49 protein-coding genes (1 of these 49 only partly in view) are annotated in these 57671 nt (G+C 59.8%); 23 read left to right on the top strand and 26 right to left on the bottom strand.

The features are described from left to right. A protein-coding gene (locus LAB08_RS12600; protein WP_096511896.1) for a class I adenylate-forming enzyme family protein crosses the window boundary here: on the top strand, window positions 1–1114 show its 3' portion. Its footprint begins 422 nt before the window's first position; the window shows 1114 of its 1536 coding nt (coding positions 423–1536); its start codon lies beyond the left edge, outside the window; its stop codon occupies window positions 1112–1114. On the opposite strand, the gene LAB08_RS12605 is transcribed toward LAB08_RS12600, so the two are convergent. Then, a complete protein-coding gene (locus tag LAB08_RS12605; protein WP_096511895.1) occupies window positions 1080–1718 on the bottom strand; it encodes a cysteine hydrolase family protein in 639 nt (212 codons plus the stop codon). The two genes, LAB08_RS12600 and LAB08_RS12605, sit on opposite strands and share 35 nt — an antisense overlap. A 121-nt stretch (window positions 1719–1839) precedes the next feature. Here LAB08_RS12605 and LAB08_RS30615 point away from each other — a divergent pair, with 121 nt between their 5' ends. The 3 genes from LAB08_RS30615 (at window position 1840) to LAB08_RS12620 (ending at window position 5967) form a co-directional block, all read left to right on the top strand. Then, window positions 1840–4167, top strand: coding sequence for an acyl-CoA dehydrogenase family protein (locus LAB08_RS30615; RefSeq protein WP_096511894.1), 2328 nt, complete (start codon window positions 1840–1842; stop codon window positions 4165–4167). 33 nt (window positions 4168–4200) lie between these two features. Continuing rightward, window positions 4201–5388 (top strand): acetyl-CoA C-acyltransferase, encoded by a 1188-nt coding sequence (locus LAB08_RS12615; protein WP_096511893.1) that lies wholly within the window; start codon window positions 4201–4203, stop codon window positions 5386–5388. A gap of 123 nt (window positions 5389–5511) precedes the next feature. Beyond that, window positions 5512–5967 (top strand): hypothetical protein, encoded by a 456-nt coding sequence (locus tag LAB08_RS12620; protein WP_096511892.1) that lies wholly within the window; start codon window positions 5512–5514, stop codon window positions 5965–5967. A gap of 35 nt (window positions 5968–6002) precedes the next feature. Here the strand turns inward: LAB08_RS12620 and LAB08_RS12625 are convergent, their stop codons facing one another. The 6 genes from LAB08_RS12625 to LAB08_RS12650 form a co-directional block, all read right to left on the bottom strand. Continuing rightward, window positions 6003–7037 carry a Rieske 2Fe-2S domain-containing protein gene (locus LAB08_RS12625; protein WP_096511891.1) on the bottom strand — a complete coding sequence of 345 codons (1035 nt, stop codon included), beginning with the start codon at window positions 7035–7037 and terminating at the stop codon, window positions 6003–6005. A 140-nt stretch (window positions 7038–7177) separates the two neighbouring features. After that, on the bottom strand, window positions 7178–8314 hold the full coding sequence (locus LAB08_RS12630; protein ID WP_096511890.1) for an acyl-CoA dehydrogenase family protein: 1137 nt from the start codon (window positions 8312–8314) through the stop codon (window positions 7178–7180). Window positions 8315–8316: 2 nt separating this feature from the next. After that, on the bottom strand, window positions 8317–9516 hold the full coding sequence (locus LAB08_RS12635) for an acyl-CoA dehydrogenase family protein (protein ID WP_096511889.1): 1200 nt from the start codon (window positions 9514–9516) through the stop codon (window positions 8317–8319). A 45-nt stretch (window positions 9517–9561) separates the two neighbouring features. Continuing rightward, window positions 9562–10761: an acyl-CoA dehydrogenase family protein gene (locus tag LAB08_RS12640; RefSeq protein ID WP_254007528.1), complete on the bottom strand. Its 1200-nt coding sequence runs from the start codon at window positions 10759–10761 to the stop codon at window positions 9562–9564. A gap of 13 nt (window positions 10762–10774) precedes the next feature. Beyond that, window positions 10775–11872, bottom strand: coding sequence for an acyl-CoA dehydrogenase family protein (locus LAB08_RS12645; RefSeq protein WP_172901608.1), 1098 nt, complete (start codon window positions 11870–11872; stop codon window positions 10775–10777). Window positions 11873–11882: 10 nt separating this feature from the next. Beyond that, window positions 11883–12290 carry a Zn-ribbon domain-containing OB-fold protein gene (locus LAB08_RS12650; RefSeq protein ID WP_096511886.1) on the bottom strand — a complete coding sequence of 136 codons (408 nt, stop codon included), beginning with the start codon at window positions 12288–12290 and terminating at the stop codon, window positions 11883–11885. Window positions 12291–12542: 252 nt separating this feature from the next. Between LAB08_RS12650 and LAB08_RS12655 the strand changes: the two genes are divergently transcribed. The 3 genes from LAB08_RS12655 to LAB08_RS12665 all read left to right on the top strand — a co-directional run bounded on the left by LAB08_RS12655 (window position 12543) and on the right by LAB08_RS12665 (window position 15221). Next, complete coding sequence (locus LAB08_RS12655) at window positions 12543–13241, top strand: SDR family oxidoreductase (protein ID WP_096511885.1); 699 nt, start codon at window positions 12543–12545, stop codon at window positions 13239–13241. A 96-nt stretch (window positions 13242–13337) separates the two neighbouring features. After that, window positions 13338–13949, top strand: coding sequence for a TetR/AcrR family transcriptional regulator (locus LAB08_RS12660; RefSeq protein WP_096511884.1), 612 nt, complete (start codon window positions 13338–13340; stop codon window positions 13947–13949). 72 nt (window positions 13950–14021) lie between these two features. Next, window positions 14022–15221 (top strand): CaiB/BaiF CoA transferase family protein, encoded by a 1200-nt coding sequence (locus LAB08_RS12665; protein ID WP_096511883.1) that lies wholly within the window; start codon window positions 14022–14024, stop codon window positions 15219–15221. 66 nt (window positions 15222–15287) lie between these two features. Here the strand turns inward: LAB08_RS12665 and LAB08_RS12670 are convergent, their stop codons facing one another. Genes LAB08_RS12670 through LAB08_RS12685 form a run of 4 tightly spaced genes read right to left on the bottom strand, consistent with a single transcriptional unit; the run spans window position 15288 to window position 19028 of the window. Next, window positions 15288–16778, bottom strand: a complete 1491-nt coding sequence (locus LAB08_RS12670; RefSeq protein WP_096511882.1) for an aldehyde dehydrogenase family protein — start codon at window positions 16776–16778, stop codon at window positions 15288–15290. A 44-nt stretch (window positions 16779–16822) separates the two neighbouring features. Further along, entirely contained in the window at window positions 16823–18472 is a 1650-nt protein-coding gene (locus LAB08_RS12675; protein WP_096511881.1) for a GMC family oxidoreductase, read from the bottom strand. A gap of 58 nt (window positions 18473–18530) precedes the next feature. After that, entirely contained in the window at window positions 18531–18851 is a 321-nt protein-coding gene (locus LAB08_RS12680) for a 2Fe-2S iron-sulfur cluster-binding protein (RefSeq protein WP_096511880.1), read from the bottom strand. 9 nt (window positions 18852–18860) lie between these two features. After that, on the bottom strand, window positions 18861–19028 hold the full coding sequence (locus tag LAB08_RS12685; protein WP_096511879.1) for a rubredoxin: 168 nt from the start codon (window positions 19026–19028) through the stop codon (window positions 18861–18863). Between the two features lie 286 nt (window positions 19029–19314). Between LAB08_RS12685 and LAB08_RS12690 the strand changes: the two genes are divergently transcribed. From LAB08_RS12690 to LAB08_RS12705, 4 genes are read left to right on the top strand one after another with little or no spacing between them, the layout of a single operon-like run. After that, on the top strand, window positions 19315–20532 hold the full coding sequence (locus LAB08_RS12690) for a cytochrome P450 (RefSeq protein WP_096511878.1): 1218 nt from the start codon (window positions 19315–19317) through the stop codon (window positions 20530–20532). A gap of 47 nt (window positions 20533–20579) precedes the next feature. Further along, entirely contained in the window at window positions 20580–21335 is a 756-nt protein-coding gene (locus LAB08_RS12695) for an SDR family oxidoreductase (RefSeq protein ID WP_096511877.1), read from the top strand. A gap of 40 nt (window positions 21336–21375) precedes the next feature. Further along, complete coding sequence (locus tag LAB08_RS12700; protein WP_172901607.1) at window positions 21376–22221, top strand: SDR family oxidoreductase; 846 nt, start codon at window positions 21376–21378, stop codon at window positions 22219–22221. Between the two features lie 24 nt (window positions 22222–22245). Next, the gene (locus LAB08_RS12705) at window positions 22246–23091 is read left to right on the top strand and encodes a tyrosine-protein phosphatase (protein WP_096511875.1); all 846 of its coding nucleotides are present in this window, start codon (window positions 22246–22248) and stop codon (window positions 23089–23091) included. Between the two features lie 21 nt (window positions 23092–23112). Here the strand turns inward: LAB08_RS12705 and LAB08_RS12710 are convergent, their stop codons facing one another. Further along, the gene (locus LAB08_RS12710; RefSeq protein ID WP_096511874.1) at window positions 23113–23889 is read right to left on the bottom strand and encodes an enoyl-CoA hydratase-related protein; all 777 of its coding nucleotides are present in this window, start codon (window positions 23887–23889) and stop codon (window positions 23113–23115) included. A gap of 85 nt (window positions 23890–23974) precedes the next feature. Between LAB08_RS12710 and LAB08_RS12715 the strand changes: the two genes are divergently transcribed. Both LAB08_RS12715 and panC read left to right on the top strand, forming a co-directional pair. After that, on the top strand, window positions 23975–24964 hold the full coding sequence (locus LAB08_RS12715; RefSeq protein ID WP_096511873.1) for an NADPH:quinone oxidoreductase family protein: 990 nt from the start codon (window positions 23975–23977) through the stop codon (window positions 24962–24964). Continuing rightward, window positions 24964–25821, top strand: coding sequence for a pantoate--beta-alanine ligase (gene panC, locus LAB08_RS12720; protein WP_096511872.1), 858 nt, complete (start codon window positions 24964–24966; stop codon window positions 25819–25821). Before LAB08_RS12715 ends, panC begins: the two co-directional genes overlap by 1 nt. Window positions 25822–26033: 212 nt before the next feature. On the opposite strand, the gene LAB08_RS12725 is transcribed toward panC, so the two are convergent. Both LAB08_RS12725 and LAB08_RS12730 read right to left on the bottom strand, forming a co-directional pair. Further along, the gene (locus tag LAB08_RS12725) at window positions 26034–27284 is read right to left on the bottom strand and encodes an NADH:flavin oxidoreductase/NADH oxidase family protein (RefSeq protein ID WP_096511871.1); all 1251 of its coding nucleotides are present in this window, start codon (window positions 27282–27284) and stop codon (window positions 26034–26036) included. A gap of 101 nt (window positions 27285–27385) precedes the next feature. Beyond that, the gene (locus tag LAB08_RS12730; protein WP_096511870.1) at window positions 27386–28930 is read right to left on the bottom strand and encodes an MFS transporter; all 1545 of its coding nucleotides are present in this window, start codon (window positions 28928–28930) and stop codon (window positions 27386–27388) included. Window positions 28931–29033: 103 nt separating this feature from the next. Here LAB08_RS12730 and LAB08_RS12735 point away from each other — a divergent pair, with 103 nt between their 5' ends. Next, the gene (locus tag LAB08_RS12735; RefSeq protein ID WP_096511869.1) at window positions 29034–29900 is read left to right on the top strand and encodes a LysR family transcriptional regulator; all 867 of its coding nucleotides are present in this window, start codon (window positions 29034–29036) and stop codon (window positions 29898–29900) included. 93 nt (window positions 29901–29993) lie between these two features. Here the strand turns inward: LAB08_RS12735 and LAB08_RS12740 are convergent, their stop codons facing one another. The 5 genes from LAB08_RS12740 to wecB are packed head-to-tail and all read right to left on the bottom strand — an operon-like array spanning window position 29994 to window position 38415. Beyond that, entirely contained in the window at window positions 29994–31076 is a 1083-nt protein-coding gene (locus LAB08_RS12740) for a GGDEF domain-containing protein (RefSeq protein WP_096511868.1), read from the bottom strand. After that, window positions 31060–31938 carry a DUF4434 family protein gene (locus LAB08_RS12745; RefSeq protein ID WP_096511867.1) on the bottom strand — a complete coding sequence of 293 codons (879 nt, stop codon included), beginning with the start codon at window positions 31936–31938 and terminating at the stop codon, window positions 31060–31062. Before LAB08_RS12745 ends, LAB08_RS12740 begins: the two co-directional genes overlap by 17 nt. Then, window positions 31938–35093, bottom strand: coding sequence for an NfrA family protein (locus LAB08_RS12750; protein ID WP_096511866.1), 3156 nt, complete (start codon window positions 35091–35093; stop codon window positions 31938–31940). The genes LAB08_RS12745 and LAB08_RS12750 overlap by 1 nt, the downstream gene beginning before the upstream one ends. Further along, a complete protein-coding gene (nfrB, locus tag LAB08_RS12755) occupies window positions 35090–37264 on the bottom strand; it encodes a cyclic di-3',5'-guanylate-activated glycosyltransferase NfrB (protein WP_096511865.1) in 2175 nt (724 codons plus the stop codon). The genes LAB08_RS12750 and nfrB overlap by 4 nt, the downstream gene beginning before the upstream one ends. Beyond that, on the bottom strand, window positions 37261–38415 hold the full coding sequence (gene wecB, locus LAB08_RS12760; protein ID WP_096511864.1) for a non-hydrolyzing UDP-N-acetylglucosamine 2-epimerase: 1155 nt from the start codon (window positions 38413–38415) through the stop codon (window positions 37261–37263). The genes nfrB and wecB overlap by 4 nt, the downstream gene beginning before the upstream one ends. 464 nt (window positions 38416–38879) lie before the next feature. Here wecB and LAB08_RS12765 point away from each other — a divergent pair, with 464 nt between their 5' ends. From LAB08_RS12765 to LAB08_RS12800, 8 genes are all read left to right on the top strand, one after another. Further along, on the top strand, window positions 38880–39728 hold the full coding sequence (locus LAB08_RS12765; RefSeq protein ID WP_096511863.1) for a transporter substrate-binding protein: 849 nt from the start codon (window positions 38880–38882) through the stop codon (window positions 39726–39728). Between the two features lie 51 nt (window positions 39729–39779). Next, the gene (locus tag LAB08_RS12770) at window positions 39780–40442 is read left to right on the top strand and encodes an amino acid ABC transporter permease (RefSeq protein WP_096515420.1); all 663 of its coding nucleotides are present in this window, start codon (window positions 39780–39782) and stop codon (window positions 40440–40442) included. Between the two features lie 8 nt (window positions 40443–40450). After that, complete coding sequence (locus tag LAB08_RS12775) at window positions 40451–41113, top strand: amino acid ABC transporter permease (protein WP_096511862.1); 663 nt, start codon at window positions 40451–40453, stop codon at window positions 41111–41113. Next, window positions 41110–41904, top strand: coding sequence for an amino acid ABC transporter ATP-binding protein (locus LAB08_RS12780; RefSeq protein ID WP_096511861.1), 795 nt, complete (start codon window positions 41110–41112; stop codon window positions 41902–41904). The genes LAB08_RS12775 and LAB08_RS12780 overlap by 4 nt, the downstream gene beginning before the upstream one ends. A 30-nt stretch (window positions 41905–41934) precedes the next feature. Beyond that, window positions 41935–42324, top strand: a complete 390-nt coding sequence (locus LAB08_RS12785; protein ID WP_096511860.1) for a RidA family protein — start codon at window positions 41935–41937, stop codon at window positions 42322–42324. A 143-nt stretch (window positions 42325–42467) separates the two neighbouring features. Next, window positions 42468–43232 carry an IclR family transcriptional regulator gene (locus LAB08_RS12790; protein ID WP_096511859.1) on the top strand — a complete coding sequence of 255 codons (765 nt, stop codon included), beginning with the start codon at window positions 42468–42470 and terminating at the stop codon, window positions 43230–43232. A gap of 39 nt (window positions 43233–43271) precedes the next feature. Continuing rightward, complete coding sequence (locus tag LAB08_RS12795; protein ID WP_096511858.1) at window positions 43272–44489, top strand: amino acid deaminase; 1218 nt, start codon at window positions 43272–43274, stop codon at window positions 44487–44489. A 131-nt stretch (window positions 44490–44620) separates the two neighbouring features. Further along, window positions 44621–45553 (top strand): sugar kinase, encoded by a 933-nt coding sequence (locus LAB08_RS12800; protein WP_096511857.1) that lies wholly within the window; start codon window positions 44621–44623, stop codon window positions 45551–45553. Between the two features lie 204 nt (window positions 45554–45757). Here the strand turns inward: LAB08_RS12800 and LAB08_RS12805 are convergent, their stop codons facing one another. After that, a complete protein-coding gene (locus tag LAB08_RS12805; protein WP_007898282.1) occupies window positions 45758–46033 on the bottom strand; it encodes a peptidylprolyl isomerase in 276 nt (91 codons plus the stop codon). Window positions 46034–46097: 64 nt separating this feature from the next. Next, a complete protein-coding gene (locus LAB08_RS12810) occupies window positions 46098–48635 on the bottom strand; it encodes a PAS domain-containing hybrid sensor histidine kinase/response regulator (RefSeq protein WP_096511856.1) in 2538 nt (845 codons plus the stop codon). Between the two features lie 118 nt (window positions 48636–48753). Here LAB08_RS12810 and LAB08_RS12815 point away from each other — a divergent pair, with 118 nt between their 5' ends. Continuing rightward, on the top strand, window positions 48754–49845 hold the full coding sequence (locus LAB08_RS12815; RefSeq protein WP_096511855.1) for a PilT/PilU family type 4a pilus ATPase: 1092 nt from the start codon (window positions 48754–48756) through the stop codon (window positions 49843–49845). Between the two features lie 114 nt (window positions 49846–49959). On the opposite strand, the gene LAB08_RS12820 is transcribed toward LAB08_RS12815, so the two are convergent. From LAB08_RS12820 to LAB08_RS12840, 5 genes are all read right to left on the bottom strand, one after another. After that, window positions 49960–51915, bottom strand: a complete 1956-nt coding sequence (locus LAB08_RS12820; RefSeq protein WP_096511854.1) for an acetoacetate--CoA ligase — start codon at window positions 51913–51915, stop codon at window positions 49960–49962. A 118-nt stretch (window positions 51916–52033) separates the two neighbouring features. Beyond that, complete coding sequence (gene hbdH / locus LAB08_RS12825) at window positions 52034–52807, bottom strand: 3-hydroxybutyrate dehydrogenase (protein WP_096511853.1); 774 nt, start codon at window positions 52805–52807, stop codon at window positions 52034–52036. Between the two features lie 7 nt (window positions 52808–52814). Further along, window positions 52815–54206, bottom strand: coding sequence for a GntP family permease (locus tag LAB08_RS12830; RefSeq protein WP_096511852.1), 1392 nt, complete (start codon window positions 54204–54206; stop codon window positions 52815–52817). Between the two features lie 291 nt (window positions 54207–54497). Beyond that, entirely contained in the window at window positions 54498–55913 is a 1416-nt protein-coding gene (locus LAB08_RS12835; RefSeq protein ID WP_096511851.1) for a sigma-54 interaction domain-containing protein, read from the bottom strand. Window positions 55914–56073: 160 nt separating this feature from the next. After that, the gene (locus tag LAB08_RS12840) at window positions 56074–57651 is read right to left on the bottom strand and encodes an ABC transporter ATP-binding protein (protein ID WP_096511850.1); all 1578 of its coding nucleotides are present in this window, start codon (window positions 57649–57651) and stop codon (window positions 56074–56076) included. Window positions 57652–57671: the final 20 nt, after the last annotated feature.

Genomic DNA, 57671 nt, shown 5'->3' on the forward strand with positions numbered 1-57671 from the left:
CAATCACCTGCCACGTGGGCGGGCGTCAAGTCTGCCGCCACCCCCCAGCGACGGTCAGGCCGTGCGTTGGGTCTATTACACCTCTGGCACTACCTCACAACCCAAGGGCGCTTGTCACACGGACGAAAGCTTGATGATCGGTGGCCGGAACCTGGCCCGCTCAATGAGCGTCAGTGCCGCCGATGTCGGCAGCGTCGCTTTTCCGTACGCCCACATTGGCGGAGCGATGTACACCACCATGCTACTGGCCTCGGGCATGAGCGCTGTGTTGCTCGACCGCTTCCAGGCCGAGGAAGCTGCTGAAATCTATCGCCGCTATGCCGTGACACTCGCGGGCGGCAGCACAGCCCATTACCAGCTATTGCTTGCTGAACAAAGGCGCAATGCTCAAACGCCTTTATTGCCCGGGATGCGCGTGCTCTGCGGTGGGGGCGCTCCCAAACCGCCGGAACTCTATTACCAGGTCCGCAATGAGATAGGGTGCGGTCTGATACATAACTACGGTATGACCGAAGTCCCGTTGATTTGCGCAGGCTTTGAGACCGATACGGACGAGCAGTTGGCCAATGCCGACGGCATACCCATGCAGGACATCGAATTACGGATTATCCGCTCTGACGGCAGCCTGGCAGGGGAGGGTGAATCGGGCGAAGTCCGGGTGCGCGGTAAGGCGGTGTTCAAAGGCTATACCGACCCTGCATTGAACGTGGTGTCATTCGATGACGACGGTTTTTTTCGCACCGGCGACCTGGGCATGCGTCGGGCCGACGGTCGTATCGTTCTGACCGGCCGGCTCAAGGATGTGATTATCCGCAAGGGTGAGAACATTTCGGCCAAGGAAATCGAAGACCTCCTGTTCACTCACCCCAAAGTAGCAGCGGTAGCGGTCATCGGCCTGCCGGATGAACTGCGGGGCGAGCGGGTCTGCGCCGTCGTCGAACTGAAGTCGGGTGTTGCGACATTGCAGTTCCAGGAGATGGTCGATTTCTTCATGCAGGCCCAGGTGATGCGGCAGAAGATTCCCGAGCAACTGGAAATCGTCGAGCAACTGCCGCGCAATCAAACCTTGAACAAAATTCTCAAGCACGTGCTGCGTGAGCAATACGCTCACTGAGCGCCGCAATGACCGACTCGCTGTCGCTCAACGTGCTGTAGAGCGGCAGCAGGTTGCTGACGATAAAGTCGTGGCTTTGCGGTGTGGCACCGGCGATGCAGTCCTCGGGTACCACGACCTGATAACCCAGGTCTGATCCGCACAATGACAGGCCCGAAATAGCCACGTTGGTCGAAACACCGACCGGCACGATGGTCGTCACCCCCATGTTACGCAGGATCGAATCCAGGTCGGTGCCGTGAAAACCCACCAGGCTGAAGCTGCGTGCATGCACGATGTCCGTGTCGTGAGGTGCCACTTCCGGAACTGACTTCACATCCTCCGAACCAACAATCATTCGGTTTTGCTTGGTCGAGCGGGCAATGATCACGCTGGTGCGTGGCAGGTCGATATAACCCGGACGATGCGCTACATGAAGGTGCAATACCGGCAGTCCGGCGGCCCTGAACGCCTCCGCCAGGCGAGCGATGCGCGGTAGCACGCCGCGTTGCTGTACCTGCTCTGCAAGCCCTGGAAAGTCAGACAGTTCCGGGTCGACGACACCTCGTTGGCATTCGCTGATGAGCAGCGCAGGGCGTTTTCCAGCTTCAAATCCTCTAGGCATGAATTCCTCTCTGACAGATTGGCCACGACGGGCAGGTTGAAATAGTGGTTGACACCGGCTGAGTATAGAATGAAAACTGACATAACGTTAGTTAATTGATTTAAACGTTCAGGAGTCTCTGATGGGAGTAATTGCGGATCAATCGCTGTCAGCCATGCTGCGCCAATCGGCCGATGACTTTTTGACAGGATCGCACAGCCCATCGCGCTTGCGGGGCTGGATAGGCCGGGCGCGACCGGTGGAATCATCGCTATGGCACGACATCGCAGCGTTAGGCTGGACCGGTTTGCTGCTTCCGGAGGCACTGGGTGGCAGTGGCCTGGGCTTGCGTGAGGCGACAGTCCTGTGCGAGGTGATGGGGGAGCGCTTGTTCGCCGAGCCCTTTGTGGGATGTTGCGTAATGCCGTCACTGTTGCTCACGCAGGCTGAAAATGGCCCCGCCACCGAGCAATTGGCCGCCTGGCAGGTCAGTGGCGAACGCCTGCTGGCCCTGGCCTGGCAAGAACAGGCCGGGCAGATGGATCCGGACCTGATCGAGTGCCGGGTCGATCAAGGCCGGCTCAGCGGGCGCAAGGTCTTTGTGCTGGGGGCTGAACAGCAGTCAGTCTTGCTGGTGTCTGCCCTCGAACACGGCCAACCGGTGATCGTCGCCGTTGCTGCGAATGCCCCAGGCGTTCGTGTTGAAGCCTTCGCGGCAGGCATCGGGGCTCAGTACCATGTCGACTTCGATCAGGCGCCTGTGCTCTTTGAACAGGCACTGCTCAGGGGCCAGCCGGCGCTCAATGCCCTGCAACTCAGCCTGGCAGGTGGGCGTATTGCCTTGTCGGCGGAATTGGCGGGGCAGGCGGCGGGTTGCCTGCAACAGACGCTGGATTTCGTCAGCCAACGGGTGCAGTTCGAACGCCCGCTGGGCACCTTCCAGAGCATTCAACATCGCTGCGTTGACCTGAGCATCGAACAGACGCTGGCGAAGGCCAGTTTGCAGCATGCGCTGACCTGCCATGAGCAGGCACCTCTGACGCAGGCCAGTCAGGCCGCTATCAGTGCCGCCAAGGCGCGATGTGCTCAAGCCGCCATCCTGACCGGCAAGCAAGCTGTGCAACTGCATGGCGCAATGGGCTTTGCCGAGGAAGTGGACATCGGTCTGTACTTGCGGGCAGCGATGTTCGGATCGGCCTGGTTAGGGGCGGTCTGGGATCACCGCCGTCAATTTGCGAAGCTCACTGACGAAAACCCGATTGAAGCGACGCTGGCGCCCTTCGAAGCGTCGAGCTCCAGTGATCCTCGGGAGTGGAGCGACGAGGAGTTTCGGGCGCGCCTGCGGGTCTGGCTGACGGAGTTTTACCCCGAACATTTGCGGCAGAACGATCGCCGGCCATTCCTGCGCCTGCGCGGCGACGACCTGACCGGCTGGCTGCGCTTGCTCAACGATCACGGCTGGCGTGCGCCTGCCTGGCCTCGTGAATACGGTGGCATGGGCATTTCCTTTCGTAAGCAGCTGATTTACCAGCAGGAGATGGAACGCGCGGGTGTCGGGCGGATTATCGACAACGGTGAAACCCAACTCGGTCCGACCATCATCAAAGGTGGCACCGAGGAGCAACGTGCACGCATCCTGCCAAGGATCCTGGCCTGCGACGATATGTGGTGCCAGGGCTACTCCGAGCCAGGCGCCGGTTCCGACCTGGCCAGCCTGCGTACCCGCGCAGATCTCGACGGCGATGAGTTCGTCGTCAATGGACAGAAAATCTGGACCACTCACGCCGCTGAATGCAGCCATATCTATGCGTTGGTGCGCACTGGCAAGTTTGAGAAGAAACAGCAGGGCATCAGTTTTCTGTTGATCGACCTGAGTGCTCCGGGCGTCAGCGTCCGGCCGATCGCCAACATTGCAGGCGAAGACGAGTTCTGCGAAGTGTTCTTCGACAACGTTCGCGTTCCGGCCAGCAACCTGCTGGGTGAACTGCATCAGGGCTGGAGCCTGGCCAAAGCGTTGTTGGGCCATGAACGGATCTGGTTGGGCAGCGCGGCAATGGCTGGGAGTGCGCTGGAACTGGCTGGGCGGCTTGTGACGGAACTGGGCCTGGCCAATGACCGTGGCGTGCTCGATCGACTGGCTTGTTTGCAAGCAGACCTGCATGACTACCGACTGTTTTATGCGCAAATCTGCGATCGCATCGCCGAAGCCGATGAACAACCGGGGCCGGAGGTTTCGATGCTCAAGGTTTACATCTCGGAGCTGTTGCAACGCATCACTGAATTTTGCGCGGAAATCGCCGGTGATTTTGGCGGCATCGTTGGCGACGTACAGATCGGCTCGCTGCTCACCGATTTGCACTGGCCGTTGATGATGGCGCGACCCGTATCGATCTATGCCGGCGCCAATGAGGTCCAGCGCGACATTCTGGCCAAGGCTGTCCTGAAACTGCCCAGTGCCCCTCGCACCTGAGGCCCGAGCCACCGTGAACAACCGGATTACATCATGAGAGAAGCGGTCATTGTTTCCACTGCACGCACACCGATCGGCAAGGCCCATCGAGGTGCTCTGAACGACATCAAGTCGCCGAGCCTGACAGCGCATGCCTTGTTGCATAGCACCTTGCGTGCAGCGGTTGATCCCACTGAGGTCGAGGATGTGATCATTGGCGCAGCCATGGGGGCCGGGACCGCAGGGCGCAACCTGGCTCGCGCAGCGGCGTTGCGGGCCGGCTTTGGCGTCGGTGTCGCCGGCGCTACCGTCGATCGGCAGTGTGCCTCGGGATTGATGGCTATCGGCATGGCCGCCAAGCAGATCCTGGTCGATGGCATGGACATCGTCATTGGCGGCGGCTCAGAAAATGTCAGCGCATTGACGCCCAGCTACCTTGAGTGGGCGATACGCGACAAGGATCTGGATCTGGTGGAGCGGGTACCCTCTGCCTACATGCCGATGATCGAGACCGCCGAATATGTCGCTCGGCAGTACGGTATTTCCCGTCAGGCCCAAGATGAATTTTCCCTGCAGGCCATGCAGCGCGCCGTCGCGGCCCAGGCCAGGGGCGTCTTTGCCGAAGAAATCGCACCCATACAGGTCTCGCAAAAGCTGGTCGACAAACAGAGCGGGGAGATCAGTTACAAGCGTTTCCTGTTCAGCGAAGACGAGTGCCTGCGTGCGAGCACGACCGCCGAAGGTCTGGCGGCGCTCAAGCCAGTCATGGAGGGTGGCAGTATTACCGCTGGCAACGCCAGTCAGCTGTCCGACGGTGCCTCGGCCTGCTTGCTGATGGAAGCGCGTGTTGCTGAACAACGCGGGTTGAATCCGCTGGGTGCCTATCGCGGATTGATCGTCACTGGCTGTGCACCGGAAGAAATGGGTATTGGCCCGGTAACAGCCATTCCGAAGCTGCTGGGTAAACATGGTTTGACCATCGGCGATGTCGGCCTCTGGGAGTTGAATGAGGCATTTGCCTGCCAGGCCTTGTATTGCCGCGACCACTTGGGCATCGATCCGGAAATATTCAACGTCAATGGTGGTGGCATCGGCCTGGGTCATCCATTCGGCATGACCGGTTCGCGCCTGGTGGGCAGTGCCTTGCTGGAAGGGCGTCGACGCGGCGTACGCTTCGTCGTGGTGAGTATGTGCGTGGGGGGCGGTATGGGCGCGGCAGGGCTGTTTGAAGTCTACCCTTGACCTCTGACGCGACTTGAAAGGAAAGCCTGGAATCCGTGCTGGATTCCAGGCTTTTGCGTCCTGCCCAGGCTCAAAGGCGACCATTGGCCAGCGGCACCATTGATAGGGTCGACGGAGTGAATGATGAACGTCACAAACCCATTGGCAGTCTTCATGATCGCTGCCTCCCTCTGTGCTTGCACCACGTCAACCGAGCAAGTGATGACCGTTCCTTTGCTCGCCACTCAACGCAACGCCGGTCAGATTGCCAACGTGACACTGGCAAGCCGGGGCACACAAACGGGATTGAGCTTTATCATCAGTGGCATTCCAGGTGGCGTTTCTCTGCCCTTGCGTCTCTACACCTTCATCTATAAAGGCAGCTGCCAGCAGCCGGGGCCAATCGCATTCTCGGTGAATGATCAGGTCAATACCGAGCGTGCCGCAGTACGCGGCTGGACCTACTCAAGAAGCGTGCCTGTCGCCCTGTCAGAACTACTGTCAGGCGAATACTCGATCGTCGTGAGAACCGCGCCGTCCGATGGCAACGTCGATATTTTCTGCGGGGAAGTCCCGCAAGGAACCCGGCGAAACAACTGATTTCGCCAGGACTCAGAGCAACGCCTTGCGCGATGTCACAGCAGACTGCAGTTGACCGGTTCGCCAGTGTCTTCCAGGACTTTCAGCGGTCCCTGGTTACTGCCTGTCGCCTCATAGAACTGCTCGCACCAGGTCCGCAGCGCGGTATAACCCGCGACGTCCTGTCTGGCATAGATCGGCCTTTGCACAAACTTCTGGTGTCTCCAGATCACCGCGTCCTCTTCGAAAAGAACGCGGGTATGCCGTGCCATTTGTCGAACGGATTCAGGCATGTGCTCAGGAGACTTTGGATCGCGCCGGAAGTAGTAGCTCACGCGCAGGTCTGATTTTTCATCGTCGACGGGCGTGCATGACAGCACCAGGCGGCGCGCCAGTACCGGATGATCGAATATCGAGAAGTTCAGACCGACCCCGGCATTGCGCGCATGCAACAGCATCGCGACTTCCTTGGTGACTTTTGAGCGAAAGCCCATGGTCGACTTCCAGATCGCCGTGCTGGTATCGAAGGCCAGCAGGACCGGGTCTTCGGGGGCATTGTGGGCAAAGCGGAAGTGCATGGTATCGGCAGCGTTTTCGGTAATCAGTTGCGGATGGATGGGCTCTTCAGGCGCGAAGACCACGGCATGGGGATAGCACGGGTAATAATCGGCGGGATCTGCCGGGTGTTCGGGGTGATCGAATACGTCGGGCAACCAGCCGTCGCGGGGTGGACCACCGGCCGGATCGTGCCACAGGAACATGATGCCGTGCTGTTCGACCACGTCCCACTTGCGCAGCTTTTTGCGAATGGGATGGTCCTGATAGGGAATCAAGGCGTTCTCACCTTTGGTGTTCCACTGCCAGCCATGGTAAGGGCAGGCGATGCAGTCGCCTTTGACTTTGCCGCCATAACCCAAATGCGCACCCATGTGGTGGCAGTGGGCATCGAGTACGGCAAGCTCGCCTGCTTCGCTACGGAATGCCACCAGGTCATGCCCAAGGTATTTCATCGGCTTGACTGAGCCTGGAGCCAGTTCATCGCTCCAGCCGATCTGGAACCAACCGGTCGGGTTCATGGATAGGTTCAACATCACACGGTCCTCTTGGTTTTTGTTATAGCGGTGTGTTTGTTGTCATGGGTGCCCCTTGGGGCGTATGAAGCAGCGTTGAAAAATCCGGAGCCTTATGCAGAGTCCGGATTTTTATGGCGAACAGGGCAGGGCGAAACCCCTCAGGCCGCGCGCTCTGCTTCTGCCAGCAACTCGTAGTGATGCATGCTGGTGCCGAGCGCTGCGTTGATCAGTGTCATGCGTTTGAAGTAGTGACCGATGACGTACTCCTCGGTCACCCCAATGCCGCCATGCAACTGAATGGCCTGGCCGCAAACGAATTGACCGCTTTTACCGATGTGCGCCTTGACTGCCGACAGTGCCCGGTCGCGCTGTGCTGCATCGAGATCGAGGCTGGCCAATGCCAGGTGCAGCATGCTGCGCGAGAGTTCCAGTTCGATGAGCATTTCGCTCATGCGGTGCTGCAGACTCTGGAAGTTCGAGAGCGTCTGGCCGAACTGTTTGCGAATTTTCAGATAGTCACGGGTGATCCACAGCGACTGTTCCATCACACCCACCGCTTCGGCGAACAGCCCTACCATGGCGTGCGCGTTGGCGTGGCTCAACGCTGCGTAGCCGTCGCCGACCTTGCCCAGAACCTGGGCCTGGGTGACCTCAACGTTAGTGAGCACCAGGTGGCTGGCCCAACGGTTATCGATCAGGCGAACATTATGTTTGGCGATGCCAGGCGTATTTGCGTCGAGCAAAAACAGTGTGATGCCGTCGCGATCCCCTGCCGCACCAGAGGTACGTACCGAAACGATGAACAGCTCGGCGATATTGCCACCGATCACCGCTATTTTTTCCCCGTTCAACCGCCAGCGACCTTGCCCGGTCTCGAAGGCGCGGGTCTTGACATAGGCTAACTCTCCGCGTGCCGGTGCTTCTTCGTGGGCCAGCACAGGCAGTGCCATACCTTCACCCATGGCCTGCAGTACCGCGCGAGCTTTTGTGTCATTGCTGGCCAGTAGGGTTTGCGCCGCGTGGATGGCCACTGCCCAGTAGGGTTCCACGCACAGCACGCGGCCGAACTCCTCCATCACCAAGGCACTTTCGATTGCCGTACAGTTCATTCCACCCAGATCTTCCGGTAGGCCCAGGGCCAGGAGCCCGAGTTCGGCCATCTGAAGCCAATGACCGCCATCGAAGGCGCCATTATCGACGGTTGCACCGCGCTGTTCGAAGGAGCAATTGTCCTCCATGAACCGGCGAACGCTGTCTTTGAGCATGTTTTGCTCTTCATTCAGTTGAAAATCCATGCTCAGAGCTCCAGGAACGAACGGGCGATAATCGTGCGTTGAACTTCATTTGCCCCACCGTAAATAGTGGTGGCGCGACGGTAGAAATAATCCGCCATGATGCCGGGCGCCGTGTTTGGGCCCGGTGGCCAGGTTCGCTGGCGCTGGCCGTCGCCCAATGGATCGGGATAGACATAGCAGGCGTGGCTGCCTAGGGCTTCGACTTGCAGCTCGCCGATTTTTTGCAGGAGTTCCGAACCGCGGATTTTCAGCAGCGAGCCCACCGGCAAACGGACATGGCCACCTGCTTTTTCGTGCAGGGCGCGCAGGCTCAACCAGCGCAATGCCAGCAAGTCAGTATTGAGTTGTGCAAGGCGACTGGCAAAGCCAGGCCGGTCGATCAATCGCCGACCATCGATTTGTGGTGCGTTCAGCAAAGTCCGTAGACGGGCCAGATGGGCATTATTGCGTGGCCATTCGGCGCTGAACGCGCGTTCGTTCTCCAGCAGGAACTTGGCGTAGGTCCAACCCATGCCTTCCTCACCGACCAGATTGCTGACCGGTACCCGCACGTCATCGAAGAAGACTTCATTGAGGCTGTGACTTTCACCAATGTCATAAATCGGGCGAATGGTCACGCCCGGTGCCTGGCGGTCGACAAGAATCATCGAGATACCACGCTGACGTGCCTGTGGGTCGGTCTTGGCGAGGATGAAAATCATGTCCGCGGTTTCAACGAACGAGGTCCAGATTTTCTGCCCGTTGATGACATATTCATCGCCGTCGCGTTCGGCACGCGTCATCAAAGAGCCCAAGTCCGATCCAGCATTGGGTTCAGAAAATCCCTGGCCCCAAAAGACATCCCCGCTGAGGATGCGTGGGCCGTACTGTGCCTTCATGGTCTCGTTGGCGAAGGTCATGATCACCGGGCCGATCATCTTGAATCCAGCGGTATCGACCGCCGGCGCACCGGCCAGGATACTTTCCTCTTCGAAAATGAACTGACGCACGGGCGACCAACCGGTACCGCCCCAGGATGTCGGCCAATTGGCGCCGGCATAGCCATGGGCGTGAAGGATCTTGGTCCACTGGCGGGTGTCTTCACGCAAGGGGTGATAACCCCGGCGGTTGCGTTCAGCCATATCCTGGGGCAGCTTGGCCTTGAGGAAGGCACGGACTTCCTGACGGAAGCGCTCGTCTTCCTGATCGAGGGTGAAATGCATGAGCGAGATCCTTCGGTGGCGGGCGGCCAGGGCCGTCCGGGGCGTTTATTTGTTGGCGTTAAAAGGCTGGCCCTTGTCTGGCCGTGAATCCTGCGGCAGGCCAAGCACACGCTCGGCCAAGGTGTTGAGCAGTAACTCGTCGGTACCGCCGGCAATACGCAAACTGGGGTCGAGCCAAGCGCTGGTGAAGTCGGTCTTCGCCTGAGAATCCTCGTTCAGGATCAGGCTGTTCGGGCCCTGGATGTTCATCGCCATCCGACTCAAAGACTGGCGGGTGCGCCCCAATAACAATTTGCGCATGGCGCCTTCAGGGCCTGGAGCCTGGCCTTTGGCAAATGCCTCCAAGGCTTGGCGATGGATGGCGCGCAGGCCTTGGCGCTGGACGAATACATCGGCGATGCTGGCGCGGATTTCAGCGTCATCAAGCGCACGCTTGCCATTGATTTTCGACTGCTCGGCCAATGCGATGAATTTCTCCAGGCTGGGGGCGTAGCCTGATTCATCGGTGACCGAGTAGCGTTCGATCATCAGCGTTTCGACGGCGACCTTGAAACCACCGTTTATCTCGCCAAGGCGCTGGTCATCGGGGACGAAAACATCATCGAAGAACACTTCGTTGAGGTCGCTTTCCTCGCCCAGACGGCGGATCGGCACAACACTCACACCCGGGGATTTCATATCGACAAAGAAGTACGTCAGCCCGGCGTGCTTGGGCAGGCTCGGATCGGTACGGGCGACGATCACACCCCAATCGGCGATTTGTGCCCAGCTGGTCCAGACTTTTTGCCCGCTCAGGCGCCAGCCGCCGTCCACTGCAACAGCCTTCAAACGCAGTGACGCCAGGTCGGAGCCAGCCGAAGGCTCTGAAAACAGCTGGCACCAGATCAACTCGCCACGGACAGTGGGCCTGGCCAAACGCTCGGTCCAATAGGACGGGGCGTAGCGCAAGAAAATCGGCAGGGGGTTGTTCAGGCTGATGCTGAAGTAGACCAGTGGCAGGTCATAACGCATCTCTTCTTCACTGAAGACGACTTTTTCCAGCTCGCTGCCACCGGCACCACCAACCTCCGTTGGCAGGGTGATGCAGGCATAGCCGTGCTCGGCCTTGAGGGCTTGCCAGGCGCGGGCCAGGTCCAAGTCCTCTTTGAAGCTCAGCCCTCGACGTGCTTGTCCAGCGTAAAGAGGGGCGTGCTCTGCCAGCCAGGATCTGGCGCGTTCGCGATAGCGTTCGAGTGTATTGCTCATGATGGGTCCGCCGTTATCCATGATTCGCCGTTTCCAGCCCGATTTCGTTCAGCAGACATTCACGCCAGTAGTGGATGCTGCCCAGTTCCAGGGCGAGCGTGCGTGAGCGACGGTAGTGGTGATGAGGCATGGCTTCCCATGTCATACCCATGCCGCCGTGGGTATGCAGTCCTTCCTGAGCGATGTAGTCGTAGGCTTTGGTTGCTGCGATACGCGCTGCTGCGCTCAATTGACGACTCTCTACCAGGCTGTTTTCCCAGGCATTGAGTGCGTCATTGGTGCAACCCTTGGCGATTTCCAGCAAGCAGTAAGCTTCGGCGAGCTTGTGCTTGATCCCCTGGAAGCTACCGATCTGTTGACCAAAGGCACGACGCTCGCGGGCATAATCACAGGCCAGATCCAGGCTCGCCTGGGCGCCGCCGATCTGCTCGCTGGCGCAGGCGAGGGCCGCCAGGCTGGCGATATCCAGAATCAAGTCGACACCGCCCAGTCGTGTGGCCGGGACTTGCTTGAACTGCAGGACTGCCGCGGCACGGGCGTTGTCGATGGTATTGAATGTACGGCGGGTGACACCAGGGTGTGCAAGATCGACCAGATAGAGCCCGCTGCCCTGTTCGCCTTGCGCCTGCACCAGTGCAATGTCGGCAACGCTGGCAAAGGCAGCCAAGGCCTTTTCACCCTGCAATACGCCGTTGTTTGCCAACAGTGAAGGGCTTGTCGCCAAGCCGCTGTCTTCCGGGTCGGCCAAGGCCAGGCAGGCGATCTTGCCACCGTTGGCCAGTGCTTCGATCAAGCTGCTCCAGCTGCCTTTGGCACATTGCAGGGCATGGGCGGCCACGGCGTTGCCAATCAGCGGCAATGACGCGCTCAGGCGCCCGGTTTCTTCGCAAAGCACGCCAAGGCCGCTCCAGCCCAGTCCCAAACCACCCGATTGCTCGGACACCGCGACACTCGGCCAACCCTGGTCGACGGCATGGCCCCACAAGTGTCGATCGAAACTGGCGGGTGTATCCAGGAGCGACTTCAAGTGTTCCGGGGTGGCTTGATCCTTTAGCAGGCGCCTGGCCTGTTCGCGGATCGAAGCGAGACTTTCGGCGTGTTCTTCTTGCATGCGGGCTCTCTCAGACAGGCGTGAACAGAGGTAAGTGAACATCCTCGATCGCTTCGAAGACCACACGTACCCGCTGACCGATGAAGGCCGACTCGGGCGCACAACCGACGATGTTGGTGGTCAGTTGCAGGCTTTTGTGGTCGTCGAGTGAAACGATGGCGACGGCATAAGGCACAGGCTGGTCAGGCGACCACGGCTGATGATTGATCGTCAGTGCCTCGATAGTGCCCAGACCCGAAACCGCCTGCGGCTCGAGGTTTCGGCTCAGGCACTGCGGGCAGATGATTCCCGGTGGGTGCAACCAGTGATCGCAATCGTTGCAGCGCAGAAAGCGCAATCGGCCGTCGGCACCACTGGTCCAGAAAAACCGGTTGAGATCATCCAGCTGTGGCAAGACGCGTTTGTAGGCAGTGCTCATAAGAATCTCCAGCGTTGACGGGGGGAAGTGAACATCATGCTTGAGCTCGCACAGTGCTACCACCGCTAGTCATTCATCGCTTAAAACTAACATGTTGTTATTTTTAGAGCATCTCAAACAAAGATGCAATAGGCCGCCTACAAGATGTTTGTTCGTCGTCGATCTGTGGCCTAAGGATGTTGCCGAACACGCTTTTTCTATTGTATAAGCTGATACATGGTCAGTTATTAACAAGAAAAGAGGAGAGTCTAAATGTCGGACGCATTAGTAGTGGTCACCGGGGCTGCGGGTGCACTGGGCCGTGTTGTCGCGCAAACCTTTCTGGCGCAGGGCCGCCCGGTTGTGTTGGTCGATTGCAGTGAGCAAGCGCTGCAATCGGTTTATGAGGGTGTCTCTGGCGACAAGCATTTTGTGGTCGTGGACCTGACCGACACCGCAGCGACTCAGACCGCCCTGGGCAAGGTATTCCAGGCGAAAGGGCCGGCGGGCGTGCTGTGCAACATTGCCGGTGGCTTTGCCATGGGGAGCGACGTGCATGATGCTGACGGCACTGTCTGGCAGCAAATGATGGACCTGAACGTCGCGACCGTGCTCAACACCTGTCGCGCTAGCGTGCCGGGGATGCTGGCAGCCGGCACAGGCAAAATCATCAACGTATCGGCCGCTTCCGCCATCACGGGCAAGGGTTCGATGGGCGCCTATTGCGCCGCCAAGAGCAGCGTGGCGCGGATCACCGAATCCATGGCCCAGGAGCTGCGTGGCCATGGCATTAACGTCAACGCCGTCGCCCCGAGCATCATCGACAGCGCTGCGAACCGTGCCGCGATGCCAGATGTAGATCCGAGCCTTTGGGTCTCGCCGCAGCAGTTGGCAGCAGTTTTCCATTTCCTGGCCAGTGATGCTGCCAGTGCGCTCAATGGCGCCGTTATTCCAGTGGTAGGCCTGTCCTGATACAGACGACTGATATGTTAAGTTTCCTTGCGCCGCACAACGACCTGCCCGGTACTGATCGGGTGAGGTGAACAGCAAAATGGTGGAAGGACTTTCATGTCAGTAAAACCCAAGGGGCGGCCTCGTCGTGAATTGGACGAGGCGCTGCTCCAGGCAGCCGCCAACGAGTTTCTGGAGTTCGGCTACACCGATGCCAATCTCGGCCGCATCGCTGAGGCCGGGCAGACAACAAAGCCGGCACTGTATAGGCGTTTCCCCAGCAAGGAATTGTTGTTTGAGGCTGTGCTCGAGCACATCTCCAGGGATTTCGAACTCGATTTAAGTTTTTTGCGGGTTGATCGACCAGTCGCACAATTGCTCTACGAGTTGGCCCAGCTGTTCTACGACAAACTCGGTACCCCGCGTGTCATGGCCATGTCTCGGTTAGGTGCGCATGAGAGCGTCAGATTTCCTCAGCTGATCATCCATTTTCGTGAAGAAGTGATGAACGGTTTCATGGCGCAGCTGACAGGCTGGCTCGACCAACTCAACGCGAAAGGTGTGGTGCAAATACCGAACACACTCGACGCCGCGATTATCTTTTTGACCCTTGCGGGCCGCACCCATGAACGACTAATGGGCGTGCAGCTTGCGCAGGAACAGGTGGAACCTCACTTGAGAGAAATCGTGCGTTTTTTTCTTGCGGGCTACGCACCGCGTCCGCAGTAAGCAGCCACCGCGTCTTCGCACTGCGCGGGGGGCATACGTGATCATGAGTGCCAGTGACCAACGGGAGAGGCTATGTACGATGTCATGAACGGTGTACGTGTAATCGAAGTTGCGGAACACACCTATGTGCCAGCCGCAGCGATGGTGCTGGCGGATTGGGGCGCGGATGTCATCAAGGTTGAGCGCGCGCAAGGTGGAGACGCTTCGCGGCATATGCGCCTGCCGGGCGCGGACGGGCGGGTCAATCCATTCTTTGAAACGGGCAACCGCGGTAAACGCGGCATCGCCCTGGACCTGACCCAGGAGGCGGGTCGAGAGCAGTTGTACCGATTGATCGAGGGTGCCGACGTGTTCCTCACTAACTTGCGTGCCGATGCGCGGGCAAAGCTGGGTATCGAGCCGCAGGACTTGCTCAAGCGCAATCCGCGTTTGATCTACGCACGCGGTACTGGCTACGGTTTGCACGGTGCCATGGCCAACGATGGCGGGTTCGACTACCCCACGGCTTGGTGCCGGGCCGGTGCGGCGTTCAATCAGACACTACCGGATGAACCTCCACCCAAACAACCCGGTTCCATCGGCGACCTGACCGGGGGCGTCACCCTGGCGGGGGCCATTGCCGCAGCCTTGTTTCGCCGCGAGCGCACCGGCAAGGGCGCAGTGGTCGACAACGCGCTGTACATGGTTGGTACGTATTTGATGTCACAGTCGCTGCTGGCCACCAGCATTGGCGTACCGACGATACCGATCGAAAGACAGGAGGACAGTTCATTCGCCTTGGCCAACAACTACCGCACTCGCGATGGCCGCTGGTTGACTATCTGCCTGTTGATGGAGAAGTGGTGGCCTGATTTTGTCGCTCATATCGAACGGCCGGCGCTGCTCAGCGACCCGCGTTTCAAGGATGCGGCTTCACGGCATGCCAACTCTCGCGCACTTGTGAGCGAACTCAACGAAGTATTTGCCACCCGTAATTATGCCGACTGGTGCGAACGCTTCAAATCGCTGGAAGGTGTCTGGGCCCCGATCCAAAATCCCGTTGAAGTACTGGCCGATCCCCAAGCCTTGGAAAATGGTTTCATTAGTGCGGTGGACATTGATGCACAAAGCCAGTACCTGGTAGGGGTATCGCCGGCGCAATTCGATGAGCAACCGATCGGAAGGCTCATGGCTGGCCCTGGTTTTGGCGAGCATACCGACGAAGTTCTGCGCGAAATTGGTTTGACCGAAGCTCAATTGAGCGCTTTGCGCGATGCAGGCGCCATTCGCTAACGAACTAAGTGAATGCCCCGCATCGACGCCTTAAGCGTGGTGCGGGGAGCATGCGAGCTCAGGCAACTATCCGATCGGATAGGTAATAGCTTTTTCCAGCAGGTATTCCTTGAGCCAGTGTGGGCCGAACTCCCGTCCAATCCCCGAAGATTTGTAACCTCCGAATGGTGCCTTGACGTAGAGGTCTCCTGTACCACCGTTGATGGCAACGCCACCTGTTCTTAGTTTTTGCGCAATGCGAAACGCAGCAGAGCGATCAGCTGACATCACGGCACCACTGAGACCAAATTTGGAGTCGTTAGCTATGTGTATCGCTTGTTCATCAGTGTCGAAACCGATGATCACGCCGATTGGCCCGAAGACTTCCTCTTGCGCCAGTCGAGATGTGCTGTCCACGTTATCGAAAACGGTCGGCTCATAGAAATAGCCTTTTTCGAGATGTGCTGGGCGCTTGCCGCCGGCGATTAGGTTTGCGCCGCTGTCTATGCCCAGTTGTACATAGTATTCAGTCTTGGCGCGGGCACTTTCCCGGATCAGCGGGCCGACGATCACGCTGGGGTCCTGTGGGTCGCCGATCTTCAACTGGTCGAGAATTGCTTTTACGGTTTCGGCGAATGCGGGTCGAATGGAGTTGTGTACTAGAAAGCGGGTGAGCAGGGCGCAACCCTGGCCGGCGTGTAGCGAAATACTGAAGGCCGCCAGACTCGCGGCTTTGACCACATCGGCGTCATGTCTGACGATCATTGCCGATTTACCGCCCAGTTCGAGGTGGACCTTCTTCAGGGTGCTGGCCGACTGACGCAAAATGGCCGAGCCGACGGCATCGGAACCGGTGAAGCTGATCAGATCGACCCGCGGATCCTCGGTAAGCATCGCCCCGACTTCCGGGCCACCAGTAACAACACTCAACACACCATTGGGCAGTTGCGCTTCGATGATGATTTCAGCCAGCAGCAAGCCGGAGAAAGGTGTGAATTGCGAGGGTTTGATCACTACCGTATTGCCTGTCAGCAGCGCCGGCACGGCTTTGACGATGTTGAGCAAAAATGGGTAGTTGTACGGCGTAATACCGACCACCACACCGTAGGGCTCGAACAGGGTGACGCCGGCCCCCAGCAGGTCGGGTGCCGAAGGGTCGAAGGGATTGGGTTTCGACTCTATCGCTATTGGTTCCGGCTCGATCTTTAGCGCTAGCGCGATCGCATAATCGATGGCTTCGATAGCGCCGTTGAACTGTGCACTGTTCATCAGCATGTGCACGGCACCGACTTCTTCGATCAGTAGCTGCTTGATCAGGTCCTGACGGCTGATAATCGATGCTCGAAAACGCTTGATGACTTCGATGCGCTCGGCCATCTGCATGATTGGCCAGGGTCCGTTATCGAAAGCGTTGCGGGCAGCAGCAATGGCAAGATCGACTTCCGGCTTGCCACCCAGCGGGGCCTGGCCAATGATTTCTTCGGTCGCTGGATTGCAAATGGTTTCGTAGCCCTCGGAGGGGGAAACCCATTGGCCGTCGATGTAAAAGTTTTTAATGTCGGTGTAGGGCGTCGGCATTGCGGTCATCCTTTTTATTTTTTTGCAATGGAAGGCAGCTGTATTCAACTAGCGACCCCGGTATGGAGCGCCGATGTTGTGGTGTGCGGATTGGCCAGCTCCGCGGTGATGATTTCCGCGGCGCGCAAAGCAATAGCCATGGCAGGGGCGTTGGTATTGCCTGAGATCAATGCGGGCATGATCGATGTGTCCACCACCCTGAGCCCAGATACCCCGCGAACCCTCAGGCTTGGGTCCAAGACCGATTCGGCATCGCTGCCCATGCGGCAGGTGCCAGACACGTGATAGGCGGTGCCTCCCCACTGTTTGAATGCCTCAAGGATTTCTTCATCGCTTTGGGCGTCCATGCTTGGTGTCGTGGCGCCGACAATGAAGGGTGCCAAAGCCGGTTGCGAGGCAAGCTTCCGGATCCAGCGGTACATGGAAATGGCGGCCGTTCGATCCGTTACCGCAGATAGGTAATTAGCGCATATGTAGGGCGGGGCATCGGGATCAGCAGAGCGGATCGACACTTCGCCCTGACTTTGCGGGCGCATGAAGTACCCACCCAAGGTCAGGCCTGGTTGCTTTTCGGGTACAACCTCAGCTTCTCCGTAAGTGAGGGAGTACAGGCTGATACCGATTTGTGCATCGGGACGGTCGAGTTCGGGTCGAGTTTTGACGAAGCCTCCGATTTCATGCGCACTATGGGTCAGCGGTCCTTTCTTACCGGTGTAGTACTGCCACAATGAGCGCAGTAGGCCCAGTCCGAAGAAGCGATTATTCAGGCTGTGGCTTTTTACGCGGTACTGCATGGCCAGGAAGAAGTGCTCACGCAAGTTGCGGCCCACCTGAGGGGCATCCTTGACTACGGCAATGCCGTGCGACTTCAGAAGGTCGGTAGGCCCAACGCCGGACAGCTGCAGCAGCTTGGGTGATTGAATGGCGCCGCCGCAGACGATGACTTCCTTGCCAACGCTTATCTTTCGTACGCCGCTGCTGTCACGCACGGTCAGGCTGCTTGCGCGTTTGTCCTGGAAGTTGATTTGGAGTACGTCGGTATGCGTCAGGATGTTCAGGTTTGGGCGATTGCGCACCGGATCAAGAAAAGCTTTGGCGGCGCTGTAGCGCTGGCCGTGCCAGATGTTCTGGGTTTGATAGCCCAGACCACCAAGCCCGGTAGTGTTGGCCAGGTTGATATCAACCACCCGTGGCGTGCCCATTTGCACGCCCGCTGCGAGCACGGCTTCGCAAAGTGGGTCGCCCGAAGGGTGGACTGAAACCTTCAAGGGGCCGCCGGCACCGCGCCCTGTCGCTGTCCCCAGCACATGGTCTTCGAGTTCGACGAAATGCCGGCCCATGTTGCTCCAGCCCCAACCAGTACAACCGGCTGCTTCCCACGCGTCATAATCTTCGGGCGCACCGCGCACATAGACCATGCCGTTGATCGAACTGGAGCCACCAATGGCTCGGCCTTTGAGCCAGATATCTTCGGTCTCCTCCGGGCCACGCGATACCTTGTAATCCCAAACATGCGGGTTACCAGGGACTAGCAATTTTCCTATACCGCGAGGCATGGATATCAGCGGATTTTTGTCGTCCGGGCCGCTTTCTATCAGCAAAACGGATACAGAGCTCATGGCTGAAAGGCGATTGGCCATTACACAGCCTGCTGAACCTGCGCCGACGATGATGTAGTCGTATTGTTCATTCATTTTGCTGTCTCAGAAGGTTGCCTTCTTGTTGTTTTTTTGGGGGGCTGGCAGTTGCAGTTCACATTTGCGACGGAGGCAGCCTTACCACCAGGCCGTCCAACGCCATCGTCACGACTACTTGGCAGGCCAGTCGGCTCTGGCGTTGAACGTCCAAGGCACCATCGATCAATAGCAGTTCATCACTGCTAGGCTGCGGGATTTTCTCGGCCCATGGCGCATCGATATAACAGTGGCAGGTAGCACAGGAGCAGTTGCCACCGCAGTCGCCGAGAATGCCCGGAACCTGGCTGAACTGCGCCGCCTGCATCAGCGTGTTACCCACTTCTACTTCCACTTGATGGGCTTTGCCGTTGTGTTCGATGAAGGATATGCCTGGCATGGGGGGCCCTCAGTTAGCTTCGATCATTGCGAAATCTTGCTTGGTTGCCCCGCAATCAGGGCATGCCCATTCCAGAGGGATGTCTTCCCACAATGTGCCGGGCACGATGCCTTCCTCAGGCAAACCAAGGCTCTCGTCGTAGCAAAAGCCACAGAAGAAGCATTGCCATTTCTTCATATCCGTCGGTCTCTTGTTATTGGTCTCGCTGGTGGAGCAGCATTTATTGACCATTAGTCAGTTTTGATTTTTTTTTGAAAGGCCTTTCTGTTGTTTTTATACGTTACTGGTTAGTAATATAACTGTGAATTTGTCGGAGCGCCAAGGACGGTGTGGCATTTTCCAAGCTGTTCTTGAGTTTCCTAAATGTTCGCGGTTTTTTGTAATAAATTTCATGCAGTCAGTTTGTCGTCGGCTAATCAATCTGGGCTGGACCTCCCGAAACAATAAAAAATAGGTGGACACGATGACAGCAACAACAGCCAACCCACATGGCATTCCGGGGCACGTCGCACCCGAGCAGGTGTTTCATTTCGATATCTATGAGCCCATCGAGGGCGAAGATGACTACCAGAGCTGGTTTAGGAAACTGCAGGATCATGGCGCACCAGACATCTTTTGGACGGTCAGTAACGGTGGCCATTGGGTGGTAATGCGCGGAGAGGATTTCGACTATTTCCTCAAGACACCTGAGTTGTACTCCTCGCGGATTAATGTTGTACCGCGCGAGCGTATCCTGCCCATCGTCAGCAAACCGATTCAGCTCGACCCACCGGATCACACCCGTTATCGCAACCTGTTGGCGCCTGCGTTTTCCCCAAAGGCCGTGGTACCACTAGGTGAGAAGGCACGTGCCATGACTATTGTCCTGATCGAGGACTTTCTGGCGCGCGGGGAATGCGAATTCGTTTCAGAGTTCGCTCGGCGTTTGCCGATCGTTATTTTCATGGGAATGGTCGGGCTGCCCGAAAAAGACCGTGAGCATCTACTAGGACTGGTCGATGAAATGATTCGCCCGACTAAGGTCGACAACATGGACGCGGGCAATCAGCTGATGGAGTACGCATTTGGCAAGCTCAACGAGCGTCGTGCCAATCCGGGTGAAGACCTGCTGTCAGTGCTGGCCCGCGCGCAAGTGGATGGCAAGCCATTGGAAGATGCCGACCTGGTGGGCATGTTTTTCCTGCTGCTACTGGGCGGCCTGGATACGGTGGCCGCGATGCTCAGCTTTATCACTCGCTTCCTTGCCACGCATCCTCAAGAACGTCAGGTTCTGATTGACCATCCTGAGCGCATTCCCGCAGCGGCTGAGGAGCTGATGCGGCGCTTCCCTATTTCGACTCTGGTGCGTGTGGCTACCCGCGATCATGAGTACAAGGGTATCCAGTTCCGGGAGGGCGATTTGGTGCTGATGCAGACCTCGGCTCATAGCGTCGATGACCGTCTGTTCGACCAGCCGCTGGCAGTCGATTTCGACCGACAGGTGGTCTTTCACGGCACCTTCGGCAGTGGTGCACACCGATGCATTGGTTCGATGTTGGCTCGAATAGAGGTGCGGGTATTCCTCGAAGAGTGGCTCAAGCGCATCCCGGATTTCCGCTTGAAGCCCGAGCAGAACCTGCGGGTTGAGCCAGGCATGGTCTTGGCTATGCCGCGTCTCGATATCGAGTGGGATGTACGCTGAATCGTCCTCCTAAACCAAAAAGTGATTAAATCGAAGGGGCTGATGCTATGGGGTCGTTGATTCTTGAAGGGAAGGTCGCAGTAGTGACCGGTGGTGGTGTTGGATTAGGGCGGCAGGTGGCTGAAAAACTGATCGGCCATGGCGCTCGCGTCGCTATTGTCGGTCGCACACAAAAGACGCTTGACCGGGCGGTTAGTGAGCTCGGCGCCAATCTTTTGCCAGTAGTAGCGGATGTTAGCGACCCGCAAGAGGTGCGGCGTGCATTCAAGGAAATCGACGCAGCGTTCGGCGGAGTAGACATTTTGGTCAACAATGCTGCGATGTACCGGGCCTACAGAATAGAGGAGGCGACCGATGACGAGCTGCAGGGCACGTTCGCCGCGAATGTCTTGGGTCCGGCTTACTGCATTCGTGAGGTAATACCACGCATGCGCGAACGCGGGGCAGGTGACATCGTCAACGTCTCGTCTGAGTCAGTACGCAGTCCATTTCCATGGTTGTGTGGGTACGCCGCATCCAAGAGTGCTCTCGAAGGCCTTTCCCAAGGGTTACGCAACGAGCTGCGTGCGGACAATATTCGAGTCTGTGTATTTCGTACGGGGTTCATGACCGGAGAAAACGCCAACCTCAACAGTTGGCCAGAGGGCCGCTTGGAGCAGTTCATCGCCGCCGCAAGCGTTTCAGGCCATCTAGGCAATGCCGGCGCTGGCGTATCGCCCGCAACCGCCGCCAGTGCCCTGGTTAGTGCGCTCACTTTGCCGCGCGAAGCAAACATCGATGTATTGGAGCTGCGCTCAATCTGATGTGCTGGCCGATAAACGTAGTGGCGGGGGAGCGAGCGACATGTTGAAAGAATTAGTAATTGTGACAGGGTTGGGCGCCATGGGCTTGGCCTGTGCACGAAGGCTGGGTAATGGTCGACAACTATTGCTGGTGGATCATGATCAGACCCGGCTGGACCAGGCAAGGAGGCTTCTGCAGGAAGATGGCTTCGCTGTGGATTGCCTGTGCTTGGATCTGGGAGAACCACAATCGATACAGCGGCTGCTCACCAACATTGAGCAAAAGCAGGCGCCGCTGCGCTATCTGCTCCATACCGCTGCTGTATCGCCGACGATGGCATCTTCTAGTCGAATTTATCAGGTGAACCTAGAAGGTACGGCGCGGCTTCTGGAGGCCATGTTGCCCTGCATGGTACCTGGCGCGGTCGGGATCGTCATAGCCAGTATGGGCGCCCAATTCGTTCAAGTGCCTACCGAAGTCGAGTTGCAACTGGCCGTTGAATCGGTTGATGGGCTGACCACCACAGCAATGGCCTGGGATCAAAGCGGCGACGCTAATCGCGCCTATCTCGTTGCCAAACGCGGTAATCAGATACGTGTCGAAGCGCAGTCGTTGCGCTGGGCCAAAAGAGGCGTGCGACTGGTCTCGATTAGTCCAGGCGTCATTTCGACAGCCCAAGGCCGCCAGGAAATACGCGAACAGCCTGAGGTCGCGCGCCTGGTTCAGCAAAACCCCCTGCATCGAATTGGCACCCCGGACGATATAGCGAATGCCGTGGAGTGGCTAACGGGGCCTGCCGCGTCCTACATCACTGGCGTCGACCTGCGCATAGACGGTGGCACTATTGCTGCCTTGCGTTGGCAGGAAGCCGTTAGTGTGCTCGGCAGCAGCAACAAGAATAATTAAAGAAGGAGCCTGAGTTTGAACGTAATGCCAATTACATTGATGGCTTTTGCCCTTGGAGGGGCAGGCATTGCTCATGCGGACGCAACGCAGCACGCTTCGCCGCCCTCTATCGTCAGCATGCAGGGCGCCACAAATTTTCGAGACCTGGGTGGTTATGTGACCGAAGATGGCCGGCGTGTTCGCATGGGTTTGCTATACCGCGCGGATGAACTGTCGCGTCTGAGCTCAAGCGATCAAGTCAGGTTGACGGGGTTGGGCGTGCGCCGGGTTGTGGACTTTCGGGGCGAGGTAGAGCGCCAGAAGGCACCGGATCGATTGCCGGACGGAATTGAGTTCATCCCGATGCCGATTACGGTGGAAGCAGCGGCGGTAAAAAATCTTCAGCAGCATATCCTCGCTGCGGATAACACGGCTGGCGCCATGAGTGACCTTCTGCAGTTGGCATATCGCGACTTCATTGTCAGTTACACGCCGCAACTGCGTCAGTTCATGCAAGGGTTACTGTCAGACCAGGCGTACCCACAGGTGTTCCACTGTACTGCTGGCAAGGACCGTACTGGAGTTGCTGCAGCCTTGGTACTAACAGCCATTGGGGTGCCGCGTGCGGCTATTTTTCAGGACTACATGACTACCAACCGCCTCACCCATGACAGCGTCAAACAGCAAGTCGATGCGATGGTCGAGCGTAGCGGTGGTCAGGCCAATCGTGAGGCGCTGACAACGTTATTGCAGGTTCAGCCGGTATTTTTACAATCCGCCTTTACAACCATCGATCAGAAGTACGGTTCTATGGAGAACTATTTGACGGAGGGGTTGGGCATCGGTCCGGCACAGCGCCAGGTCCTACGGCGAATACTGTTGGAGCCATAGCGCCGGAGTTTCGAAGACGGTTTATCGGCCCTTCCATTGGGGCGTGCGTTTCTCTTGAAACGCACGCACGCCGATTTGGACGTCCTCTGATGTCTGTAGCCTTTTGCCCGCAGCTTCGACATCGAGGCGCAATTGAGCTTCGCCCAATGCCAGCGCTTGGCGGGCTATTTGCAGCGTTTCCTGGACGGCCAGCGGAGCATTGCCAGCAATATGCCGGGCCAATTCAAGGGCTCTCTCAAGCACCTGTTCATCGTCCACTGTCTGATTAACCAGGCCGAGTGCCTTTGCGCGTTCCGCCTCAAGTCGATTGCCGGTCAACAGCAACTCCATTGCGATTGCCGGTGGAATGCGGCGTATTAGTCGATAGATGCCGCCTGCGCCGGCGATCAATCCACGTTTGACCTCGGGCAAGGTGAAGCTGGCGTTATTGCCCGCAATGATCATGTCACAGGCCAGCGCCAGCTCAGTACCACCTCCGAGTGCGGCACCGCGAACGGCGGCAATCCAAGGTTTGCGTCGCTCGGCATGAATTAGGCCACACATGCCGGATTGGTTGTCGGCGATCTGTTCGCCGATACCGGATGCGATGTCGCCGAGGTCGGCACCTGCGCAAAACGCCAAAGGCCCGGAGCCTGTCAAGACCACAACGCGGATGTCAGGGTTGGCTTCAGTTTTTTCGACCAAGCGGGCGAGGGTACGTGAAACGCTGACGTTGATAGCATTGCGCTTATTCGGCCGATTGAGGGTGATTAGCGCAATACCGCCCTGCAGGTCCTGATAGATGACTTCTTCGGTCATGATTGCGTCCAGTGTCGGAGGTGGGTATAACTGATGGTATGACAGTTATTGCCTGGTTGGTACCCATTGTTGACATGGAATACTTATGAAAGCGCTGCTGTGTAAAGCATTCGGTACCACCGATAGCCTGGTTCTGGAACATATCCCGAGCCCTGTGCCCGGGAGCGACGAAGTCCTTATCGATGTGCACATGGCCGGCGTTAACTTTCCCGATACCTTGCTGATCGAAGGCAAGTACCAGATCAAGCCGCCATTTCCGTTTGCTCCAGGAGGTGAGGCAGCGGGTGTAGTGGCCGCGGTGGGGGCGGGCGTCAGTCATTTGCAACCGGGTGATAAAGTCATGGCATTGACCGGCTGGGGCAGTTTCGCCGAGCAGGTCGTGGTACAGGCAAACCATGTAATGCCGATGCCGACCAGCATGGATTTTGCCGGCGCAGCAGGCTTCGGTGTGGCCTATGGCACGTCTATGCATGCTCTGTGTCAGCGTGCCAGGCTGCAAAAGGGTGAAACTTTGTTGGTGCTGGGTGCTTCTGGCGGTGTGGGCCTTGCTGCCGTGGAGATCGGCAGGGCGATGGGCGCACATGTCATTGCGGCCGCCAGCAGTAAGCAGAAACTTGAAGTTGCCCGGACGGCAGGCGCCCACGAGCTGATCTGTTACGGAAAAGGCAGCCTCAAAGAGCAGGTCAATGCGCTGACCGAAGGCCGTGGTGCCGATGTGATCTTCGATCCGGTGGGGGGCGATTTGTTCGATCAGGCGATACGAGCTATTGCCTGGAATGGTCGTTTGTTGGTGATTGGTTTTGCCAGCGGGCGCATTCCACAATTGCCGGTCAACCTTACCCTGCTCAAAGGTGTGGCGGTCCTGGGCGTGTTTTGGGGGGCTTTCACCCAGCGCCAGCCGCAAGAAAACCAGGCCAACTACCGGCAGCTGTTTGCGTGGCATGCCGAAGGCAAGTTGCGTCCATTGATTTCACAGCGCTATGCATTGTCTCGCGCAGGCGATGCGCTCGAAGCGCTTCGCCTTCGCAAGGCGGTGGGCAAGCTTGTGGTCGAAATACGAAAGGGGAGTAGCTGATGGTTATTGTGGAAACGGTTCTCGCGCTTCGCACGCTGGTGGGGCATGCACGGAAAGAAAACAAGAAAGTTGCGCTCGTCGCTACGATGGGCAATTTGCATGAAGGTCACATAGCGTTAATTGACGTCGCCAGGCAACATGCTGATTTCGTAGTGGCGACTATTTTTGTAAACCCCCTTCAGTTCGGGCCTACGGAGGATTTGGAAAAATATCCTCGGACACCAGAAGCAGACCAGGCCAAGTTGAATGGCGCTGGCTGTGATTTGCTGTTTTTACCCGTTGTGGCTGAGATGTATCCCGAGGGGTTTGAGGCTCAACCGATTGTTAGTGTTCCGAGAGTATCAGATGGGCTTTGTGGTGCGGCTCGACCTGGACATTTCAATGGAATGGCGACGATCGTCAATAAGTTGTTCAACGTTGTTCAGCCTGATATAGCAGTGTTTGGGGAGAAGGATTATCAGCAGTTGGCCGTTATACGGTCGATGGTTAGAAATCTGAACATTCCGATCGAAATCTTGGGTGCGCCGACCGTCCGGGCCCCTGATGGCTTGGCACTCTCGTCCCGCAATGGCTACCTCAATGACCAAGAGCGCGCCGCTGCTCCGATCCTTTATCAGTGCCTCAAGGACGTTGCCCTGTCTTTACAGCGCGGAAGTCTGGACGTTGAACAACTGCTAGATGAGCAATGTAAGCGCATAACCTCCTCTGGGTTCCAGTTGGAATATCTGGAAATAAGGAACGCGCACGATTTAAGCCTTACGTCGGAAACGTCCGGCAATCTGGTTGTTCTCGTCGCGGCGCGTCTAGGGAAGACGCGGCTTATTGATAATGTTGTAGTCAGCGCTGGTGAGTTGTAACGGACTGCCGCGCAAACGCCCCCCAAACTTGAGCATCAACGGTGGAGCCAAGAGGGTCGCTAAGCTGGAGGTGCACCTCGCAGTGCGGCTGTTCAATGCCGCACCGCAGATAGTCTTCTTGCGCTGGCCCGACATCTCGACTTCAACCCCTTCACACACGGCGCGTATCCAGGCCATTAACGTTCGCATTAGATGGCTGACTGATTCCATTGTTAATGAAAAGAATTCCAATCGTAGTGAAAACTCATGATTGCTTGCCGATACTGCCGGGTCCGCCGCGCGATATACAACTGGTCCAGAATCAACGCCCACAACGCCGACACCTGGGGTCGGGTCTTGTGCCCGCGACTCAAGCGATGGAGCTGGAACTTCACCACGGCCATGCTCGCCAGTGCTGCCAGCGGTTTGCGCTTCCAGCGGATCGGCGGTAGTTGCGGATGGCTGTTCCGGCCTTGGCGCCAGTGTTTGACCAACTGCGGTTCAATGGCCAGCGCGGTGCCGATCCCGGCCATGGCGATGCCACTGTCGAGTACCTGTTCGACAATCGCCAAGCGGCGAATCCCGCCTGTCACCATCACCGGCATGCGCGCCACGCTGGCCAAATCGCCGGCCATTTCCAGAAAGTACGCTTCCCGGGCCAGGGTCCGCCCATCGCGCGCCTCACCTTGCATGGCCGGTGCTTCGTAGCTGCCCCCGGACAGCTCCAGCAGGTCAATCTGTTGCTCGTTGAGCCACTGGATCACTTGTCGGGCGTCGTCGGCATCGAAGCCGCCGCGCTGGAAGTCCGCCGAGTTGAGTTTCACCGCTACGCAAAACTGCGGCGATACGGCATTGCGTACTGCGTCGACCACCGCCAGCAGCAAACGCGCGCGATTCTCCAGCGAGCCGCCCCAGCGGTCGGTGCGATGGTTCGTCAGCGGCGAGAGGAACTGGCTGAGCAGGTAGCCGTGCGCGGCATGAATCTGCACACCGGTGAAACCGGCCTTTTCAGCCAGTGCCGCGCTGTTGGCGAAACGTCGGATCACGTCCTCGATGTCGGCTTCGCTCATGGGTTTGGGCTCGGCAAACATCTTCGAGAACTGGCCCAGATCCAGCGCCACCGCAGAAGGCGCCAAGGCTTGCTGGCCAAGGTTGGCCATGGTCTGGCGACCCGGATGATTGAGTTGCACCCAGAAGTGCGCGCCACCGGCCCGGCCAATGCTGGCCCATTGGCGGAAGCGGTCCAGGTGGCGTTCGTCTTCCAATACCACGCCACCAGGACCGGTCATGGCACGACGGTCGATCATTACGTTGCCGGTCAACAGCAGCCCGGTTTCGCCCTCGGCCCAGGCTTGATACAGGCGCAACAATGCGCGGTCGGGCGCCTGGTCGCTGTCGGCCAGGTTTTCTTCCATCGCAGCTTTGGCGATGCGATTGCCGAGAATCTGGCCGTTGGGCAGATTCAATGTTTGGAAGGGCGACATGGTTGACTCCTCATCAGTGATGGGGAGAGGCTAAGCTTAAAGTCAGCTTTAATGTCAAGCAGTCAATTGGATCGAGCAGGTCGAAGCCATGCAACTGCACGTCACTCAAGCACCAAGGCTGTCTGAGGCGTCGGGATCGGATTGCGCATCAGCGTACCGACTACCAGCGCAGCGAGTAATCCCGCCAGCCCCGCGACCCACAGCAACAGGCTGAAGCCCCCGACGAACGCCTGGCGCGCCAGTGGTTCGACTACCGGCCGTGCGGCTGGCGGCAATAGGCTCATCGCTGCCGGCATGTCACCGGCCACCACCCGCGAGGCGACGCCTTGTGTGTGTTCGAGCCACTGTCCGCCCTGTGCTGACAGATGGTCGTGCAGCAGCTGTTCGCTGTGACCCGACAGCAAGGCGCCATACACCCCGATCGCCAGCATTACCGCACTGAAGCGCATGGTGGTGCTCATCCCCGAAGCCATGCCGGTACGCTCCCGGGGCACGCAGGCCATGATGTTTTTCTGCGTATCGCCATTGAGCAATCCGGCGCCGGCACCGGTCACGGCAATCGCCAGGGCGAAGGGCAGGTAACCGCCGCTGTTGACCGCCCAGGCACTGAGCAGGTTGCCGCCGCCTACCAGCGTCAGCCCGATAGCCATCATGTTCGCGGGGCTTACGCGTCCTGCCAGCCGCACGCCGATGCGTGGGAAGATCAGCATGGTCACGGCAAAGGGCAACATGCCCAACCCGGCACAAATGGCGGTAAAGCCCAGGCCGTTCTGCAAGTAGAACGGCAGCAGGGTCATCATCACCTGGGCGCACGCGGCGTAGGAGAACATGCCGAGCAGGGCGCCGATAAAACGCGGATGCCTGAACAGTTGCAGGTCGATCATCGGTCGCTGTTGCAGTCGCTCGATCACCACGAACAAACCCAGCAGCAGGGCACCGCCCACCAGGCGGGCGTAGGTGGCGGGGGTGTTCCAGCCGATCCGGTTGGCTTCGATCAAACCCCAGATCAGGCACAACAGGCTGGCGCTGAAGGCGAGGCTGCCCCAAGGGTCGAGGCGCGCCGCCTGGGCATCGCGGGACTCCGGCACTGCACGCCACACCATGATCATCAGGAACAGGCCGACCGGCAGGTTGAGGTAGAAAATCCAGCGCCAGCCCACGTATTCGGTGATCAGTCCGCCCAGAGTCGGCGCCGCCGTCATGGCCACGCCCATGCAACCGCCCCAGAACGCCCAGGCCTTGGCCCGTTCCAATTCATCGTGGAAGGTGTGGCCGATGGAGGCCAGCGCCGAGGTCAACAGCAATGCGGCGCCAATGCCCTTGATCGCCCGGGCGATGTCGAGAAACAGGGCGTTCGGTGCCGCACCGCAACCCAGCGAGGCGAGGATGAAGATGCCCAGGCCCCACATCAGGGTTTTCTGCCGGCCAAAGCGGTCCGCCAGACTTCCGGCGGGCAGCAGCAAGGCGGCGAAGGCCAGCATGTAGGCACTGACGACCCATTCGATGTCGGCGAAATTCGCCCCAAGATCCCGGGCGATGCTGGGCAAGGTAACGGCGACGATGTTGGTGTCGAGCACGATCAGCGAGCACACGCCAGAGGCGGTGAGCAAGGTCAGACGGGGGCTCACATTGGGTTTGACGGGCATGGCAGGGCTTCTCTACTGTGAGGTTGCGCCCAGCTTACCGCTGGCTGATCCTGCCTTTGTTAGGCCGCTATCATCACTTCATTACCTTTGAGCTAACGCGCCGATGGACATTCGCCACTTCCGCTACTTCCTTGCCGTTGCCCGGCAGCGCAATTTCACCCGTGCCGCCGAGCAATTGGGTATAGCGCCGCCGACCTTGACCCGGCAGATCCAGGACATGGAAGCGGAGCTGGGTACGCGTCTGTTTCTGCGCCAGGTGCGGGATGTCAGTCTGACCGAAGCCGGCGCGGCATTGCTGATCGAGGCCGAGGCCACGGTTCGGCAGTTCGAGTCGGCCCAGCGCAACGCCCAACGCGCCGGCCGCGGCGACATCGGCCATATCGAATTGGGGTACGTGGCCTCGGCTGTGTATTCGGGGCTGTTGCAAAAACAGGTGCAGGGTTTTGCCGGCCAATACCCGGATGTCAGCCTCAATGTGCGGGAAAGCCCCATGGCCAGCCTGCCCAACATGATCCTCGAAGGGCGCTTCGATCTGGGTTACATCCGCTGCCCGCTGGCCTTGCCGGAAGGGGTCGAGGCTGTGCGCCTGATCGACGAAGGCTTTGTGTTGGCGTTGCCGGTGGACTCATGGCTGAACCGCTTGCCAGTCATCAACTCGGCGCATTTGCAGAACGAGAATTTCATTCTTCCCGAACAAGTCGTCGGCACCTTGCAAGTCGCCAGTCAGGGCGATTTCGTGCCGAAACTGGGGGCGCAACCCGGGGGATTGGTGGCGGTGATTGCCCTGGTGTCACTGGGGCAGGGCGTGGCGGTAGTGCCGGAGTCAGTGGTCGGCCATGTGAGTTTGCCGAATGTGGTGTACCGGCAGATCGAGGATTGCGCTGCGTCGTCGTGGCTGGCGCTGGTTCATCGGCGGTTTGAGAAATCGCCGGCGGTGGTCCGGTACATCGAGCGGGTGAGAAATAATTAAGAGCATCGCGGGCAAGCCCGCTCCCACAAGGTATTCGCTGACCCTGTGGGAGCGGGCTTGCCCGCGATAGCAATGTGTCAGGCGGCAAATCCCTCAAGCCTGCTGATGAAAGGTATACCGATCCTTCCCCGTATGTTTTGACTCGTATAACGCCGCATCCGCCTTGACCAGCGCCTGATTCAGGGTGTCGCCCTCCAGCACCCTGGCCAGGCCGATGCTGATGGTCACCGGGTGCCGGCTCGGTTGCTCGCGCACCACCCGGCACAGTTCGCCGGCCAGGGCCTCGACATCTTCGCGGCGCACCCCGGCCAGGTAAATCGCAAACTCTTCGCCGCCCAGGCGCGCGTACTCGAAGTGGCTCATCACCGCCTTGATGTTCGCCGCGATGCGCTTGAGCACTTCATCGCCGATGTCGTGGCCGTAGACGTCGTTGACCTTCTTGAAGTTGTCGATGTCGATCATCGCCAGGTAATGGTCGTGCTCACGCGGAACGGCATGCAGCTGTTTGTCGGCGCGGGTCATGAACGAGCGGCGGTTGGGGATTTCGGTGAGGGTGTCGAGGTACGCCTGGTCCAGCAGCAGCCTGGACATGATGAAGTTATAGAGCTTGGCTTTGCGCAGGGTGAGGAAAACATAAAGGGTCAGCGCACAGAAAAAGCCCATGTAGCAGACCATCAGCATGCCCCTGAGGTCGAACACCGCCACATCACTGTCGAAGAAGGGATTGAGCATCAACCAGGCAATGATCTGCGTGCCGAAAAAAGACCCGCGGCCCAGCGGCAACATGGATGCACTGTACAAGATGCTCGTGGCTGCCAGTATCAGCCAGGCAGGCTGTAGATCTTCGGGAAGGCCTTCGATCAGCAGGCGAACGCCGAGGGTGATGGTGAAGGCGAACAGCAAATTGAGCACATTGAAATGACGGGCCTTGCGGGTGAACATCAGAATGATCGTGAAGATCGCAAAGAGCCCGATAAACAGCATTGAAAGCCAGGTAAACCCCTGGCCACCGAGGTAGCTGATGATCAGGTCGAACACGACCCACATCACGATACTGGTGAGATAAATCAGCAGGCAAAAGGCGTGCAACCGTTCGAACTCATGTTGGATGAACTCGGCTTTAAACTCGGCAGGCGCCGCTTTTTTCAGCACTTCATCTTCAATGGTTTTGTACATCGTCGACCTTGTTTTTGCGTTGGTTATCAAGAATCACCTTGCCCCAGGGCCGGTAGCGCAGGGAAAACACCGCGGTGGGATGGCAACCCATCGACGCCTTGTCCGGGTTGGCCGGTTCAGCGCCAAAGGCTTTGCCCGCCGCGCTGATCTGACGAAACGCTTCCTGAACGATGCCGACGGAGCAGGGCAGCGCACCGGCGTAGCCATCGCGCACCAATGCCGGCAAACGTCCGGTACCGGCACCATCCTGCCACCAGACCTGAATCCCCTGATCGGCCAATCCCGCCAGCCACTGGCCATTGACCCGTGGCGCGAGTTTGCCGGCGCTGAAGGCGCTGACGTGCAGCGGCGCATCGAGCTGGCCGGCGAAGTCCTTGAGTTGACGTTGCAGGGCCTGTCGGCGATCAGCGGCGAGGAAGTGCAGATCATCCAGCTCCATCGGCACATACCAGCCAGTGACCATGAGCTTCCAGTCCTTGCGCAGCTTTTGCCGTTGGGCCAGCGACCGGCCCAGTTGCGACTGCCAGTAAGTCGCCAGCCCGGCGCTGTCCAGTTCGTCGATGCGTTGGTAATAGGCTGGGTCCATGTAAAGCCCCAGCACCAGTTTCAGGCCTTGGGCCTGGGCCAGCCTCAGGCTGTCGGCAAGCCACCCATTGGCGCCGCCGAAGTCAGAATCGCCGTAGGCGGTCCACTGCACAATCACTGTGTGGGTACCCTGTCTGGCGGTGTTCTGCCAGATCTGGAGCCATTGCGTCTGGCTGAGGCTGGCGTCGACGTTCAGCGGTTGATAGAAAATCCGCTCATCGGCAAAGACCCCTGCGCTGCTGAGTAACAGGCACACCACCAGTAGCAATCGCTTCATCAGAAATTCATCTCCACGCCCAGCAGCACGCCATTGCCGCCCTCATACAGATTGCCCCCCAACCATTGCTGATATTCGGTGCGAACCGTCAGGTGTGCGCGGTAGGCGTTGTAGAGGTCATCGTCGAACCACCATTGCCAGCGCAGGCCGATGCCGGTGCGCAAGTCCTGGCGCCAGTCGTTGCTCGGGTCCTGGCTGGAAAATTCGACAAAGCCGTAGGGCATGAGGGTTTGTGCGCCGTTGAACGGCAGCTTCCAGGCATGGCCCTGCTGGAACCGCGACAACCATTGATGGTCGCCGGCCTTGGTCCACCAGGCGGCGTCCAGATAGAGAAAGCGCTCCTCCCAGTCGCTTTCATCGACGCGCCAGTCGTTGCGAAACCTGCCCTGATCAAGGAACGAGGCGGTGCTGCGCAACAGGAAATCGGTGGTGGTGTGTCCATCCTGGCGGTGATCATCGACCTGGTCCGACAGCTTTTCCGGCACCAGCATCTGGCCCAGGCTCAGGCCGTGGTTGTCCTGGTCATCGAACTGGCTCTGTTTGTAGATTTCGCCGTAGAAGTTGATGTTCGCCGTGCCCCAGGGCTTGTAGCGCAACCCCACGCCGGTACCCAAGGATTCGGCATAGCTCGATCGACCCTGGCCACCGAGCAGCACGCGACCATAGACCGACAATGTACTGCCGGCGCGACTCGGTTCCTCGCCCAGTGCGTGGTCCCACATCGCCAGTTGCACGTTTTGTGAAGTGGAGCGGCGTCGAGAGCCGGTGGTGTCATCGGACCGCAGGAAGTCGTTGGTCGAAACCCCGGCCGGTGACCAGGTGCTGGCGACGGTACGGGTGTCGCGGCGAGACAGGGTTTCATGGGCGCGGCGCTGGCGGTAACGCCGGGCTTCCATGCTGCCGTCCTCGTCGTCGGCCGCCACCGGATGCTGCTCAAGGTCGATGACCCGGCGCAGTTCCTTGCGCGCCGCTGCACTGTCGGCGACTTCGTCATAACGCAAGGCGAGGGTTTCGCCGAGGCGATAATCCTCGGGAAAGTCTCGGGTGGCGCTTTGCAGATACGGAATGGCCTTGGCGCGTTCCTCTTTGGTTTTCGCTCCAGCCAGCCTCATACCGTAGTCGGCGCGATAGCGCGGATTGTCTGGCTCGCGTCGGACCGCTTCGGTCAGCCACGCCGTGCTTTGCGCAGGTTCGCCGGCCTTCTGCGCGGTGACCGAAGCGGCGTAGAAATGCCCGGCATCCGGTGACTGTTGCAGGGCGGAACGTTGTCGTTGCAGGGCCAGCCCATGATCGCCTTGGGCATCGGCAATCGCGGCACCCAGCGCCCATTCGTTGGCGCCACGGCTGCGGCTTTGCTGCCAGTAACGTTCGGCGGCTGACAGATCACCGGCGTTCAGGGCGCTGCGACTGGCGGTGAGGCAGGCATTGTCGCTGAGTTCGGCATCGGGAAGGCTGCGCCAGATCGCCAGGGCCCCGACCGAATCGCCGGCCGCTTCGAGGGCATAGGCCAAGGGCACGCGGCTACTTCGATCGCCGGCTTTTTCCGCCTGCTGGTAATAGACGACCGCTTCGCCCGGACGATCCGGCATGGCGCAGCGCCCCAGTGCGCGGTAGTCGCCGGCAGCCTGCAGTTGTGTGCCGATGGCTTGTTGCACGGCGGCGCATTGACCGTTCTCGGCCAGTTGCGCGAGCAGTTGACCGCGAGTGACGGGGTCGACATGACTGAGCAGCGCCACCATGCGCTGTTGCTGTGAAGCTGTTGGCGTTGACGAGGCGTAGAGGGTCGCCAACCGTTGCAGCAGGGCATTGGAGAGTTTGCCGCCCTGACGGTCGTAAGCGGTTTCCAGCAATTGCTGCGCGTGTTCCCGTTGCCCGGCATTGAGCGCCAGGTACGTGGCCTGATCGAGCGAGCGAAGGTTGCCGGTCTGCTGGTAGTGCCGTTCCCAGAGTGTCGCCGCTTCGGTCGTGCGACCCTGCGCCTGCGCCAGTTCGGCCCGACGCTTGAGCACTTCGGCGGTCTGCGGCTGGCCGGCGAGCCAGGCCATGATCTTGTCGCTGCGGCCTTCTTCTTGCCAGATGTCCAGCAGGCGTTGCTGACGCTGGCTGTCCCAAGGTTCGGGCAGACGCGTGCTCTGCAAGAGTTCAGTGGCGTGCAGGCGCTGGACGAGGACCAGCCAGGTCAATGGGTCGTCGTCGGCTGGGCAGTCACGCAATTGCGCGAGCGCTGCATCCGGGTCGCGGCGGGACAGCCAGTCGGCGGTCTCCAGGCAAGGACGCTGCAATTCACCGCTCAAGCGCTGCACGGTTGCGCTGTCGCCGGTTTGTCGTGCCAATTCCCACAGGCGCTGACGTTGTGCGGGATCGGCGAGATCGTCCGGCGGCAGCGATTGCATCCAGCGTTGGGCCTGTTCGGTGTGACCCATGGCTATCGCGCGATCGACCATGGCCAGGCGAGCCTTGCGCGCGGCCTGCGGGTTGGGTGCCTGCTGCAGTAATTGCTCCAGTGGTTTTTCGTCGAGGCGTTGCACATAGGCATTGGCCAGCCGCTGCCAATCCTCGGTGCTCAGTTGATGGCTGGCGGCGAGGGGCGCGAGTTGTTCGATGGTGCCGTTCCAGTCGCGCAGTTGCTCAGACCAGTTGGAGAGGGCCAGGTGCAGAATTCTCTCATCACCCTTGGGCTTCAATTGCGCCAGCCAGTCATGAGCCCGGCCCGCGCCGCCGAACTTGGCCAGGCTCAGGCTATAGGCCTGCCACAGGCGCACGCGCTGGTTGAGGTTGCTGGTGGCGATCCATTGTTCCACCTGGCTGCTGCCCGGCGGATCCTGCTCGATCCAGGTCAGGCGCAGGTTGAGCAAGGCTTCGCTGTTTTGCGGGTTGTCCGGCAAAGCTTGCACCGCGTCCTTGTAGCGTCGTTGTTTGGCCAGCGCTTGCACCAGCAATGCCCGCGCTTCATCGTTTTTCGGCACTTTGGTCAGCAGGTGGCGCATCAGTCGCTCGACTTCGGCCCAGTTGCCTTTTTTCGCTTCGCGGTAGCTGCGGTCCATGTAGGGGAAGCTGCGAAATTGTTCGAAGTCAGTCAAGGGTTCGGCTTGCACCCAAGTGGCGGTGCCCAGACTCAATAACAGGCACCCCACGAGCACGGCATGAGGCTTCATTCGACCTCCCGGGCAATGCGGTAGGCGGCTTGCTGTTCGCTGGCCTGTTCGACCAAAGCCTGTTCGAGCACTGCCTGGGTGATCATGCCGCGGGATATCAGGTGTTGGCCCAACGACATGTGCTCGGCATCGAAGTCGATCAATGCCTGATTGAACAGGCTCGCCGGGACCATGCCGCGCACTTGCAGCAAATTGCCGAGCAATATCTGGTGATGGCTGACGCGTTCGAGCAGGGCTTCGTCGTCCTGATGACGCTCGAGCACCTCGAGCATGTGCTGGACATCGGCATTTTGCCGGGGGCTGGCGTACCAGTAGCGGATCCCCAGCGTGACCCGGCCCTGAGGGGCCAGACGACAGCGCACCGGGCGCTTCAATTGGCGGCTGATGGCGCCCAGTGAAACCTGGCTGACCGGCCCTTCGGAGGCGAGCACCAGGGCATTGCCTTCCTCGGCCACGGGCAGCACGCCGTAGTGGGAGGCGACCTTGCGTGGCACCTGCGCGATCAGGCGCTTGTCGAGCTGAAAGGGGTTGAGCGGCGCCCATTCCATGTCCAGTTGCTCGGCCAGGGTCTGCACCAGTTGCGTCGTGTCGATGTGTCCGCGCAGCAACAGCTCATGGCCCAGGCGTCGGCGTACCGGGTTGGTGATCGCCGCTTCCAGCTGTTCTTCGCTAAGCAGGCCTTTTTCCACCAGTCGATGACCCAAGGGTGTGCGCTGGGCCTTGGTCAGGGCCGGGAACTCATGGGTGGTTTTGTCCCAGGCCACGCGACGGGAGTCGCCCATTTCCATGACCTGGCGCAGCGCCCGTACGTTGGCGAAGAAGTTGATGAAGTTGCTCCACATCATGCGGGGCGCCGACAGCAGGCCTTCGCCCAGTCCGTAAAAACGGGTGACGAACCAGCCGCGCTGGAACAGCCGGTTGATCAGCATCAGGCCATTGAGCCACAGCAGGGTCTTGAGCAGCGGGCTGTCGGCGAGAATCGACGGATAGCGCCAGGCGTTGGGTGCGATCACTGTCACCAGCCACATCGCCAGCAACACCAGAAACAGCAGGTTGACCATGAAACTCAGCAGGTAGGCGATCATGCCGCGCCGGTCGCGCCACAAAAAATAGTTGAGCAACCCTGTGGGGCTCCAACCGAGGTTCTTGGTGCCCTGGAAAACGATGCCGACGATCCAGCGGGATTTTTGCCGGATCGCGTGTTGCCAGTCGCGGGGGAAATGTTCGCGAACACAGATCACCTGGGAAAACGCGCGATTCATGCCGAACGCCCAGGGCTGTTCGAGCGCCAGTGTCGGGTCGGTCACCGAATAGCGGGCGAAGATGCACTTCATGCCTTTTTGCTTGAGGCGAAAACCGATGTCGTAGTCTTCGGTCAGGCTCTGCACATCGAAGGCAATGCCATCGCCATCCTCAAGCAGCGCGCTGATGGCCTTGCGGCTGAAGCAAGTGCCGACGCCGGCGCTGGGTACCTGGCCGGTCAGGGCTTCGCGCACGATCACGTCCTTGCCGTGGTTTTCGGCGAACTCGTCGACGTAGTGCCCGGCGGTGAAGCCTTTCCATTCCGGCGCGTAGGGGTAGACCGGAATCTGGATCAGGTCCTTGCCCGGCAGCAAATAGTTGAACAGGCGCAACTCCATGGGGGAGATCACGTCTTCGGCATCGTGCAGGATGAACCCGGCGAACTGGATCTTCGCATCGCTTTCAAAACGCAGGATCGCGTCGATCACGTTATTCAGGCAGTCGGCCTTGCTGGTGGGGCCGGGGCGGGCGCAGACCACTTTGTGCACGTTGGGGTAGTGCTGGCAGACCGCATCGACATCGGCCTGGGTCTCGGCGTCGTTGGGGTAGGTGCCCACGAAAATCTGATAGTTCTCGTAATCGAGGGTGGAGGCGGCCAGGCGCGCCATTTCGCCGACCACGCCGACTTCGTTCCACGCCGGCACCATGATCGCCAAGGGCTTTTCGCCGATGGTATACAGGCGTTGTTCATCGGCGCGCTTGAATTTTTCATAGATCCGCCAGCGGCGGATCAGCTTGCGGGTCCAGTACACCAGGTCGATGAACAGGTCATCGAGGCCGAGCACGAACATCAACAGCGCCAGGATGATTGCAAGGTATTTGAGGCCGAACAGCAGGTAGGCAAAAAAATCAACCAAACCCAGGCTCATACCGCGTTTCCCGACCGCGCGTGTTGCTTGAGCCAGGCGCACAGACGGTTGGCAATCCGTTCGCTGGCGTGACCGTCGCCGTAAGGACTGTGGACGCGGCTCATGCGCTGGAACGTGGCAGCGTCATCGAGCAGCAGGCTGGCTTCCTTGACAATGCGGTCGGTGTCGGTGCCCACCAACAGCACGGTTCCGCCTTCGAGCGCCGAAGGCCGTTCAGTGACATCGCGCAGTACCAGCAGCGGTTTGCCGATGGCCGGGGCTTCCTCCTGGATGCCGCCGGAATCGGTGAGGATGAAATGCGCGCGATCCATCAACCAGACGAAGTGCTGATAATCCTGCGGCGCGACGAGGTAGATGTTCGGCTTGTCCGACAGCACGCTGTAGACGGCCTTTTGTACCTGCGGATTGAGGTGCACCGGGTAGACGAATTGCACATCCGGGTAACGTTCGGCGAGGTTGGCCAGGGCCAGGCAGATGTTGCGAAAGCCGCCACCGAAGTTTTCCCGGCGGTGCCCGGTGATCAGCACCATGCGCCGGTTGTCGTCCAGCACTGCCAGCGGCGAATCCGTGGCGGGCTGCCAATGAACGTCGCGCTGATGCGTGCGCATCCATAGCAGCGCATCGATCACCGTGTTACCGGTGACCTCGATATGGGATTTGGGCACGCCTTCGCCCAGCAGGTTCGCTTCGCCCTTGGTGGTCGGGGTGAAATGCAGGTCGGCAATGACGCCGGTCAGGCGTCGATTGGCTTCTTCCGGCCAGGGCGCGCGCAAGTTGCCGGTGCGCAGGCCGGCCTCGACATGACCGATAGGCAACTGGCGATTGAAGGCGGCGAGGGCGGCGATGAAGCTAGTGGTGGTGTCGCCGTGGACCAGCACGATATCCGGATGTACCCGTTCGTAGGCGTGGTCGAGGTGCCCCAGCAGTTGTTCGGAGAGACCGTTGAGGGTCTGCCCCTGGGTCATCACTTGCAGGTCTTCATCGACCGTCAGTTCAAACGAGTCGAGCACCTGCTTGAGCATTTCCCGGTGCTGGCCGGTCGAGCAGATATTCAGTTCGATACCCGGCCAGTTGCGCAGCACCCGTGCAAGGGGGGCCATCTTGATGGCTTCGGGCCGTGTTCCGAACACCATCATGACTTTGAAGGACATGAACCCTCCCGGGACAACACACGCCAGACGCGCCGCAGCTGTTAAGAGTGCTTATCAGTTGAGTATTGAATAAAGCAGTCGGATGGGGGGTTGTCCAATGCGCGGCTTTGCTGCACCGAGTCCCTTGTAGGAGCGAGCCTGCTCGCGATGGACTAGAGAGCGACGTGGGTATCTGGCGATACGCGTCATCGTTGACGACCATCGCGAGCAGGCTCGCTCCTACAAAGGGGGCAGTTACTGCCCAATGTGGTGCAAATACCCGATGTTGTGGCCCACAGTAGCGATTGACGGTGGTGCGTTTGGTAACCGTTTTTCCAACGTTTAACGCATCCATCTGATTCAAAACACTTTTCAATCTCCCCAACACACCTCCCACAACCTGTGGCACACTTTCTGCTGTCTATTCCGTTGTTACATACCAAGTTCCGGTATAGCGGAATAAACATCATCCTGGAGTGCTTGCCATGCATCGCCGACCATCCTTGTTCAATGCGTGTGTTTTTGTTTTCGCAGCATCAGCTGCTGTCATGGGCGTGGCCCAGGCGGCGGACAGCAAGCTCGATAGTGTTCTGGCCCGCGGCAAACTGATTGTGGGCACCGGCAGCACCAATGCGCCGTGGCATTTCCAGGGCGCGGATGGCAAGTTGCAGGGCTTCGATATCGATATCGCGCGCATGGTGGCCAAGGGGCTGTTCAATGACCCGAGCAAGGTCGAGTTCGTGGTGCAGTCGTCCGATGCACGGATTCCCAACTTGCTGACCGACAAGGTCGACATGAGCTGCCAGTTCATCACCGTGACCGCCAGCCGTGCCCAGCAGGTGGCGTTTACCCTGCCGTACTACCGCGAAGGCGTCGGCCTGCTGTTGCCGGCCAACAGCAAGTACAAGGAAATCGATGACATGAAAGCTGCCGGTGATGGCCTGACCGTGGCGGTGCTGCAAAACGTGTATGCCGAAGAACTGGTGCACCAGGCATTGCCCAAGGCCAAGGTCGATCAGTACGACAGCGTGGACCTGATGTACCAGGCCGTGAACTCGGGGCGCGCCGACGCGGCAGCCACCGATCAGTCGTCGGTCAAATACCTGATGGTGCAGAACCAGGGGCGCTACCGCAGCCCGGCCTATGCCTGGAGCCCGCAAACCTATGCCTGCGCGGTCAAGCGCGGCGATCAGGATTGGCTGAACTTCGTCAACACCACCCTCCATGAAGCCATGACCGGCGTTGAGTTCCCGACTTATGCCGCGTCCTTCAAGCAATGGTTCGGTGTCGATCTGCCAACGCCCAAGATCGGTTTCCCTGTCGAATTCCAATGATCCCGTGAGAGTGGGGCGACGTTGATCGCCCCGCTCAAGGTACTGCCGACCATGAATTATCAGTTGAACTTTGCCGCCGTCTGGCGCGATTTCGACACCTTGCTGGCGGGGCTCGGTCTGGGCCTCGAACTGGCGCTGGTGTCGATCGCCATCGGCTGCGTGATCGGCCTGCTGATGGCGTTCGCCTTGCTGTCGAAGCACCGCGCGTTGCGGGTGCTGGCATCGGTGTATGTCACGGTGATCCGTAACACGCCGATCCTGGTGTTGATTCTGTTGATTTACTTCGCGTTGCCGAGCCTGGGGATTCGTCTGGACAAGATTCCCTCGTTCATCATCACCCTGTCGCTGTATGCCGGGGCGTACCTGACCGAAGTGTTCCGCGGTGGCCTGCTGAGCATTCCCAAGGGCCAGCGTGAAGCCGGGCTGGCGATTGGCTTGGGCGAGTGGCAGGTCAAGGCCTACATCACGGTGCCGGTGATGTTGCGCAATGTGTTGCCGGCCTTGTCGAACAACTTCATTTCGCTGTTCAAGGACACCTCGCTGGCAGCGGCGATTGCCGTGCCGGAGCTGACCTATTACGCGCGCAAGATCAATGTCGAGAGCTACCGGGTGATTGAAACCTGGTTGGTGACCACGGCGCTCTATGTCGCGGCCTGTTACCTCATTGCCATGATGCTGCGCTACCTCGAACAGCGCTTGGCGATCCGCCGATAGGAGGCCCCATGTACGAATCCCCCAGTTGGTTGCATGAGTTGTGGGTGGCGCGGGAACCCTTGTGGCAAGGTTTTCTGACCAGTGTGCAGGTATCGGCGCTGTCGATTTTGCTGGGCACAGTGGTGGGCGTTTTCGCGGGACTGGTGCTGACTTACGGCAGGTTCTGGATGCGCGCGCCGTTTCGTTTCTACGTCGATGTGATTCGCGGCACGCCGGTGTTTGTGCTGGTGTTGGCCTGCTTCTATATGGCGCCGGCGCTGGGCTGGCAGATCAGCGCATTCCAGGCGGGAGCCCTGGGGCTGACGCTGTTTTGCGGCTCCCACGTCGCCGAGATCGTGCGCGGTGCATTGCAGGCATTGCCGCGCGGGCAGATGGAGGCGAGCAAGGCCATCGGCCTGACGTTTTTCCAGGCGCTCGGCTATGTGTTGCTGCCCCAGGCGATGCGGCAGATTTTGCCAACCTGGGTCAACTCGTCCACCGAGATCGTCAAGGCCTCGACGCTGCTGTCGGTGATCGGCGTGGCCGAGCTGCTGCTCAGCACCCAGCAGATCATCGCCCGGACCTTCATGACCCTGGAGTTCTACCTGTTCGCCGGTTTTCTGTTCTTCGTCATCAACTACGGCATCGAATTACTCGGCCGGCACATTGAAAAGCGGGTGGCCTTGCCATGACTCAGACTCAAATCAACCCACAGAACGGCCAGCCCCTGCTGGACATTCGCGGCCTGCACAAACGTTACGACCACCTCGAAGTGCTCAAGGGCGTCGATCTGACCATGCAGCGCGGTAACGTTGTGACGCTGATCGGTTCCAGCGGTTCGGGCAAGACCACGCTGCTGCGCTGCGTGAACATGCTCGAAGAGTTCCAGGGCGGGCAGATCCTGCTCGACGGCGAGTCCATCGGTTATGACGAGGTCAACGGCAAACGCATCCGCCATCCGGAAAAAGTCATCGCCCGCCATCGCGCCATGACCGGCATGGCGTTCCAGCAGTTCAACCTGTTCCCGCACCTCACCGCGTTGCAGAACGTCACCCTGGGCTTGCTCAAGGTGAAAAAGTTGCACAAGGACGAGGCCGTGGCCCTGGCGGAAAAATGGCTGGAGCGGGTCGGCTTGCTGGAGCGCCGCGATCACTACCCCGGCCAATTGTCCGGCGGTCAGCAACAGCGCGTGGCGATTGCCCGGGCCATTGCGATGAACCCGAGCCTGATGCTGTTCGACGAAGTGACTTCGGCGCTGGACCCGGAACTGGTCAGCGAAGTGCTCAATGTGATCAAGGGCCTGGCTGACGATGGCATGACCATGCTGCTGGTGACCCACGAAATGCGCTTCGCCTTCGAGGTTTCGGACAAGATCGTTTTCATGAATCAGGGGCGCATCGAAGAGCAGGGGCCGCCCAAGGACCTGTTCGAGCGCCCGCAGTCGCCGCGTCTGGCTGAATTTCTCAAAAGCACGCGGTTTTAAACACTCAACTTTCAATCAGGAGAAACACTCATGAGCATTACTCGTTATGGCACCGGCAGCTCCGCCGCTGGCGGCACGCCGCGTCCTTTCGCCCGCGCCGTTGAAGCCGATGGCTGGCTGCACGTCTCCGGCCAGGTGCCTGCGAAGGATGGCGAGATCATTGTGGGTGGCATCGTCGAGCAGACCCACCAGACCATGAAGAACCTGATCGCGATTCTCCAAGAGGCCGGTTATGGCCTGGAAGATGTGGTGCGTGCTGGCGTGTGGCTGGAAGATCCGCGGGATTTCACCAGTTTCAACAAGGTCTTCTCCGAGTACTTCAAGCCTGAACATGCACCGGCCCGGGCCTGTGTGCAGGCGAACATGATGGTGGACTGCAAGGTCGAGATCGACTGCATCGCCTACAAGAAAAAGGCCTGAGAATAGCGGTGAATTCTTCGCGAGCAGGCTCGCTCCCACAGGGAGCGCATTCCATGTGGGAGCGAGCCTGCTCGCGAAGGCGGCCTAACAGCCACCGCAGCACCCCGGGTAAACTCCCGGCATTTTCAAGGGGAACCACTGACATGACCGAAGACACCATCAAGCGCCGGGCACGCGGTCTGGACCGGGCGTTCGATATCCTCGACTTCCTCAAGGAAATCGGCCAGCCCCTGCGTCCGAACGAAATCGCCAGCGGCATCGGCAGCCCCAAATCCACGGTCTATGAACTGGTTGCCTCGCTGCTGGAACGACGGATTCTGGAGCCGGTCGGCAAGGACGGCCACGTCTATCTTGGTCGTCAGCTGTACTTCCTCGGCCAGGCGCATTTGCGTCATTTCGACCTGACCCGCGAGGCCGATCATGCCTTGCAGGAGATCGTCAGCCAGACCCGCGAAACCGCACAGATGTGCCTGCTCAACGGGCGCAAATACACCGTGGCGCTGATGAAGGAGGGCGAGCGGCATTTCCGCATTTCCTCGGACATCGGCGAGAACGCGCCCATCCCCTGGACTGCGTCCGGGCGCCTGCTGCTGGCGCACCTGAGCGATGAGGAAATCGTCGACCTGATCGACCACGACGACTTCATCCTGCCCAACGGCGAACGCTTGCCGCTTGAGCAGTTCCTGCAGGAAATCCGCCAGGCCGGCGTCGACGGCTTTTTCTCTTTCGACAGCGTTGCCGACACCTTTACCCATTGCTTCGCCGCCCCGGTCAAAGACCCCGATGGCGTGGCCATTTGCACCCTGTGCATCGTCGCTCCGCGCGCCGATGCCAAGACTCATTACAACGACTACCGCCGGGTGCTGATCGACAGCGCCAACAGCCTGGCCCGTCGCATCAACGAATAACAGCGGCTGCTTGCGGCCACGAATGTGAGGAGTTCAACCATGTCTTCTGCCCCTAATACTGCCGCCGTGGAAAAGGGCTTTGCCCAGACCGGCGCCAATCTGGTCCGTGACGTCAGCCTGCCGGCTCTGGTGCTGCATCGCCAGGCGCTGGAACACAACATTCGCTGGATGCAGGCCTTTGTCAGCGACAGCGGCGCGGAACTGGCGCCCCATGGCAAGACCAGCATGACCCCGGCGCTGTTTCGCCGTCAGCTCGACGCCGGTGCCTGGGGCATCACCCTGGCCAGCGCCACGCAAACCCGTGCGGCGTATGCCCATGGCGTACGTCGGGTATTGATGGCCAACCAACTGGTCGGCACGCCGAACATGGCATTGATCGCCGACCTGCTGGCCGACCCGGCGTTCGACTTCTATTGCATGGTCGACCACCCGGACAACGTGGCGGATCTGGGTGCTTACTTCGCCTCCCGTGGCGTGCGCCTGAACGTGATGATCGAGTACGGCGTGGTCGGCGGTCGTTGCGGTTGCCGCAGCGAACAGGAAGTGCTGGACCTGGCCAAGGCCATTGCCGCACAACCGGCACTGGCCCTGACCGGCATCGAAGGTTACGAAGGGGTGATCCATGGCGATCACGCCGTCAGCGGCATTCGCGCGTTCGCCGGCTCACTGGTGCGTCTGGCGGTGCAGTTGCAGGACAGCGGTGCCTTTGCCATCGCCAAACCGATCATCACCGCTTCCGGCTCGGCCTGGTACGACTTGATTGCCGAAGAGTTCGAGGCGCAGAACGCCGCCGGGCGTTTCCTCAGCGTGCTGCGTCCGGGCAGCTATGTGGCCCACGACCACGGCATCTACAAAGAGGCGCAATGCTGCGTGCTCGACCGTCGCAGCGATCTGCATGAAGGCCTGCGCCCGGCATTGGAAGTCTGGGCCCATGTGCAGTCGTTGCCGGAGCCGGGTTTCGCGGTGATTGCCCTGGGCAAGCGTGACGTGGCCTACGACGCCGGTCTGCCGGTACCGTTGCTGCGCTACAAAGCCGGCGTGGTGCCGGCCAAGGGTGACGATGTCGGCGCCTGCAAGGTGACGGCGGTGATGGACCAGCATGCGTTCATGACGGTGGCCCCGGGAATTGAATTGCGTGTGGGCGACATCATTTCGTTCGGCACCTCGCACCCGTGCCTGACGTTCGACAAATGGCGCACAGGGTGTCTGGTGGATGAGCAGTTGAACGTCATCGAGAACATGGAAACCTGTTTCTAAAGTTCAAGACCGCGGCGCGGCCATCGCGGGCAAGCCTTGCTCCCACAGGATGGGTGTCGCTCTTGTAGGGGCAAGGCTTGCCCGCGATGAGGCCGGTCCAGACACAAAAGCAACACCAGAGACTCCACACAATGAACACCATCAACACCCTGGGGCCTGACGCCCCACGCATCGCCCTGATCGGCGAATGCATGATCGAACTGCAGCATCGCGCCGATGGCAGCCTGCAACAGAGTTTCGGCGGCGATACCTTGAATACCGCGGTCTACCTGTCCCGTGAGCTGGGCGCGGCCGGCGCGGTGGATTACGTCACCGCCCTGGGCGATGACAGCTTCAGCGATGCCATGTGCCAGAGCTGGGCCGACGAGAATATCGGCCTGGACATGGTCCAGCGTTTGCCTGGCCGCTTGCCGGGGCTGTACTGCATTCAAACCGACGCCGCCGGCGAACGACGCTTTCTCTACTGGCGCAATGAGGCGGCGGTGCGCGATTGCTTCACCACCCCGGCCGCCGCGCCGATCCTGGCGGCGCTGCCGGATTACGACGTGTTGTATTTCAGCGGCATCACCCTGGCGGTGCTGGGCGTGCAAGGTCGGGAAAAATTGCTGGAAACCCTGGTCGAAGCCCGGCAACGCGATGCGCGGATCGTCTTCGACAACAACTACCGGCCACGGCTGTGGGCTTCGGTCGAAGAGGCCAGGGCCGCTTATCGCAGCGTGCTGCCCTATGTCGACCTGGCGTTGCTGACCGTGGATGACGAGCAGGCGCTGTTCCATTTTGCCGATTGCGCGGCGGTGTTTGCCGCGTACGAGCAGATTGGCACACCTGAAGTGGTGCTCAAGCGCGGCGCTGAGGCCTGTCTGATTTTTTGTGACGGCGAATCATTTGAAGTCCCGGCGCAGAAAGTGGAACGGGTGGTGGACACCACGGCGGCGGGGGACTCGTTCAGTGCGGCGTATCTGGCCAGTCGGCTCAAGGGAGGGAGCCCGGTGGAAGCGGCCGAGGCGGGGCATTTGTTGGCGAGTCGGGTGATTCAGGTGCCCGGGGCACTCATTCCGAAGTAATGGGATATGGCCGCTGGCAAGCCAGCTCCCACAGGGATTACAAGTTGCCGTAGATAGTAGCCATGGCACAGATTCTGTGGGAGCTGGCAAGCCAGCTCCCACAGGGATTACAGGTTGCCGTAGATAGTAGCCATGGCACAGGTCCTGTGGGAGCTGGCTTGTCGAATCGTCGCACCGCAGCGATGAGGCCCTGAGGCCAACCGATCAATCCCGGTAAAACACCTGCACCAGGTGATACCCGAACTTGCTCTTGATCGGCCCATGCACCACCCGCAGCGGTTTTTTGAAGATCACCGCATCGATCACCCCGACCATCTGCCCCGGCCGCACTTCACCCAGGTCGCCGCCGCGCTTGCCGGAAGGGCAGGTGGAATATTTTTTGGCCAGCACGTCGAAGGCTTCGCCCTTGGCGATGCGTTGTTTGAGCTGCTCGGCTTCTTCCGAGGTTTTCACCAGAATGTGGCGGGCTTGAGCTTTCATGGAACGATTACCTTGCTGCGGTGGTGACACTGACGGAAAAAATAGCGCGCGATTATGCCCTAACTCACTCGGGTTGGCCGATCATCGTGCGAATCTTGTTGGCCAACAGATCTATAGAGAACGGTTTGGCCACCATGTCCATGCCTTCCTCGAGGAAACCCTGGCGTTCGGCAGCCATTTGCGCGTAGCCGGTCATGAACAGCACTTTGAGTTGCGGGCGATGCTGGCGGGCGATCTCCGCCAGTTGTCGGCCATTCATGCCCGGCAAACCGACATCGGTGACCAGCAGATCGACCCGTAAATCAGATTCGAGCAAGGGCAGGGCGGTTTTCGCATCTTGCGCTTCATGGGCGTGATAACCCAGTTCCTTGAGCAGGTCGAGCACCAGCATGCGCACCGCCGGGTCATCCTCCACCAACACCACGGTTTCCCCGGCAATCGCCGGCGGCGCTTCGCCGATGTCCGGCGACAGGGTTTCTACCTGCTCCATGGTGTGCAGGCGCGGCAGGTACAGGCGCACGCTGGTGCCCTGGCCGGGCATGCTGAACAGGCTGACGTGGCCGCCTGACTGCTGGGCAAACCCGTAAATCATCGACAGACCCAGCCCCGTGCCCTGACCGATGGGTTTGGTGGTGAAAAAAGGATCGAACGCCTTGGCCAATATCTTCGGCGTCATGCCGGTGCCGTTGTCACTGACAGCGATCATCAGGTAATCGCCCGCCTTGACCGGCTCCAGAATGTAGACGTCGCTGCCGTCGAGATAGACGTTGGCGGTTTCGATGCGCAATTCGCCACCATCGGGCATGGCGTCCCGGGCGTTGATGACCAGGTTGAGCAGCGCGTTTTCCAGTTGGCTGACATCAGTGCTGACCGGCCAGGCGTCCTCGGCCAGTTGCAGCTTGAGCTGGATGTGGTCGCCCTTGGTGCGGCTGAACAGGTCTTCCAGGGAGTGGATCAGATCGTTGGCATTGATTGGCTTGCGGTCCAGCGATTGACGCCTGGAGAATGCCAGCAGGCGATGGGTCAGGGCGGCGGCGCGTTTCGCCGAAGACACGGCGGCCTCGGCGAAACGGCCGATGTCCTCGGTGCGCCCGTCGGCCAGGTAGCGTTGCATCAGGTCGAGGCTGCCGATAATCCCGGTGAGCATGTTGTTGAAGTCATGGGCGATGCCACCGGTGAGCTGGCCGACCGCTTCCATTTTCTGCGCATGGCGCAAGGCGTCTTCGGCGCGTTCGCGCTCGAACATCTCGTTTTGCAGGCGCTGGTTGGTTTCCGCCAGTTGCTGGGTGCGGGCGGCGACCCGCTCTTCCAGGGTTTCGTTGAGATTGAGCAGGGCCTCTTCGGTCTTTTTGCGCTCGGTTTCGTCGATCACGAAGATATAGAAGCCGTTCACCGCGCCGTCCGCGCCGTGGCGCGGTAAATAATTCATCAGGGCGTGCCGGATACTGCCGTCACGGTGCGGCGTGTCGATGCTGAAAGAGCAGGGCCTGCCGGCCAGCGCCTGGGCGATGTGCTCGGCGCGCAAGGCGTAGGCCTCATCGCCCAACACTTCGCGGATCGTCCTGCCGTAGAGCTCCTGGGGCGTCAGGCCGTACCAGTCCAGATAGGCGGAATTGTTCAGGCGAAAGCGTTCCTCGCGGTCGACGTAGCTGATCAGGATCGGCATGGCATTGATGATCAACTGCAACTCGGTCTGACTCTGGCGCAGGGCCTGCTCGGTGTTTTTGCGATCGGTCAGGTCCAGGGCGGCGCCAAGGAAGCGGATCGGCCGGCCATGGTGGTCCTTGTAGCAACGCCCGCGGGCGAACACCCAGCGCAGCTGACCGTCGGGTTGCAACAAGCGATATTCCTCGGCGTACTCGCTGCCTTGGGTGATGCAATGCTTGATGCTGCGGGCGATCAAGGCGCGGTCTTCGGGATGAACACCGTGCAGATACGCGCTGATTGGCAATTGGCCAGACATGGCCGGATCGATGCCATGCAATTGCGCGAAATGCGCGTCGGCAATGAAACGGTCCTCACTGATATCCCAATCCCAGGTGCCGACCGCGTCGGTGGCGGAAAGGGCCAGTTGCAGGCGCTCTTCGGTGTCCTGTTGCGCCTTGAGGCTGGCGGCCGAGCGTTGTTCCAGTTCGAGGGCAATGCGCCGGCGTTCGTTGGTTTCGATGGCGGTGACCAGGATCCCGGCGACTTCGGCATTTTCATCGCGGATGGGGCTGTAGGTCAGGTCGAGCCAGAAATCGGAATCCTTGCCATCGCGCTGTAGGGTGAAGCGCTGTTCGCTGTAGGTCCGCACCTGGCCCTGTAGGACGGCGCTGTAAATCGGGTCGGTAAAGTCTCTGAGTTCTGGCCAGATCTGGTGTGTTGGCTGTCCGAAAGCGTTCGGATGCTTGCTGCCGGCCAGCAGGGCGAAGCCGTCATTGTAGATCTGCGTCAGCTGTGGCCCCCAGAGCAACAGCATCGGCATCGGCGAATGGATCACGATGTCCACGGCGGTGCGCAGGCTCTGCGGCCAGGTGCTGGCCTCGCCCAGCGGCGTGTTTGTCCAGTCCAGTCGGGCAATCAAGGCCTGGGCATCGCTGGCGTTGGGTGATGCGTTCATCAAGGTGTCCTGCACATAAGTCGGTATGGCGGCGTCTACTATGCTTGCCAGGCAATCACTGTTCTGACCCGGTGCGGGTCATTTCTGCCAATTGAATGCTTCGCGGGTGCTTTTTGCCATGGAAATCGATGCGTTGTTAAAACGCCTGGCCAGCCAGGATGGCTCCGACCTTTATCTGTCCACCGGTGCGCCACCCAGTGCGCGGTTCGACGGTGTTCTCACGCCCCTGGCGGACCAATCGTTCAAGCCGGGGGAGATTGCGGCGATTGCCGCGTCCATCATGGACGCCGAACAGCGCCGGGAGTTCGACCGGGAGCTGGAAATGAACCTGGCGATCTCCCGGGCGGGGGTTGGACGCTTTCGGGTCAATATCTTCAAGCAGCGCAACGATGTGTCCATGGTGGTGCGCAACGTCAAGCTCGACATACCGCGTTTCGAAGACCTGATGTTGCCGTCGGTATTGCTTGAAACGGTGATGCTCAAGCAAGGCCTGATGCTCTTCGTCGGCGCCACCGACTCGGGCAAGTCCACGTCGCTGGCGGCCCTGATCGATTATCGCAATCGTCACAGCCGTGGTCATATCGTCACCATCGAGGACCCGATCGAATACATCCACCGGCACAAACAATCGATCATCAATCAGCGTGAGGTCGGCGTCGACACCCGCAGCTTCCATAGTGCGTTGAAAAACACCCTGCGTCAGGCGCCGGATGTGGTGCTGATCGGTGAAATCCGCGACCGCGAGACCATGGAACATGCCCTGGCCTTCGCCGACACCGGACATCTGGTGATCTCCACGCTGCACGCCCATAACGCCAACCAGGCGCTTGACCGCATCATCAACTTCTTCCCCGAAGAGCGCCGCCGGCAATTGCTCCATGACCTGGGCAATAACCTCAAGGCCTGCGTGTCTCAACGCCTGGTACGCAGCCGGGATGGGCAACGACGGGTGGCGGTGGAGGTGATGCTCGGGACACCGACCGTTGGCGACCTGATCCGGCTTAACCAGTTTTCCGAACTCAAGGGTGTGATGGAAAAATCAGCGGCGTTGGGGATGCAGACGTTTGACGGAGCGTTGTTCGAGTTGGTAGCAGAAGGCGTGGTTGAAGAGGACGAAGCGTTGAAGCATGCGGATTCGCTGAATAATTTGCGCTTGCGGTTGAAACTGCACGCTGAAGTATCACCGGGCGACTGGGGCCTCATGGACTGACACATCACCCCTGTAGGAGCGAGCCTGCTCGCGAAGGCGTCGTGTCAGTCACATTGATTTCGACTGGCACACCGCTTTCGCGAGCAGGCTCGCTCCCACAGGGGGACTGCGAACTCAATTCTGGAGTTCGGGGCGGTCCCGAAATTGCTCCAGTGCCTCGGGGTTGGCCAGTGCATCGGTGTTTTTCACCTTTTGCCCGTGCACCACATTGCGCACCGCCAATTCGACGATTTTGCCGCTGATGGTCCGGGGGATATCCGTGACCACAACGATCTTCGCCGGCACATGGCGCGGTGTGGTGTTGGCACGAATGACCTGGCGGATCTGCTGTTGCAGCGCTTCATCCAGTGCCACGCCGTCACGCAAGCGAACGAACAGCACCACCCGCACGTCGTCCTGCCATTGCTGACCGATGGCCACGCTGTCGAGCACCTGCGGGACTTTTTCCACCTGGCGATAGATTTCCGCCGTGCCGATGCGCACGCCACCGGGATTGAGCACTGCGTCGGAGCGCCCATGGATCATCATGGCGCCATGGGGCAGTTGTTCGGCGTAATCGCCCTGGGCCCAGACGCCGGGAAACTGGCTGAAATACGAGGCCCGCAGCTTTTCCCCGTCAGGATCGTGCCAAAGGCCGATAGGCATCGCCGGGAAATGCCGGGTGCACACCAGTTCACCTTTTTCGCCTATCACCGGCTGACCCTCGTCATTCCACACCTCCACGGCCATGCCCAGGCTCTTGCCTTGTATTTCACCACGACGGACCGGCTGCCACGGGTTGCCATTGACGAAGCACGAGACGATATCCGTGCCGCCCGACATCGACGCCAGGCACACATCAGCCTTGAAGTCGCGATAGACGTAGTCGTAGCTTTGCGGCGACAGCGCGGAACCGGTGCAAAGCAGGGTTTTCAGGCTGCCCAGGTCATGGCTTTGCCTTGGCTTCACGCCGCTGCTTTCCAGAGTCGCCAGGTACTTGGGGCTGGTGCCGAAGACGCTGATGCGTTCGTCGTCGATCAGGTCGATCAAGCGTTCGGGATCGGGGTGAAACGGCGAGCCGTCGTACAGCACCACGGAACTGCCCACCGCCAGGGCCGAGACCAGCCAGTTCCACATCATCCAGCCGCAGGTGGTGTAGTAGAACAAACGTTCGCCGGGACCCAGATCGCAATGCAGGCCGTGTTCCTTGACGTGTTGCAACAGCACGCCGCCGGTGCTGTGGATGATGCATTTGGGTACGCCCGTGGTGCCGCTGGAATAGAGGACATACAGGGGATGGGCGAAGGGGACGGCGACGAAATCCGGATCGCCACCGGGGAAGTAGAAATCGTCCCATAGCGTGACATTGGCTTGGGTGCGGAAGTCCTCGATGCGCGCTTCAGGGCGTGCGTAAGGCACGACGACCAACTGGCGCAACGACGGCAGACGTTCGAGGATTTCGTTGACCTTGACGGTCTGGTCGATCGCCTTGCCGGCGTAGCGGTAGCCGGCGCAGGTGACCAGCACTTTCGGCTCGATCTGGCCGAAACGGTCGATCACCCCCTGGGTGCCGAAGTCCGGCGATGAGCAAGACCATATTGCCCCGAGGCTGGTGGTGGCGAGCATGGCCACCAGGGTTTGCCAGGTGTTGGGCATGCACGCGGCGACCCGGTCGCCCAGGCCCACCCCCGACGCAATCAAACCGTTTTGGAAACCGGCGACATGCTCGGCCAGTTCGGCCCAGGTCAAGTGTTCGCGCTGACCGTTTTCCGCCACGGCGACCACTGCCACGGCATCGTCGCGGCGCTGCAACAAGTGCTCGGCAAAGTTCAGGGTTGCGCCGGGGAACCATTCGGCGCTGGGCATTTGCCGGCCTTCCACCAGTACAGCATCGGGTTGTTGGTGAAAACGGATATCGAAGAAGTCGACGATCGCTTGCCAGAACTCCTGGCGGTGGTCGATGGACCATTGGTGCAGGGCGGGGTAGTCGTCGAGGTGCAGGTGATGTCGCGCAATGATGAAGCGCCGAAAGGCTTCCATGCGGGTCTTGGCGATGCGTTCGGTGGTGGGTTGCCACAGTATTTCGGACATGATTTGCCTCTTCTTATCTTCAGATCCATTCGCGAGCAGGCTCGCTCCCACATTGAAATGCGATCCCCTGTGGGAGCGAGCCTGCTCGCGAAGAACGATAACGCGGTCTAGCGGTTGATCACTGCGCCAACCACCCGCCATCCACATTCCACGCCGCGCCCCGCACCTGGCTGCCGGCTTCGCTGCACAAAAACAGCACCAGCTCGCCCAGCTGCGGCGGGGTCACGAATTCCAGCGACGGCTGTTTCTCCGCCAGCAAGTCATGCTGTGCCTGCTGCGGATCAATGCCGGTCGCGGCGCGATCATCGATCTGTTTCTGCACCAGCGGCGTCAGCACCCAGCCCGGGCAGATCGCATTGCAGGTGACGTTGCTGGTGGCGGTTTCCAGGGCGACCACTTTGGTCAGCCCGATCACGCCATGCTTGGCCGCGACATAAGCGGCCTTGCCTGTCGAACCGACCAGGCCATGCACCGAGGCGATGTTGATCACCCGGCCCCATCTCTTGGCGCGCATGCCCGGCAGGCTCAGGCGGGTGCTGTGAAACACCGACGACAGGTTGATGGCAATGATCGAATCCCAGCGTTCCACCGGGAACTCATCTACCGGCGCCACGTGCTGGATGCCCGCGTTGTTGACCAGAATGTCGACGCCGCCGAATTCACGCTCGGCGTAGGCAATCATGTCGGCGATCTGCGCCGGGTCGCTGACGTCGGCGGGGTGGTGGCCGACCTTGCCACCAAACTGTTCAACCTGCGCGATCACCTTTGAGGCATCGCCGAAACCATTGAGGATCAGGTTGGCACCGGCCTTGGCCAGGCTGAGCGCGATGCCCAGGCCGATGCCACTGGTGGAACCGGTGACCAGTGCGGTCTTGCCCGTAAGAGTCGTCATGAATACCTCACACAATGCCAGTGGCGTAGAAAGTGCCGATTACCACGAAAACCGCCAGGGTCTTGATCAGCGTAATACAAAAAATGTCTTTGTAAGCCTCGCGATGGGTCAGCCCGGTGACCGCCAGCAACGTAATCACCGCGCCGTTGTGCGGCAGGGTGTCCATGCCGCCACTGGCCATCGCCGCCACCCGGTGCAGCACTTCCAGTGGAATATTGGCGGCGTGGGCGGCGCTGATGAACTGCTCGGACATCGCCGCCAGGGCGATGCTCATGCCGCCCGAAGCAGAGCCGGTGATACCGGCCAGCAAGGTCACGGTAATCGCTTCATTGACCAGCGGATTGGGGATGCTCTTGAGCCAGTCGGCCAGCACCAGGAAGCCTGGCAGGGACGCGATCACCGCGCCGAAACCGTATTCCGAGGCGGTGTTCATCGCCGCCAGCAACGCACCGCTGACCGCACTTTTGCTGCCTTCGGCCAGTTTGCGGCTGATCGCCTTGTAGCCGAACGCCAGCACCATGAGGATGCCCACCAGCAGTGCGGCCTGAACCGCCCAGATCGCCGTGAGTTTGGCGATGTCGGTGGTAACTGGTGCGGCCATGCCCGGCAGCGCCAGGCTATGGGTCTTGCCGTACCACTGCGGAATCCACTGGGTAAACAGCAGGTTCATGAGGCCCACGGCCAACAGCGGGGACAGGGCGATCCATGGGTTGGGCAACTTGATGTCGGCGGCGGTTTCCGGCTCATTGCGCAGGTCAGTGCCATAGCCTTCACCGGCGCGCTGGGCCTTGTTGCGCTGACGCTGCAAGAACAGCATGCCGGCGCAGAATACGAAGATCGTGCCGATCACACCCAGCCAGGGCGCCGCCCAGGCGGTGGTGTTGAAGAAGGTACTGGGGATGATGTTCTGGATCTGCGGGGTGCCGGGCAGGGCGTCCATGGTGAACGAGAAAGCGCCGAGGGCGATGGTCGCCGGAATCAGGCGCTTGGGAATGTTGCTCTGGCGGAACATTTCAGCGGCAAACGGATAGACCGCGAACACCACCACAAACAGTGACACGCCTCCGTAGGTGAGCAAGGCGCAGACCAGCACAATCACCAGCATCGCCTGCCGGGTGCCCAGCAAGCGAATCGCCGCGGCAACGATGGAGCGCGAGAAGCCTGACAACTCGATCAGCTTGCCGAACACTGCACCGAGCAGGAACACCGGGAAATACAGTTTGATGAAGCCGACCATTTTCTCCATGAACACGCCGGTGAAGGCGGGCGCGACGGCGGATGGGTCGGTTAACAGGACAGCGCCAAGGGCGGCAATCGGGGCAAAAAGGATAACGCTGTAGCCACGGTAAGCAGCCAGCATCAACAGCGCGAGGGCTGCCAAGGCAATGATCACACTCATGGTGTGTCTCCTGGGATTGTTATTTTTGTAAGGGGTGAAACGGTGTAGGAGTGGGCCGAAGCGAGTTTCGTGCCAGGTGGTTAAGTGTTTGAAATATAAGGATATATTGAGTGGCTCTGAGCCGAACTTAACGGTTTTGTCTCTGTTTGGAGACTTTTGTTGTCAGGACTGGCCCTTTCGCGGGCAGGCCCGCTCCCACAGGTTCTTCGGCGCGTTCAGAATAATGCGGTCTCTGTGGGAGCGGGCTTGCCCGCGAAAAGGCCCGATCTACCAATAGAGATCTATGTCTCTTTATTGAGACTCAGCAATCCCCAACGCCACCATCTTCTTGTACAACGTCGACCGCCCAAGTCCCAATCGTGCCGCCGCCTCGATCACCTTGCCCCCGCATTGCGCCAAGGCGTTTTCGATCAATTGCCGGTCAAAGCGCTCCCGCGCCGCACTGAACGTCTCCTGCTCCAAAGGTTCGACGGTCAACGGCGCCACGCGTTTAACCGGAGTAAACGTCCCGATGGCCGCGCGGATATCCGCTGCCGAAAGCCGCAGGTCGTCACCGAGCAGCGCCGCCCGTTCCAGGACGTTGCGCAGTTCGCGAATGTTTCCCGGCCAGGCGTGCTGGCCCAACAGCGCCAGGGCTTCGCTATTGAGTTCGTGCTGGCTGCGCAACTCTTCAAGGATCGCTTCGCTGAGGGCGGGCAGGTCGTCGAGTCGGTCGCGCAGCGGTGGGACCTGGATTGGCAGGACGTTGAGGCGGTAATACAGATCGGCGCGAAATTCGCCGCGTTTGATCGCCGCTTCCAGATCGGTAGAGGTCGCGGCGATCACGCGTACGTCGCTCTGGATCACGTCGTTGGAGCCGACCGGTTCGAATTCCTTTTCCTGTAGCACCCGTAGCAACTTGCTTTGCAGCGGCAACGGCATGTCGCCGATTTCATCGAGGAACAATGTACCGCCCTGGGCGATTTGCAACTTGCCGGCACGGCCCTTGCGGTCAGCCCCCGTAAAGGCGCCGGGGGCGGTGCCGAAGAATTCGGCTTCCAATAGCGATTCGGGGATCGCCGCACTGTTGATGCTGACAAAGGCCTTGTGCGCACGCGGCGAGGCATTGTGGATCGCCTGCGCCAGCAATTCCTTGCCGGTGCCGGTTTCGCCGAGCAGCAGCACCGGTGATTCGGTGCTGGCGCTGCGCCGGGCGCGACGTTTGACTTCCAGGCTGGCGGCGCTGGTGCCGATGAAGTGGGCAAAGTTGTATTTGGTCTGCCGTGCCCGCAACAGCGAGCGTGTGGAAGCGAGCTCTTCCTGCATGCTCATGTAGCGCTTGAGCATCGGCGACAGACTGCGCAATTCGTCGAACAGGGCAAAGCCGATGGCACCGATCACTTCGCCTGCGTCGTCGTGAATCGGCAGGCGCATGACCACCAGCGGCTCCTTGGGGGTGTCCTGCATGTCGAGCAGAATCGGCCGGCCGCTGCGCACCACCTCGCGCAACAGGCTCCCGGGGATCACGCTTTCGCAAGCCTTGCCGATGGCGCCCTCGGCCGATGACAAGCCAAAGCGCCGGGCATAGCGCTCGTTCATCCAGACGATGTTGGCATCGCGGTCGACGATCACCGTGCCTTCACTCGACTGCTCGATGATCTCGAACAGCGAACGGATCGCCAGCAGGCGTACGCGCTGGTAGTCCTTGAGGCTTTCGGTGGTGTTCATGGGGGCTGATCCTGATTAGATGTTGACTGTGCTGGCCCCATCGCGGGCAAGCCCGCTCCCACAGGATATGGATTTGCCGCCAAATGTAGGCTAGACACAAAACCTGTGGGAGCGGGCTTGCCCGCGATGGCGGCGACGCGGTTCAACGGCATGCGCCAAATTATGCCTGCCCCGCATGCGCCGCCGCCAACAGCTCCTTGGTATACGGATGCTGCGGGGAATCGAACACATCGTGGCTGGCGCCGCTTTCCACCACCTTGCCGTCCTTGACCACGATCATGTCATGGGCGAGTGCGCGCACCACTGACAGGTCATGGCTGATGAACAGATAGGTCAGGCCATGTTTTTCCTGAAGCTGGCGGAGCAGGGCGACCACTTGCTTTTGCACGGTGCGGTCCAGTGCCGAGGTCGGCTCGTCCAGCAGGATCAGCGCCGGTTTCAATACCAGCGCCCGGGCGATGGCGATGCGTTGGCGCTGGCCGCCGGAGAATTCGTGTGGGTAGCGATGGCGGCTTTGCGGGTCGAGGCCGACTTCCTGCAATGCCCGAATGACCTCGGCGTTGCATTGCTCGATGCTCATTTGGCTATGCACCTCCAGGCCTTCGCTGATGATTTGTGCCACGGACATCCGTGGGCTCAGGCTGCCAAACGGGTCCTGGAACACCACCTGCATTTTCTTGCGCCACGGCCGCAACTGCTTCTGCGTCAGGCTGTTCAGCGCTTCGCCCTGGAAGCGAATGCCGCCTTCGGAGTCGAGCAGGCGCAGGATCGCCTGGCCCAGCGTGGACTTGCCCGAACCGGATTCGCCGACAATGCCCAGGGTCTTGCCGCGCTGGACATTCAGGCTGATGCCGTCCACGGCGTTGAGGTAAGTCTTGCGCTGGAACAACCCGCCACTGACGGGAAACTGCACCCGCAGGTTCTCCACTTCGAGTACGTTTTCGCGCTCGTCACGAGGCAACGCTTCGCCTTCCGGCTCGGCGTTGAGCAGGATGCAGCTGTACGGGTGTTTCGGTTCGGTAAAAATGGTTTCGCAGGAAGCCTGCTCGACGATTTCGCCGGCCTTCATTACGCAGACGCGCTGGGCGATGCTGCGCACCAGGTTGAGGTCGTGGCTGATCAGCAGCAGCGACATGCCGAGCCGTCGTTGCAATGATTTGAGCAGCAGCAGAATCTTGCGCTGCACGGTGACGTCCAGGGCGGTGGTGGGTTCGTCGGCGATCAATAGCTCCGGTTCGCAGGCCAGGGCCATGGCAATCATTACCCGTTGGCGCTGGCCGCCGGACAATTGATGGGGATACGCCTTGAGCCGCTCCTGGGGTTTCTGGATACCCACCAGATGCAGCAACTCCAGGATCCGCGCCTGCGCCGCCTTGCCCGCCATGCCCTTGTGCACCAGCAAGGTTTCGCCAATCTGCTTTTCGATGCTGTGCAGCGGATTGAGGGAGGTCATCGGCTCCTGAAAGATCATCGCGATACGATTACCGCGCAACTGGCGCAATCTTTTGGTGTCGGCGCCGACGAGCTCCAGGCCGCGATAACGGATGCTGCCGGTGGTTTCGGTCCCGCCTTCAGGCAACAGTTGCAGGATCGAGTGGGCGGTCACCGACTTGCCCGAGCCCGATTCGCCCACCAAGGCCAGGCATTCGCCGGGGCGGATGTCCAGGCACAGATTGCGCACCACGGTCTGGCCGCTGAAGGCCACGCTGAGGTCACGGATTTCGATCAGGTTACTCATGTCAGCAGTCCGGCTCTCAA

The organism is Pseudomonas izuensis, assembly GCF_002356535.2.
Taxonomy (GTDB): Bacteria; Pseudomonadota; Gammaproteobacteria; order Pseudomonadales; family Pseudomonadaceae; genus Aquipseudomonas; species Aquipseudomonas izuensis.

Bases quoted from the DNA above. Each gene is read 5' to 3' on its own strand.
- LAB08_RS12605 (WP_096511895.1), bottom strand. From the start codon at position 1,718: ATGCCTAGAGGATTTGAAGCTGGAAAACGCCCTGCGCTGCTCATCAGC.
- LAB08_RS30615 (WP_096511894.1), top strand. From the start codon at position 1,840: ATGGGAGTAATTGCGGATCAATCGCTGTCAGCCATGCTGCGCCAATCG.
- LAB08_RS12615 (WP_096511893.1), top strand. From the start codon at position 4,201: ATGAGAGAAGCGGTCATTGTTTCCACTGCACGCACACCGATCGGCAAG.
- LAB08_RS12620 (WP_096511892.1), top strand. From the start codon at position 5,512: ATGAACGTCACAAACCCATTGGCAGTCTTCATGATCGCTGCCTCCCTC.
- LAB08_RS12625 (WP_096511891.1), bottom strand. From the start codon at position 7,037: ATGTTGAACCTATCCATGAACCCGACCGGTTGGTTCCAGATCGGCTGG.
- LAB08_RS12630 (WP_096511890.1), bottom strand. From the start codon at position 8,314: ATGGATTTTCAACTGAATGAAGAGCAAAACATGCTCAAAGACAGCGTT.
- LAB08_RS12635 (WP_096511889.1), bottom strand. From the start codon at position 9,516: ATGCATTTCACCCTCGATCAGGAAGACGAGCGCTTCCGTCAGGAAGTC.
- LAB08_RS12640 (WP_254007528.1), bottom strand. From the start codon at position 10,761: ATGAGCAATACACTCGAACGCTATCGCGAACGCGCCAGATCCTGGCTG.
- LAB08_RS12645 (WP_172901608.1), bottom strand. From the start codon at position 11,872: ATGCAAGAAGAACACGCCGAAAGTCTCGCTTCGATCCGCGAACAGGCC.
- LAB08_RS12650 (WP_096511886.1), bottom strand. From the start codon at position 12,290: ATGAGCACTGCCTACAAACGCGTCTTGCCACAGCTGGATGATCTCAAC.
- LAB08_RS12655 (WP_096511885.1), top strand. From the start codon at position 12,543: ATGTCGGACGCATTAGTAGTGGTCACCGGGGCTGCGGGTGCACTGGGC.
- LAB08_RS12660 (WP_096511884.1), top strand. From the start codon at position 13,338: ATGTCAGTAAAACCCAAGGGGCGGCCTCGTCGTGAATTGGACGAGGCG.
- LAB08_RS12665 (WP_096511883.1), top strand. From the start codon at position 14,022: ATGTACGATGTCATGAACGGTGTACGTGTAATCGAAGTTGCGGAACAC.
- LAB08_RS12670 (WP_096511882.1), bottom strand. From the start codon at position 16,778: ATGCCGACGCCCTACACCGACATTAAAAACTTTTACATCGACGGCCAA.
- LAB08_RS12675 (WP_096511881.1), bottom strand. From the start codon at position 18,472: ATGAATGAACAATACGACTACATCATCGTCGGCGCAGGTTCAGCAGGC.
- LAB08_RS12680 (WP_096511880.1), bottom strand. From the start codon at position 18,851: ATGCCAGGCATATCCTTCATCGAACACAACGGCAAAGCCCATCAAGTG.
- LAB08_RS12685 (WP_096511879.1), bottom strand. From the start codon at position 19,028: ATGAAGAAATGGCAATGCTTCTTCTGTGGCTTTTGCTACGACGAGAGC.
- LAB08_RS12690 (WP_096511878.1), top strand. From the start codon at position 19,315: ATGACAGCAACAACAGCCAACCCACATGGCATTCCGGGGCACGTCGCA.
- LAB08_RS12695 (WP_096511877.1), top strand. From the start codon at position 20,580: ATGGGGTCGTTGATTCTTGAAGGGAAGGTCGCAGTAGTGACCGGTGGT.
- LAB08_RS12700 (WP_172901607.1), top strand. From the start codon at position 21,376: ATGTTGAAAGAATTAGTAATTGTGACAGGGTTGGGCGCCATGGGCTTG.
- LAB08_RS12705 (WP_096511875.1), top strand. From the start codon at position 22,246: ATGCCAATTACATTGATGGCTTTTGCCCTTGGAGGGGCAGGCATTGCT.
- LAB08_RS12710 (WP_096511874.1), bottom strand. From the start codon at position 23,889: ATGACCGAAGAAGTCATCTATCAGGACCTGCAGGGCGGTATTGCGCTA.
- LAB08_RS12715 (WP_096511873.1), top strand. From the start codon at position 23,975: ATGAAAGCGCTGCTGTGTAAAGCATTCGGTACCACCGATAGCCTGGTT.
- panC (WP_096511872.1), top strand. From the start codon at position 24,964: ATGGTTATTGTGGAAACGGTTCTCGCGCTTCGCACGCTGGTGGGGCAT.
- LAB08_RS12725 (WP_096511871.1), bottom strand. From the start codon at position 27,284: ATGTCGCCCTTCCAAACATTGAATCTGCCCAACGGCCAGATTCTCGGC.
- LAB08_RS12730 (WP_096511870.1), bottom strand. From the start codon at position 28,930: ATGCCCGTCAAACCCAATGTGAGCCCCCGTCTGACCTTGCTCACCGCC.
- LAB08_RS12735 (WP_096511869.1), top strand. From the start codon at position 29,034: ATGGACATTCGCCACTTCCGCTACTTCCTTGCCGTTGCCCGGCAGCGC.
- LAB08_RS12740 (WP_096511868.1), bottom strand. From the start codon at position 31,076: ATGTACAAAACCATTGAAGATGAAGTGCTGAAAAAAGCGGCGCCTGCC.
- LAB08_RS12745 (WP_096511867.1), bottom strand. From the start codon at position 31,938: ATGAAGCGATTGCTACTGGTGGTGTGCCTGTTACTCAGCAGCGCAGGG.
- LAB08_RS12750 (WP_096511866.1), bottom strand. From the start codon at position 35,093: ATGAAGCCTCATGCCGTGCTCGTGGGGTGCCTGTTATTGAGTCTGGGC.
- nfrB (WP_096511865.1), bottom strand. From the start codon at position 37,264: ATGAGCCTGGGTTTGGTTGATTTTTTTGCCTACCTGCTGTTCGGCCTC.
- wecB (WP_096511864.1), bottom strand. From the start codon at position 38,415: ATGTCCTTCAAAGTCATGATGGTGTTCGGAACACGGCCCGAAGCCATC.
- LAB08_RS12765 (WP_096511863.1), top strand. From the start codon at position 38,880: ATGCATCGCCGACCATCCTTGTTCAATGCGTGTGTTTTTGTTTTCGCA.
- LAB08_RS12770 (WP_096515420.1), top strand. From the start codon at position 39,780: ATGAATTATCAGTTGAACTTTGCCGCCGTCTGGCGCGATTTCGACACC.
- LAB08_RS12775 (WP_096511862.1), top strand. From the start codon at position 40,451: ATGTACGAATCCCCCAGTTGGTTGCATGAGTTGTGGGTGGCGCGGGAA.
- LAB08_RS12780 (WP_096511861.1), top strand. From the start codon at position 41,110: ATGACTCAGACTCAAATCAACCCACAGAACGGCCAGCCCCTGCTGGAC.
- LAB08_RS12785 (WP_096511860.1), top strand. From the start codon at position 41,935: ATGAGCATTACTCGTTATGGCACCGGCAGCTCCGCCGCTGGCGGCACG.
- LAB08_RS12790 (WP_096511859.1), top strand. From the start codon at position 42,468: ATGACCGAAGACACCATCAAGCGCCGGGCACGCGGTCTGGACCGGGCG.
- LAB08_RS12795 (WP_096511858.1), top strand. From the start codon at position 43,272: ATGTCTTCTGCCCCTAATACTGCCGCCGTGGAAAAGGGCTTTGCCCAG.
- LAB08_RS12800 (WP_096511857.1), top strand. From the start codon at position 44,621: ATGAACACCATCAACACCCTGGGGCCTGACGCCCCACGCATCGCCCTG.
- LAB08_RS12805 (WP_007898282.1), bottom strand. From the start codon at position 46,033: ATGAAAGCTCAAGCCCGCCACATTCTGGTGAAAACCTCGGAAGAAGCC.
- LAB08_RS12810 (WP_096511856.1), bottom strand. From the start codon at position 48,635: ATGAACGCATCACCCAACGCCAGCGATGCCCAGGCCTTGATTGCCCGA.
- LAB08_RS12815 (WP_096511855.1), top strand. From the start codon at position 48,754: ATGGAAATCGATGCGTTGTTAAAACGCCTGGCCAGCCAGGATGGCTCC.
- LAB08_RS12820 (WP_096511854.1), bottom strand. From the start codon at position 51,915: ATGTCCGAAATACTGTGGCAACCCACCACCGAACGCATCGCCAAGACC.
- hbdH (WP_096511853.1), bottom strand. From the start codon at position 52,807: ATGACGACTCTTACGGGCAAGACCGCACTGGTCACCGGTTCCACCAGT.
- LAB08_RS12830 (WP_096511852.1), bottom strand. From the start codon at position 54,206: ATGAGTGTGATCATTGCCTTGGCAGCCCTCGCGCTGTTGATGCTGGCT.
- LAB08_RS12835 (WP_096511851.1), bottom strand. From the start codon at position 55,913: ATGAACACCACCGAAAGCCTCAAGGACTACCAGCGCGTACGCCTGCTG.
- LAB08_RS12840 (WP_096511850.1), bottom strand. From the start codon at position 57,651: ATGAGTAACCTGATCGAAATCCGTGACCTCAGCGTGGCCTTCAGCGGC.